The organism is Aeoliella straminimaris (assembly GCF_024054565.1).
GTDB lineage: Bacteria > Planctomycetota > Planctomycetia > Pirellulales > Lacipirellulaceae > Aeoliella > Aeoliella straminimaris.
The window spans coordinates 576,716-634,386 of the sequence record NZ_JAMXLR010000092.1; the positions used below are offsets into that span (position 1 = coordinate 576,716).

The following is a 57,671-nucleotide window of genomic DNA, read 5'->3' on the forward strand; positions in this document are numbered from 1 at the left end:
AAGCCCTGTACGTTCTTGCACGACTTCATGGTTGTGCCTCCTACTAGCTGGCGTTTCCACGCCAGTACGCAGCCGAGAGTCAACCCGGACAGCAGTATAAAGGTTGACGGTTCAGGCACCTGCGAAGCGGCGTTGGCTAAGCTACCGCTACCTGCGGTGTTACCAAATCGTTCTTTCCAGAAGGTGTAGTCGCTCGCATCGATTCCGCCACCGTTGCCAGTCCCCGGCTTAAACGCGGATTCGTCGCTTGCACCCAGATTGTTACGCCACACGGTGTAATCAGAGATATTTACGGTACCGTCACCGTTGTAGTCGCCCGCAACTGCGGGCAACACCTCGTAATCAATGACGCCCTCGGTGAGCGTTCCATCAGCAGTGCGATAGTAGAATTCCAGGTCCTGATCCATGCTGGTGTCAAACAGATTGCCTAGTGGAATAGACGCATTGGCCGCCAAAGTGGTGGCACCCTGTAGAAAGCCTTCTCCCACGTAGCTTGAGCTAGGTGTGCCCAACACCTCCCAGCCGTTACCCGTGCCGTCTCCCTGAGGCAGACCGCTTTGGCCATTGCTTTCGATATCATTCCAACCGGAAAAATTGATGGCCCCCGTTGGGCTCAGAATCTCGTACTGATCGAGATCGATGTCACCACCCGTTGCGTTATACAAAGTACTCGTACCGGTTGCTGGATCAACGCGCAACTCCATTCTCAAAAGGTCAAACGCTGCCACGCCGTTGGTTGCAACATTTTGAATTTCGGTGGGAGACATGACACCGCTGAACACTCCTACATCGTCTATATCACCCTGGAAGTAGAAACTCGTTCCTGGATCTGATCCGGAACCGATATGCAGATCTTCCATTTCCGTGGTGCCATTAGGACTGTAGCCTTGCGTAGAGGAGGAGCCAACGTTGGCTCCATTGATGTAGAAAGACTTGACCCCAGACTGCGCATCGAACGCGATGGCTACGTGCGTCCAAGCATCAGCAGTAGCGGCACCATCATTGATGGTGGCCCACCCTGGATCTCCGTCTCCAGTCCAGAAGCTCCACTGTCCTGCCGGGTCGATGTAGACGATGTAACCATGGGTCTCGACGCCGGCCTCAAAGTCGTCTCGACTGGTGATCGGGGAGCGATAACCAGTAGTGTCGGTCGGCCGGGTCCATAGTGAAACGGTGAAGCTTTCCGGATTCAGGTCAGGACTGAACGGAACGGTGATGGTACTGTCGGTTCCATTGAAGGTGGCTGACGTACCCGTGTTGGCATTGGCACCAGCTGCTCCGTAGGTCACATTGGTGGCTGCCCCGTTGTTGCTGCCAAATGCATCATTTGCATTTGCATCCAGGTCCCAATGCGACACCAAACTCGGCAATTCGGCGCGGGCTTGTGATCCAAGCGACACTAGCGACAAACAGATAATCGCGCACATTGCTTGCCGCATCTTTGTTGTCCGCACCACACCAAAACAAGCAAGGCCAATTGCCAGAAGTGCCATACACCCGGGTTCCGGCACGGCGGCCCCGCCAATCATGTTCGAAAATGACATACCAGGATTGTCGGCTTCCCAAGCGGCTTTGAAGAGGCCAAAGTCGGTGGAGTTATTGATGCCGTCGCCGTTCAAATCGCCCATGAGGTATGCCTGTGCTGGGGAGAGTTCGGAAAGGTCGGCCCGATAGCCAGCTTTGTAGATCGGCCAATCGGAGGCATCTACCACGCCATCGGCGTTGTAGTCGCCAGCTTTGATGGGGTCCTCTTCATAGATAGTGCCGGTGTACTGAACGATGATAGGCACGGTTTCTCCAGTGTTGGCGTCCAGATACACTGCTTCCACGTCTTCGGTAGGGTTTTGTATCCAGGTCATGCCCAGGTCGATAGAACTATTGCTAGAACTCGAGTTGGGTAATGTTCCCACGCCAGTGGTCCCTTCGCTGAGGTCGTACGCGGTGCTGGAAAATACTACCCACTTATCGCTCGAGATAGATTCATCGCCACCGTTCGAAGCGGCGTCGAGGTTCGTCGCAATCGAGTTCCAGTTCATAGATTCGAGCGATCCGGAAGCGGAGTTGATGCCAAATCCAGCGATCTCGATGTCCGAGGCAGTGCCATTATCCAAGGACATTTGGCCGCTGTCTCGGTCAACGATCAAAGACAGTGTTCCGAGGTCCACTGAATCGAGAAATCGAATTTCGGCCAACCCTGCACGGTCCCCGCCTGGGGCGCCTTCCAAGTGGTTATCGGTCACAGTCATGCGAATGAAGTTTGCGTCAGTCGGCGTGAATGGAACGATGTTTGCATTCGCAGGCATAGCAGCATTAAGAGGAATCATCACATTTTGAGAGCTACTGTACGATGTTCCTCCATTCGTCGAGAACTCAAGTGTGGCCGCACTTAGTGTGTTCCCGTTCGCAGCACCGAAGTTATAGGGCCAGCTCACGAGATCGGTTAGATTAAAGGTACCACCCAAATCCATCTCAAACACCACGGTACCACTAGCCGGATCGAAGTAGTCGCCGGCGCCACCGTTTGGAGCGTCCGTCACCCAGGCGGTGTCTTGGCTGGCGTTTCCGTGCGTGACCGAACCAATGTTGAGTCCGCTGGGGTCGAGGGGGCCACTCAAGCCGCTGCCGTCGATCAAATGAACTTCCTCGGTGAAGAACTCGACAGCTGTGCCGGTGTGCGTAATGCTCGTCGGTGTGACCAGAACACCCAACGCTGGAGGAGACAACCAGGCAAACATACAACAAATCCAAAGCAGTCTTCTTGTCGTCATCGTAAGAGTCTCCAAGTTCAATGGGAGCCGAATGCGGCAGTGGATCAGGTGAGCACGTCTTTTCTAAGTAAAAGGGGCGTGGCGCGACTTGTGAGTAAGGACACAGGTGGTTGCTACTCCCAGCAAGAGCACGCTGAAGGACGATGGTTCAGGAACGCCGACCAGATATTCAAAATCAATGCCAGCAAGGTTCGTTTCATGATAGGTTCGCAGGATGTACCAGTCGCCGAAGTCGGTTACACCGTTGAGGTTGAGGTCGCCGTTGCGGATCTGTTCGAGTTGAGTTTGATGGCCAGAGGTACCCCAGCCCAGAATGAAGGCGGATACATCGTCGCTTTCCGGCAATCCGGTACCGTCACCGTTCACGAAGCCATCCCCATTCACGTCGCCAGGAACGCCGATACCAACCGAAGGAACGATCTTCAGTATCCGGCCATCCGGCTCAAGGGCGCGCGGAAACTGAGGGTCATCTCCAACGACCAGGTAGAGTTCGCCTGACAAATCTTGGCCAATACTCAAAATGAACTGACGGCTAGTAAGATTGCCGCTGCCATCATCTTCAGAGAGCTGCTCGCCAGAAATATCAATAAAGAGCTCCTCGATATCTCCTGTGGCAGGATCTCCGGCGAACAAGCGAGCCGGCGTCGGGATTTGTCCTGCCGCTACTTGACGCCCGAACTCTGCGAAAATGTACTGGCCCTCAAGTTCGGGAATCTCCGAGCCGCGATAGACGAACCCGCCGACCACGGTCTCGCCATCGGACCTTCCATATTCGAAAACCGGTGGAGTATGAGAGGTCCCCGCGACTAATACAACACCTGGATCGCGTTCGACACTACCTTCAAAACGGCCCCAGCCATAGTTGCCGTCCAAGGTTACAATGCTGACTTCTTCGCGCGTGGACTCGCCTACGTCTCCCAGGAAGAGCTCCCCTGTTACAGCGTCAAAGTTAAATCGATAGGGGCTGCGGAAACCGTAGGCGTAAGCTTCTTCGACTTCGATTGGAACGCCAACACCTGGATTGGTCGTAGGAATACTGTAGCTGCCATTGTCGCTAGTAATGAAACTACCTGACGTGCTACGGTTGCCCGATTCGCTGGGCGAAAGCGGATCAATGCGAAGCATGCTCCCGATGTAGGACGTCACATCCTGCGGGGCAGTAAATCTACCCGGGTTTCCCCCATCTCCTGAGGCCAGGTACAGCAAACTGTCGGGGCCGAATGCCAAGTCGGTCACATTGTGATTCTCGTGCGGCTGTTCCATAGCCAACACGTCACGCCGGGAGAACACTGGATTGTCGAGCGTTGGGTCACTAGCCGTCCACTCCACGAGCACGTCGTGGTGGGCGCCACCGGATAAAGCCAAGCCATCGAACAGGTCGGGTAAGCTGCCGTCGCTACTGCCGCTCTCGAAATGGTTTTCCGTAATGATGGAGTAGAACTTGCCGTATCCTGCGAAGCCTTGGTTGGCGTAGTCGGGATGAAACGCGATGCCGGTCATGCCGAAGGCGAAGTTTCCGGGAATGTAGCGATTGGCCTCGCCACGGGTGTCGAGGAAAGGAGCCATGTCGCTGTCGAGATAGTCGCCGGTTGAATCAATGAGACGCACTACGCCGTTGATAGTGCTTACCGCCATGCGTCCACTATCATCGGGCACTGGTACAAGATCCGTAGGCGACACGTGCATCGTACCACTCAAACCCGTGGTAATCTCCTGCAATCTTATTGCCGTGTTGCCTGTCGGTATCTGGCCGTGGGCTACTGCCGAGAGGGCAAGCAACGCTGAGATCGCCACAGCTTGATTCAACTTCGACATGGTTCAAGTAACTCAGAGCTGTTCCAAATGGTCAGCGAACATTCGCCCCCGTAGGGACGCGCTGAAAGTAGGCAATGCAGTGAGGCATACCACCCCCTTGGCCTCTAGGCGCGGCCAGGGGGCGGCGATTTCGAACTAAAGCAGCGATCCAATCGGCTGTCGGCGGATGCGTAGGAAGGACCCGCCAGCTAGGGAGAGTGCAATTAGCGTTATGGAGCCTGGTTCGGGGACGACCGTTTCGTTAGCAAACCGAACTTCGGCGAACCCAACCCGGTCTCCTCCACCGGTCATTCCGTTCAATCCGACGTAGTTGTCGGTGATGGAAAGCAGTGCGTATCGAGCACTCACGGCCGAGCCAAGGCTGAAGGCTTGCGCGGAATTTACCTCCCCCAAATCGTTGCTGGGGTCGTCGTCAGCGTCCCACACAGGAAGAAGCGTGACCGTTTGTGCGGCGCCAGCAAATGACGCTGCCCCCTCCGCTTCGCTGTTAAGACGGACCTCGATAGTGCGGGCCTGATTGGCGGCTGTCGCAGGAGAACCACCCGAGTTCTCATAATTCCAGAGGATGATGGACCCTACGCTGGCATCGCCCCCACCTGTGAGGTCGAGCACAATGTCAACGTCGGTGTCGTCATTGGGCAAGCTATTGAAGAAGTCAGACGGAAAACCGCCGGGATCCGTTGTGACGAACGAGCCGTCGAAAATGCCACCGAACTCGTGCGTGGCGTTTAGCGCACTTGTCAGGGAATCTCCGTTGTTCACTGCAGTGATCATGCGATCATTGTTGATTGTGTCAGCTGCAGAGTTGAACACATACTCTTCACTGATAACGGCGACCGGCTGGACGATCGCGGCGTTGGTGACCGCCGAGAGGGCGGCACAGGCAAAACTCGCAAGCAAAACTGTTGGGATTCTCATGAGACATATACTCCTCAGGTGCTTTCACTTCCTGCCCAAAGAACGAGACGGCAAATCCGTGCTGACTACTCTTAACGCTCGCTAGCCTTTCCTCTCCAATGTCTTCATTCACCTTAAACCCGCTTGATAGTGAGATTGGATATCTTCTTCACTGAGCGCTTTGTCGAATACGGCGACTTCATCTATCTGACCGATCCATGATTCCGGAGGATAAATACCCGTCTGGCTAGGTGGATTCCGCCCGATGAACAAAGGACCTCTGCTGATGAGTCCCTGCATGTCCGAACTCACGATTTCCGGGACAGGTCTGTATCCTGGCCACTCCAATCCTCGAACAGCCGCTGGAACTAACTCGCCATCGATGAATAAACTCGGTTTACCCTGGTCGTCTACCACCGCCGCAACGTGGTACATATTATTTGGCCGCAAGCCCACCTTCGCCAAGCAATCGTAGACCCCGTAGAAAGTAAACAGCAGCGTCATGGATGGAAAGTCGTTGCTTCCCGCAAATGCGTGCCCGGCCACCCCGAGTGCAAACCCAGAGTCAGGAGATTCAGAAAAGCTCGAAATGATTCTCTTTGGGCTCGGCAACTCCAGCGTGGGAGGGGTTACGACCCAGGCCTCAATGGTAAAGCCATTTGCCAAAGCTAAACCAGGATGGTAGCCAACGTTTATTCCATCGTGTTTAGCGAGTAGTTCTAACGCTCTATTGTCGGCTTCTGATCGACGGCTCTCTGCACCCGTATGCGCGCCCGCGCCAGCCGGCGAACTCAGCTCAAGGCTGCCAAGGGACTTTACGCTGGTTTCATTGGAAAATTCATTCAGACGCCAGAATGCCGTTGGTCGACTCTTCAGGATTGCTAACTCGTAGCTGGATGCGGGGACTCTGCGAATGAATGTATGGCGGTCTGCCTCAATCTCCCGCGACACGAGCCCGGAGGCATCGACTGCTCTGGCACTCCCTGCAAGCAAAGGTTCGGCCCGCTCCTTTAACTTAAGTGCTACTTCGCCATCCAGAACGTGTACACCGAAATCACCCTCACGCTGCATGTCGATCCCAAATTCAGTTCCCAAGTCAACGATCGAAGCACCACCTGCTGAAACAGTAAAGCCAATCGCCTCCTCCGGCACTTGGGCCACCATCCTTCCCTGTGTTAGTCGCACCCTTCCCGATGAGAGAAGGTCAAGCGAAACTGGCCCTTCGAGTATCACGCGAGCGCCACCGTCCAAAGCAATTTCGGCCATTCCGTCATCGAGTCGAACAGGCCCAGGCATCAGCCGAGCGCCCATTCCTATCGCCCCCTTGGCGTTTGACCAAACAGCATCTATCGACTTGCCCACGGTTGCGATGCTCGGCGGAGCAGCGACCGGTTCTATCTTTGCAGGTCCTACGGCTGCCTGCTGAGTCTGGTAGGAACTGCGTTCCTTCCAACTGCTGACAGCGAAAAATAATGATGCCGCAATTGCGGTAACCGCTAGATACGCCAAAGGTCGCGGAATCTCGATAGGCGGAGGTCTTCGAGGACGAGCATTGCGTTGTTCCTCGGCTTGCAGTCGTTCCGCCTCTGCCGCTGCAGCCGCTGCAATGGCGGCAGCTTCCCTGGCAGCCTTCTTGGACTCTTTAGCGGCTGCCTCCGCAGCTTCGTCCAGCATCATCCGTATGTTGCGTGGATCCACCATACGGAATGAGGCGTCTGCCAGATTGTCTTCGACGAAGAACTCCCGCATGTCGTTGTGCTGCATCACCACTTGCAAATTGGTGTGCAGCATGGCCGCGTGGGCGAACTGCTTTCGACTATTGGGGCTGCTTTTCAGCCAACTCACGAATATCGCAAAATCATCCTCGGATGATAATGTCCCATCCAGGTAGGCGCTGCAGAGAAGAGCAGGGTCGTCATTCGCTCGAGTATCGATTGGGGGCGTAGCCACTAATCACCCCCCTGCATTGCTGTTCCGAGCTTGCTTTGGACGCAGTCTCGGAGGACCTTTCGTATGCGGTGAAGAGCCATTCCGGCGGCTCCCGCGGTAGTGCCGGTTGCTTGAGCAATAGCGTTAGCAGGAAGATCTCGGACGTAGCGCAGCTCCAATAGCTTGCGTGCGCGACGATGCAGATGCGTCACACAATCGCTCAGGGCTTCCTGCACGTCGTTGTTACTGGTCTCCAATTCGGCATAGGTCTCCGATAATTGGGTCACCAACTCGTGATCAAAGACACATCGATCACGCGAGTTCGCTCGTAGCGTCACAAGCACCTTATTTCGCGCGATGCCCAACGCCCATGGCAAAAATGGCCGTGAAGAGTCGTAGTCGTCGAATCTCTCTGCGACGGCCGCCGCTGTTTCTTGAAGCACGTCGTCAGCCATATGGAAATCGATGACTACTGATCTAATATAGCCGAGCACCATTAAGTGGTTTTGCGACCAAAGCACATTCAATGTGCGTCGGGAAGCAAATCGCTCCGTTGCGGTTTCCGAAGGATGTTCAGGTGCAGACGACATTAGGCAATGTGCAACGTGGTAGATTGGGCGATCAATGACAGTCTGTGAGACAGTTTCTACCCCTCGCTCTGTTCTCGATGAGAGCGTTCCTGGTGAATTTCAACAGCCTCTTCAAGTTGTTCATCCGTCGGCGGAGGTTCAGGTTTGGAACTGCAACCAGTGCCGCCGATTCCTAGAATGCCCAGCAGCACCAAACTGCAAACCCGCTTGCGAAAATGCTTCGTCTTTCCCATCTACACAGACCTATTTCATGGAAGGGATATTGCCTTGAATTCTTAAGCATGCGCCGGATGTTGGACGCTAGCCAACATCGTGCATCCGCCGGACTACATCTTTACCTGCGTGGACCCGCCGCTTGAGGTGCGGGAGGCAGTCCATCACGAGTGCCCATGTCGGTCCAAACCAACGGGTCGATGTCTTCGGTGATGCTTTCCACCCCGCCATCGAGTCTCACAATGTTGACAATACCGGAATGGTAACTGGACGCAGGAGACACAATTTCCCACCAACTCCCCGGTCGCCAGCAGACAGAGTTGGGGGGTAGCAAGTGGTTGTACCAAGTCCGCCATACGGTCCCCTCGATCCATGGATAACCACGGAATCGCCATTCTCCAGACCACGGAACAGAGGCTGTTCGCCAGTCTTTGGCTAAAAATTGCTGTTGGACGGTTTGAAGGGCTCCACTCGGTGCCGTGCCGAATTCGAAGCAGTCGGCAATGGGGCTGCCCGATCCCTGGCCCGATGCCACATCGGGTGCCAAGCCATTGGCTACCTCGGCGAATGCCGATGTGTGACTAGTTCCGTCGAGCACACGGGCCAGTTTGAGCGGCTTGAGAGCGGGCTTGCCAGCCGTATCGGCCACGGGGCCGAAAACGCCGTCCCAGCCGGCGATCCGCACCCAGCTTCCCGCGTTGGAGTGATAGTTCGTCCACCCCATGAAAGTCTCGCCGTTACTACCCGACCAAGAGTAAGCTGCACCACCCTGCTGGGGGTCGGAAGGGCACAAGAACACAGTGGGACGAGCTTGAGCGGCGGTTGGATTGCCACTGTTGAGATCGTAAATGAAAGCATCAAATTTGATCTGGTCGTGCGTGTTACCCTGCTCCATATAAGGGAGAATCTGCGCCATTACCGAATGGTAGTTGGCGCTGTCCGTTTGACCCGCGGGAAGTACGCCATGGCTGTTTTCGTAGTTTAGTAGCGCAATTCCCATCTGTTTTAGGTTGTTTTGGCAACTAGTACGACGAGCCGCTTCGCGGGCGGACTGCACAGCCGGGAGGAGTAATGCTACCAGGATGCCAATAATGGCAATCACCACTAGCAGCTCAACCAATGTGAAACCAATTCGAGAGCGCGACATTCTCTTCTCCATGTGCTCAGTACTCTTGGGCGCATGCGCCGCCCGCGAGCGGTTTGGGTGGGCGTCTGGGCATCCTTGAATGGTGGCCGAAAATGGGGGAACGATCGCCGCCTGATGAGAGCAACGTGCGTGTGCAGTTGCTGTATTGTGTATTTGCCGATCGGGAAGGATTTATAACACAACTCTGACAAGTTTTCGAGATTTTTCTCTGGTGGCTGCAAATGACGCAGTTTCCAAAGGATACCCGTGGCCCCCCCCCCAAATGGCGACGACGGAGCCGTTGAACCGTCGCTTCTTTGCCAGATCCGCGAGCGATAGCGGGATTGGACAAAGATGGCCGAAGACGTCCCTGATATGCGGTGCGATAGCCCAATGCTCTCGGACAGTGCCGGGAGCCGGAATTATGGTTCCCTTAGGAGGTCCGAAACATGGACGAGCAAGCGAAGCGGCAGCGCCCGACGTATAGCGACGAGTTCAAGCGAGACGCGGTGAGGCTGGTAGTTGAAGAAGGCTATTCATTCTAGGAGGCCTGCGCAGCGTCCGCTTACCCAAAGTCCCGGATTTGAGTTACCTTCATGTTAGGCCGCTGATGAAGGCGGATCTGGCAGTAGCCGCATGGTTTCCGGCTGAGAGTTACCACGAAACAGTATTTACCTGAAGAAGCTGGCCGACTGAGCTGAGATCTTTTCCTCTGCCCGTAACTCCGAGCTGGGAGAGGGGCTTTCAGCGGGTCAGTAATTGACCACCCGCGGCGTTTCGATGGTCGCATTGCTGGCGGGCTTGCCTCGTAGGCTGCGCAGCAGACGTTTGGTTTGCAACAGCGCCCGCAGCTTCATGAGGTGTGCGGGTAGGGCGATCGACCACAGGGGCACACGGGCCAGTTCCTTGCCCAGCCGGGCGAGTCCTGCCGCCGTGGTGACGTTTTCGGTGAGCTTATCGACTGCAGGCTTGCCCACACCAGCATAGGAGTGCAGCGTTTTCTTGGCGCCGGCGGGCAGCATCGGGTCGAGTCGCGCCTTGAGCCACATCATTTCGGCCTCGCGCACCGCCGTGAGCGAAGGCACCGCATGCACTTTGGGCATCAGCACCCAGTTGACATTGATGTTCATCTCGCCGTGCGACTCGACGTAGTGGTACCAGTAGCGCGGCAGAAAGAGCATGTCGCCTTCGTCCAGATCGAACTCCAGCACCCGCTTGCCGCGTAACGAAGGCATCTTGGTAACCACGGTGTGCGAGAATGGCGTGCAGGCGAAGGGTGTCTCGGGGGCGACGATCGTCCACCGCTTGAGCCCCTTGAGCTGCAGGTTGAATACATGCAGTGAGTGGCCGTCGTAGTGCCAAGGCGTGATGTGCCCTCCTGGGTTGAACCAGATGCGGACACAGTTTTCCCGCAGGAAGGCCTGTTCGGGATCCATTAGGTCGTCCACCACTTCTGGTGTGGAGCAGATCTGATCCAGCAGGTCCCGCCGCACGTCGTACCACAGCAGTCGCTGCGACGCGGTTTTGTCTTCCACTATGCGTGCATTGAGCTTCTCGCAGACCTCATCGACCGTCGCCACAGTCTGCACCGTGCCTGTCAGCACCACGGGCTGCTCGGCGTGATAGAACTCCTCCAAAAACCGTTCCTGATCCGTGGCGGCGATTCGTGGGATCATCATTGGGCGGGTACCACCGTAGAGTAGAGTGGATAGTCAAGATTGGAGGATTGGGCAGAGTCTATTATAGTTGGATCCGCCATTGCGCCACGGCCAATTTCAAGCGGCTGCCGGCGCTGGCCAGGCCGCCCAAAAAGGGGGGAAAGCTTTGCATCGCCGACAGTCGATACTGGCTAGATCCGCGCAAGCGCAATGTGGTGTAAGACATCGGCAAGCCGAGGGGGGCGGCTCCGCCCGGATAGCTCAAATCGCCCAAAATTCGTATTCGCCAGCTTGAAGGTACTTGGATGTCCGACAAACTGATGCTCGTTACTGGCTCCACAGGCATGGTTGGCCGTCACGTGGTGCGAAGCGCTTTGGAGAAAGGTTTTCGCATTCGAGCGTTGGTCGAGCCCGGCGAGGATACCTCGCCCATCGAGGGCCTGGGGTGCGAGTTCGTTACCGGTGATCTCACAAAGCCCGAGACCTCGCCTCCGCTGGTCCAGGGTGTCGACGTCATCGTCCACACCGCCGGTATGGTGGGCGACTGGGGGCCACTCGAAGACTACAAGGCCATCAACCAGGACGCCGTGGAAACGCTGCTCGAGGCCGTGCGGCAGCATAACCCCTCGATCGAGCGATTCGTCCATATCAGTTCCTTGGGCGTGTACCGCTGGGGCGACCACTTCGGCGAGGACGAGACGGTGCCGCCCGACTACGTCGGCTACGATGGCTATACTACTACCAAGGCCCAGGCCGAACTGATTTGCCAGCGGTACATCGACGAACACAATCTGCCGATTGTGATAATTCGCCCTGGTTTCATGTACGGTGAAGGCGACCGCCATGTGCTGCCGCGGGTAGTGGAGACGCTTCGCTCGGGCATGATGATGATGATCGGCGACGGCACCAAGGTGCTCGACAATCTGTACGTTGGCAATCTGGCCGATGCCGTGATGTTGGCCGTCGAGAAATCCGCCGCCATCGGTCAGATCTACAATATCCGCGACGAGCGACTAGTGGACCGCAACGAGTACATTGGCACGGTGTGCAAAGCCATCGGCGCCCGCATGCCCCGCCGGGTGCCGTGCTGGCTGGCCAGAAGGGCCATCAAGCCATTGGCCAGGATCGCCCGCGTGATAGGCAAGACCACCCCTCCCCGGGTCACCAAGCCTCGCTACAAGTTCATGGCCTTGAATCTCGAGTACTCCATCGAAAAGGCCAAACGCGACCTCGGCTACGTCCCCAAGGTCGATTTCCAACAAGGCATCCCCATCGCCCTGGAGCCCTACCGAACTTAGCCGCCACGCTGTACGTTCGGTCGTCCGACTATAATGGCTTGGAGTTCTTGCAGTGAGACGTTTCCCAACTCACTATAGAATGCCCCCGGCGAACCACGGTTGAACGGTCGCGAACCCCATGCAGTCCTTCCTTGATTTCTATCGCGAGCACTCGCAGTTGTTCTACAACTTGCAGTTGGTGTTGGCGATGCTGGGCATGGGGGCGAACACCACCGTGGGGCAGTTTCGGGGGGTATTTCGCCGGCCGTGGGCCATCGCACTGGTGCTTGCCCTGCAATTTCTGCTGATGCCGCTGTTTGCGGTGCTGTTGGCGCGGACGATGCCCATCGATCCAGCCATCGGTGTTGGTCTGGTGCTGCTGGCGGCATTGCCGAGCGGCACGCTGTCGAACATCATCACCTTTTTGGGACGGGGGAACGTACCTCTATCGGTAACGGCCACATGTGCCTCGACGGTGACCTGTCTGATTGTCACGCCCATTGTGATCGAGTTGTTCGCCTCCAAGGCGTTGCCCGAGCACTTTCAGATGCCACTCGACAGAACGATCTGGAGCATCTTCATACTGCTGTTGATGCCGCTGGCAGCCGGCATGGCGATTGGCCACTTCTGGCACAAGAACCGCCATCACTTTGCCAAACTCGCCGTGTGGGGCAGTACCATTGCCCTGGTCGGTGTGTGGGTCGGCGCGCTTGGCGGCGGGCAGATCGAAATCACCCAGTACGGGTGGATTGCTCCTGGTGTGATCGTGCTGTTCGTCGTGGCCTCGCAGATCATCACGTTCGAGCTATCGAAACTGCTGGGCTATTCTCGCACCGATGGTTTTACGCAGGGGATTGAAGTTTCCATGCGCAACGGCAACCTCGGTCTTGCCCTGCTGATCCCTTTGTTTGGAGTACTCACGCCCACGAACGTTTACCACCAAGGTGCCCTCTACACGATGCTATTCGGCGGTGGAGCCATGACCGTATTTGGCCTACTTTACACCGGCCGTCGCCATCTGCGGTTCGCCCGTCAGCGGCGGGCCGGTCTCGAAGAGGTTTGATCTCGGGCCGTTTTTTTCTGATTCGCGTGGTTGCCACTCGCACCTGCCGCGCCTAAAGAACTACAGAAGCAAGCAAGACAAGCTTGTCGTTCAACGTCGTCTGGCCAGACGAATTGCATTCGCCGTCTGCAAGGGTGCAGTCCCCGTACAGTAGTCCCGTATTCTGTTTCAAGGAGTCTTGGTCATGTTACGAATCAAACGTCAAAATTTCGCTTTAGCCGCCCTCACAGGGCTTCTAATGGTTCCCACGGCCGTGCTTTCGGCCGCCGACATCGTCGAAACGGCTGTCAGTGCGGGCCAGTTCGATACGCTGGTCAAAGCAGTCAAAGCCGCCGACTTGGTGGAGACTTTGCAGGGCGAGGGCCCGTTCACCGTGTTTGCTCCCACTGACGAGGCCTTCGCAGCCATCCCCAAAGAAAAATTGGCCGCCCTGTTGAAGCCACAGGCTAAAAAGCAGCTTGCGGGCGTACTGTTGTATCACGTAGTGCCCGGTGAGGTCACCAGTGACAAGGTAACGAAGCTCAGCGGTGCAACCACTGCCAACGGGCAACGCGTAGATATTGCCGTTAAGGACGGAAAAGTCTCGGTCGACGGGGCAACTGTTGTAAAGACCGACATCAAGTGTGACAACGGTGTGATCCACGTCATTGATGCAGTAATCCTGCCCGAGTCGCGCAGCATTCCGGAGGTCGCCGCCGACGCCAAAGCTTTCTCCACATTGATCGCTGCCGCCAAGGCTGCTGGCTTGGTCGAGACGCTTTCGGGCGACAAGCCGCTTACCGTGTTTGCTCCCACTGACGATGCTTTTGCCGCTCTGCCTGAGGGAACCGTCGAAAGCCTGTTGAAGCCGGAGAACAAAGATAAGCTCAAGGCAGTGCTTACTTACCACGTGGTTCCAGGTCGAGTATATAGCACCGACGCATTGAAGGCTGGCGAAGCTACCACCGTGCAGGGTGGCAAAGTCAACATTGCTGTCGACGGCGATGCGGCTATGGTGAATGACGCGAAGTTGTTGAAGACCGACATCGACGCCTCGAACGGGGTGATCCACGTGATTGACAAGGTGTTGCTTCCTAAGAGCAACAGTCAGCAGTCTTCGACTCAGGGTGCCTCGGACGTGCAACATGTTTCGACGACTGCACAGCCCTGCCCTGTCGCAGCGGCACGTGCAAAGGCCTTGGCGAATGCCGGCCGGTAGGTTGTAGTAGATACTAACTCGAACTTTCCCCCTCTCGGGTCGGGTTAACGCGTATTGGACGCGTTAGCCCGGCCTGTTTTTCGTTGGCATTTGGTCTAGGCTGGTGGCAGTCATTTACGTAGTGAGTTGGAATCGATGGCGAAATACCCAGATACTGCATTGGAGGACCCCAGCGTACCGGACATTCGCGTGCGAACGCTGGGGGATCAAGAAGTCCGGGCCGATGGCGACTTCGTGTTGTACTGGATGGTGGCCTTTCGCAGGACGCATTGGAACTACTCGCTGCAGCGTGCGGTCGAGTGGGCCGCCGACCTGGGCAAGCCGCTGGTCGTGCTCGAGGCACTGCGATGCGACTACAAATGGGCCAGCGACCGATTGCATTGGTTCGTCATTCAGGGCATGCGCGACAACCGCGAGGCACTGCAGGAGCGTCCCGCAACGTACTATCCCTATTTGGAACGAGAACCCGGTGACGGCAGCGGCTTGCTGGCAGCGCTCGCCGAAGAGGCTTGCCTGGTAGTTACCGATGACTTTCCCTGCTTCTTCCTGCCACGCATGCTCCGAGCAGCCGCTCGTCAGGTGCAGGTTCGCTTCGAGGCCGTCGATTCCAACGGTTTGTTACCGATGCGAAGTGCCGACAAGGTTTACGCCCGCGCGTACGACCTGCGGCGGTACCTGCAGAAAGAGTTGCCCAATCACTTCGGGCATCTGCCGCAGCCCGATCCGCTGGCTGACGTCAAACTTCCGAAACCCATCAAGTTGTCCAAACCCATTACGGACAAGTGGCCCGTCGCGGACGTCGAGTCGCTGGCTGAGGATTCCTCGTGCTTGGCAGAGTTTCCCATCGATCACCACGTGCCGATCGTTCCGTCGACGCCCGGTGGCGAGCATGCGGCGCTGGACTGCATGAAGCAGTTTCTTTCCGACAAGCTCGACCGCTACGGCGACGAGCGAAACGAGCCCGAGAAGGATGCCAGTAGCGGCTTCTCGCCCTACCTGCACTTCGGGCACCTCTCGGTGCACCAGGTGTTTGCCGAGCTTACCAGAGAGTTGAAGTGGCAGCCCGGAGATGTCGCGAACAAAGCCAACGGGGCGCGGTCGGGGTGGTGGAACATGAGCGAGTCGGCAGAAGGGTTTCTCGACGAATTGATCACTTGGCGGGAACTGGGCTTCAACATGTGTTCACGCCAACACGATTACTCCCGCTACAGTTCGCTGCCCGACTGGGCGCGACAGACACTCGCGGAGCATGCCGACGATTCGCGTGAGTTCAACTACTCTTTAGAGGAGTTCGAGCGAGCCGAGACGCATGACGAGTTGTGGAACGCTGCGCAGCGGCAGTTGCTCGTCGAAGGTCGCATTCACAATTATCTGCGAATGCTGTGGGGCAAGAAGATTTTGGAGTGGACCCCCTCGCCCGAGGACGCGCTCAATGTGATGATCGAACTAAACAACAAATACGCCCTCGATGGACGTAACCCCAATAGCTATAGCGGCATCTTCTGGGTTTTGGGCCGATACGACCGAGCTTGGGGGCCGGAACGCGACGTCTTTGGCAAGATTCGCTTCATGAGCAGCGACAATACAGCCCGCAAGGTAAAGGTGAAAGGCTATTTGGAAAAGTATTCCAAGCAGTCCCTCGCTCAGAAACAGCTTTTCTGAGCTTGGATGCTGGCGGACGGCGATGGCTAGCTGAGCGCCTGGAGCTGCTCCATGCACTCGTGATCACGAAGTTTTTCCAACGCTCGATTGGCCAGTTGGCGAACTCGCTCCTTCGAGATTCCCATCCGCTTTCCCAAGTGGCTGAACGACGTTTTGCCCCCCTCTTCGTCGAAGCCAAATCGGGCGCGAATGATACGCTTCTCGCGCTCGTCCAGACGCTCCATCATGTCTCCCAGCACTTGGCTAAGCAGTCTCCACCGTTGGACCGCCTGACCGGGATGCTGAAATTCATCCTCCGCCACGCTCTCGAGTACGTCACTCGGAGTGGCCGCAAAACGTTGCGAGTCACGACGCCGGGTGTTGACCACTCGGTTCAGGTCGCGACGCACAGCGCAGGTAGCGTAAGTGCTGAATCGGAAGCCGCGGTCGCAGTCAAACTTCTCTACCGCCCGGACCAATGAAGTCAGACCTCCGCTCAGCAAGTCGTCGAACGAATTGCGGTTGTCGGCAAACTTGCGGGCGATCGAAACCACCAGTCGCGTGTTGGCCTTGAGCAGGTAGTTCCGCAGCCGATCGGCCCGAGCGAGATACTCCTCGGCCTCGTCGAGCTTGGCTCGTGCCGGGCGGTTCGGGTTCACGCTGCCCACGATGGCAGCCGCGTGGTACTTGCAGTAGTTCATTCGCAGGAAGAGTTCGTACTCCTGCTGCATTGAGAGCAGCGGCGTCGAACACATGCGTCGCAGGTGCGGTGGCAATCCCTCTCCGCCCGATGAGGTGGCAACTTCCAGGCCCTGCTCCACGTCGACGACCAACTGGTCGGTGGGGGTGAGATCATCCTCGCCAAATCGTTCACTGACGATAAAAGAAATCGGACGTTCTTGAAGCCGTTCCAGTCGTTGCTTGAGTTCGCTCAGCGGCTTGGGACGGGGCTTGATTGATTTTTTCTTCGCTGGCATGACATTCCACCTGTTTAGCGGGGAAGCGGATAAAACGTCCAAAACGTTCACTCGGGGTAATCATACCCTGGTTGGCTTGGGGTGCAACCCCAAAAACGTTCAAAACATTCACATGCGGAGTGCCGCATGTGGGCGGATGGGCTCAGAGAAACCAGGGGCTTACCGCCAGCTCGTGCCGCGCCGCTAGAGAGAAATGCTTGCAACAGGTAGATTTGATGTCCCAGTGCTGGCGGCGGCAGAATTGCCTCTTTGTTTCCTTGTTTCAAGCTCGAGCCCATCCATGCTCCCGACTGTTCCCCTTGAAGAAATGGTCAATTCGGCCAAGCAGACCTACACCCAGCGTTTCGGGGACCCACCCAAGTGGGTGGTGATGGCGCCAGGGCGGGTGAACCTGATTGGCGAGCATGTCGACTACAACGATGGCTTTGTGATGCCGATGGCCATCGAGCGCTTCGTCGTGATCGCGGCCGGGCCGGGGGAAGGTGATGGAGAGACGCTGCAGGTCTTCAGCGACGCCATGGACGACGAATGCACCATCTCGGTGGGGGCTGAGTCGGCCCAGGATCTGCCGCGTTGGGGGCAGTACATCCATGGTGTGCTGAAAGAGATGGCCGACGCCGGTTACACCAGCGGCCCGCTGCGGGCGGCAATTCACGCCAATGTGCCATTAGCGGGAGGTCTTTCCAGCAGTGCCGCCCTCGAAGTGGCCACGGCCACCATGGTCGAGGCGGCGTCCGGCAAGTCGATGTCAAGTTCGGAAAAGGCCAAGCTTTGTCAGCGGGCGGAGAACATCCATGTCGGTATGCCTTGCGGCATCATGGACCAGTTCAGTTCGGCTGCCTGCGAAGTCGACCACCTGATGCAGCTGGATTGTCGATCGTTGGAAACCAAGCAGGTCCCGTTCACGAATCCCAAGATCACCGTGTTGATCATCAACTCGAACGTGAAGCGCGAACTGGCCTCTAGCGCCTACCCGCTGCGTCGGGCGCAGTGTGAAACGGCGGCCAAGCAGTTGGGCGTCACGGCGTTGCGAGATGCCACGATGCCGATGCTCGAGAAGCTCTCCGAACAGTTGGAGGAAGTCGTCTTCCGGCGCGCCCGTCACGTGATCTCGGAGATTGGTCGCGTGCAGGAGATGGCGACGGCGCTGGAGTCGAACAACTGGGCTCTGGCCGGCGAACTGATGTACGCCAGCCACGACTCGCTGCGTGACGACTACGAGGTGAGCTGCGAAGAACTCAACCTGTTGGTCGACACCGCCCACCAGCTTGGGCCCGGCAGCGGTGTGATTGGTTCGCGGCTCACTGGTGCCGGATTTGGCGGTTGCACAGTGACCCTCGTCGAGTCGGACGCGGTAGAGGATGTTGCAAACCGCATTGCCCAAACGTACCAAACGACGCTGAACATCGAGCCCACGTTGTTCACCACCCGTCCTGGTCCGGGGGCGCATATTATCGAAGGCTAAGCCTTCACGGATTCTTTGCGCAAGCCCCCGCGGTTGTGGTGTACAATCCCCGCATACCCACCTACACCCATCGCCCACGGGAGATTCCAGATGCGTACTTGCGTTGCGCTCTTGGCAAGCTGCGTTTGCCTATTGCACTCGACGACCCTCGCCCACCCCGGTCACGATCACGCCGACGAGGCCGCTGCCAGCACGACCAATGCGGGCGTTCAGTTGCCGCCAGCGGTAGTGCTGCCCGAAATCGAAGGTCCCAAACCCTGGTCCGACAAGCCAGTGCTGAACGACCCCGAGCGGTTCCAGATTGCCATTCTGACCGACCGCACCGGAGGTCATCGACCTGGTGTGTGGATGGACGCGGTGCGAAAGCTCAATCTCCTGCGGCCCGAGTTCGTGGTTTCGGTGGGCGACTTGATCGAAGGTTACTCGGAAGATCGCGACAAAGTGCAAGCCCAGTGGGAGGAGTTCCTGGGCTTCATCGACAAGATGGAGATGCGGTTCTTCTTCGTTGCCGGCAACCATGACGTTACCAACCCCATGATGCATGCCATCTGGCGCGAGCACTTTGGGCGTGAGTGGTATTCGTTCGACTACAAGGATGTTCACTTTGTCTGCATGTTGAGTGAAGATCCAGTCGAGCACCTGGGCGACGAGCAACTCACCTGGCTGGAGCAGGATCTGGCCGAGCACGCCGACGCGCGGTGGACGCTGGTGTTTCTACACAAACCGCTGTGGGTCTACGCCGAACGCGACCTGGCGGCCGGCAACGCCGACAGCACCAACTGGAAGCGTGTTGAGTCACTGCTGGTGGACCGGCCGCACACCGTGTTTGCCGGCCACGTGCACCATTACGTCCAGTACCAACGCAACGACCAGGAGTACTACTCGCTGGCCACCACGGGTGGTGGTTCGCAGTTGCGGGGCAACGAGTACGGCGAGTTCGACCACATCACCTGGCTCACCATGGAAGCCGATGGGCCGCACGTGGCCAACTTGCGACTCGATGGCATCCTGCGGCCCGACGTGGTGACCGAAGAGGGTATCGCCCGCTTCAACAAGTTCCTGGGCGGCGCCAGCGTTGAGGTCGAACCGATCTTGATCGAAGGCGCCGAATCTGAGGCCTTCTCCCAAGGCGAGATTATCATCCGTTTGAACAACCGCTTCGACGAACCGGTGGCCATGGTGGGCGAGATTGATGGCATGCCGCTCCGCGGTCTGACGGTCGATCCCATGAAGCTGGAGCTCGAAGCCGAGGCAGGCAAGTCGGTCGAACGCCGCATTCGCGTGGAGTTTAACCAACCGGTGGAGTTCGCGGCCCTAGCGCGGACCACACTCACGGCAAAGCTGCGATCAACCGGCGATCACCCGCTGCGTTCGGAAATCACGGTGCCGGTTGTCATCGACCGCCGGTTTTCGCTACCACAGTTGGCCAAGATGCCGGAGCTCGATGGCGTGATTGAAGAGTGGCCCGACGAGCGAACCAACGCCACGCCCGAAAAGCCGCTGCTGCTGGGTGATCAGCTGGCATGGCAAGGCGCTGGCGACTGCTCGGCCGAGTTCTTCGCACGGCAGGTTGGCGACCGCATGTACGTCGCGGCTCGCGTGACCGACGATCGCGTGATGCCCGGTGACGAGATCGAACTGCTGGTCGATCCGCGTGGCATCTCCGCACGGACACGTGACTCGCAGTACGTGCGAACCGGGCTGTCGATCGCCGCCACGGCTCCGGACGCCGACGGGCAGACCAAGGTCACCGCCAAACGGTTGCGCAACGGACGCGACTACGTTGGGGTGAAAGCGGCCGCCAAAGCGACAGACAAGGGGTACGACGTCGAGTTCTCCATTCCTCTCCGGCTGGCGAAGGACATCCAAGGCAAGGACTGGCACAGCGTGCAAGGCACTGTGGTGCTGCACGACATGGACGACGAAGATGGCCGCGAGACGGACGTCGTCTGGCGTGGCACGCAGCGCGTCCGCCAGGTAAACACCGGCTTCGGGCACTTCGTGCGTGAGAGCGAGTAATACGCATTCTAATCCAAAGTAGCGCGCCTCCTATTGCGCTTTCCTATTCCACCCATCATATTATTGCAGTCCTTGGACATGGAGGCTGCGATGAAGGTGAAGGGCCATTTGCCGCTGGAGGAACTCAAGCGGCTAGAACGTGCGGAGCGAAATGCCGATCAAGCACGGCGATTGCGGATTGTGATCCTCGCGATCGAGGGATGGACAGCTCCAGCCATTGCCATGGCCGTGGGGCTTTCACGGCGAATCTGTCAGCGGTGGTTGCGTCGCTATAACGAGTCGGGACTGGAAGGCCTGGACGATAAGAGAGGACTCCAGCCGCGTCGTCCACTGACGCCAGCACAAGAAGCAGAAGTCCGCCGTCGCATCGAGGCTGGTCCGACTCCCGAGGACAAGGTGTGCTCTTTGAGGGGGAAAGACTTTCAACGTATTTTAGCGGACGAGTTCGGTGTTCAGCGAAGCTTGGCTAGCATCTATCACCTACTCCACCGGTTGGGATACTCCTACTTACGCCCCCGTCCACGGCATCGCAAAGCCAATCAGGAAGCTATCGATAAGTTCAAAGCGGAGTGGCCGCAAAAGATCAAGGCGATTGCTGAGGAGCATCCGGGCAAGCAATTGCGGGTCTATTTTCAGGATGAATCGCGGTTCGGTCAGCAAGGAACCAATACCAACGTGTGGGCCAAGAAAGGCTCACGGCCTACAGCGGTACGGCAGACAGAGTACGAGTACCTGTGGGTGCTCGGAGCCGTCTGCCCGGAGACTGGGCATGCCGAAGGCCTCTTGAGTCCGCAGCTGAATACCAAGATCATCAACACCTTTCTCGACCAGTTTTCACAGACGATTCCCAACGGAGAACATGCTGTGATGGTGTGGGATGGTGCTGGTTTTCACACCAGCAAAGCGTTGGTCATACCTGAGAACATCACGCTCGTCCAACTCCCCGCATACAGTCCAGAACTCAATCCGATCGAGAATTTATGGCATTACCTGAAAAGCCACTTCTGGAGCAACCGCAGCTATGCCGACTACGAGGAGCTGGAAACGGCCGCCATGGAGGCGTGGCAGGAGGCGGTCCTGGATCACCAACTGATCCAGACCGTCTGTGCGGCTCCGTACACCAATCGCGCTACTTCAGATTAGGATTGGTATAAGCTGACCAGCTGTGTTATCAGCTGTGAGGAACTCGTTCACTCGTAGAACTGTAGCTTGGAGTTGATGTACCCCCTCTCCTTGTCGAACTCCAGCACCAACTTCTTGGGCGGCAGTTTGGCATTGGGATCGTAGCAAAACGTCATTCCGTGCTGCTCGTATTGCTCGAAGTGGCTGGGGATCTCTTCATGCGTGACCGTGAAGCCGAGCCCACCCTCTTCGGGGAATTTCCACACGACGTGGTAGTTTAACTGCGAGTCGAATTCCTCCACAATTTCCCGCTTGATTTCCTCCACCGCGGAAGCTTCCACGGTGATGATGGGGTGAAGCTTGCTGAATTCCTCTTTGCGCTGCTCGAAACCTTCCCAGTAGGTCGTGAAGACCTCGTTGGCTTCCTCCTCAGAGAATGTCAGCGAGCACTCTTCGCCGATGTCTGTCAGTAGTTTCTCAGCCAGCCACGGCTTGAGCGGGCGCAGGATATCGAAGTGACCCCCCTGCTCAATCACGCACACTTCCAGCGGGATATGTTCGTTGTTTGTAAACATCGCCAGTTGACGGAGCGGTTCGGCGCCGGACGATCCGCTCCCTTCGAAGCAGAGCACGGGGATACGAATCGAGGGGGCAAAGCAGTCAGGCGAGCGAAGTACGGTCTCCCGTTCGCGATACGGGTTGAAGGGCAGCACTTTGTAGTCGCCCTGGGCGATGGCTAACTCGAGATCGGCGTCGCCACCGAAGACCAACGCCGCGCGAAACGGGCTGTCGCATTCCGCCGCCAGCATGGCGAGCGTGGCGCCGTTGCTGTGGCCGCCGACGTAAACGCGTTGGGGGTCGACATACGGCAACTGCGCCACGTACTCGCCGGCTGCGATCAGATCTTCAACTTCGCCGTAGAGGAACTCGAACTCACCAGGGTTGTCGTTTTCGCCTCGCCAGGAAGGGCACATAACCACCAGTTCTCGATTGAGAAACTGCCGGACAGATTGATCGTCCCCAGCGGGTTGCTGTTCCCACAACCAGGTGTCGATGCCGCCGAAGCCACCGTGCGCCCAAACCAAGGCGGGGCGACGCCGCTGGTCGCGTGGCTTGGGCGTAAGGTACGCGACCAACGAACCAGCTGGCGAGTCGTAGTGCACTGTGCGAAACACGTTGGGTGGCGGTTCGGGGGCCGGTCCCACGGGGTTGTAATCGCTGGGAACAAGTTGAGTGGCAAAGCCGCTGCGTTGTTCCAGTAGCGAGCGTTCCACGACCGACGAGGCCTCAGTCGGCCGGACTGGCTTTCGTCCACTCGTCGGTTTGTCCGACGCCATGTTCGAGGCCACCACCACCAGTACTACGACCGTGACGGCTGCCGCCACAGTGGTCAGCTTAACAGGAACCGACCATCGACGCCGCCGGTCCGGATTCAAATACGGGTTGTCTTCGGTGAGAACGAACCCATTGAGCACGGACTCCGAGCCCGTGACAGTGTTAAACCTCCATGGCTCGGGCTCGTCGACCGTGGTGTCCGGTACCAACGTGATGGGAGGATCGTCCGGTATGAGATCGATCTCTTCTGCCGGATCGTCGTCCTCGATTAGTTCGCCCTCCACCAGCTCGGGCTCTAGTAGCTCACCTTCGACGAGTTCCGGTTCGAGTAGTTCGGGAATGATTAGACGTGTGCCGCACTTGCACGTAGCCGAACGGCCGGCCAGTTCGTCTTCTACCCGGTAAGTCTTCCCACATGCCGGGCAACTGAATTCAATCGGCACGGCCTGTCCCTCCCCGTTGCGAGTCTTCGAAGGCCGGCGCTACTCGTCCGTCACACACCCCTCGCTTGCGCTCTTCGCGTTCTTGATGTACTTGTACAGCGTGCCGCGCGAGGCCTTGTACGCCAGGGCTTTCCACGCCGCCCGGCGTTTGGCCATTTCGTCGTCGCTCCTGCTTCTGCCCCTGCTCCTGCTCCTGCTCCTGCTCTCCATTCTGCACCGAGACGATCGGTCCGCCAAGTCAACCACTTCGGGATTTTCGTCAATTACTGGAACCAAATCGCAAATGCCACGAACCGCCCTTGGAAGATTCGATTGAGCGTTCTGGCGGTTTCCTGGCTCACCACTTCGCCTTCCTCCAGGTAGGGCACGGCCGCCGCGCCGTGTACCCACATCACCAGGTCGAACTCCCGCGGTTCGTTGAACACACGATTGATATTGATCCCCTGCCCTGCAGGCACGCGCCAGTGCGGCACAAGTTTTTCGCCCGCCAGCACGGCATCGGCTTCGTCGAGGAACACCTGCCATCCGTCGGCGATGCTCTGGTTGACTCTTAGCGGAGTAAGGCTTGTTTGGTTCGGGCCAGGAATCCACTCCCGATCGTCGTCGGTCTCTTTGCCGATGCAAATCCACACCTGCCGGCTCTGGGCGATCATCTCCTGGAGGTGTTTCAGGGCGGCCTTCATTCGCTCGGGTTCGACTACATCGAATTTCATCAGGTGGATCGCGGCAATGGCGTCAGCGATGGAATCGGGGTTGAAGCCCCTCTGCAGGTTACTGCGCAGTAGTACTTTCGGAGTTTCCGCGCCTGCAAAGAACATCGGTGCCGTCTGATTGTAGAATGCCTCGGTATCGTAGGCCAACCATGCTTCGGCCATCGCTTGCAGCAAGTGCGTGTAGCCGATCATCCAGTGCGCGTCCGCCTTATCAAAGCCGATTTCGAACCGCTGCTGATCTTCATCGAGTTTCGCGGCTCTCCAGGCAACGGCGGTGAACACGCGCCAGAACGTCTCGTCCTGCTCGGCCACTCCATCGCCATTCAAGTCCAGTCGCACCAGGCCCACCGGCAGTTTGAGCTTCACGTCCTCGTCCTGAATCGCCAAGAGCGACTGCTGCGCGTCGTCCAGGTCGTCGACAAAATCCTGCAGCACTTGCCGCCACTTCACGTAGGTGAGTTGCTCGGGACCGTCATTGGCTGGCACTGGCAAACGCACGAAGGGCAAGCGGGGATTGTTGTCTCGCAAGCCGTATCGATACAGGTCCTGAGTTAGCCCCTCCACGGCAGCCAGCACTTTTAACACACCAACGGCGTACTGAGCGGTCGAATCGTCCCGCTGCTGGAACTCGTCGATGCCCTCTTGGATGCGGCCCTCGACGAGGAATGGCTCTACCTCTGCGGGGGTGGTTGGCTTGGCGAGGACAACGCCGGTGAGCGTTAAGGCAGCCACGGTAAACAGGACGTGCAGGTAGCGTTTCATCGCAACCTCCTTCCAGGTTCAGAGAGGAGAAGCCGCACTTGAGTACAGCCATTTGCATCCAGCGAGTCCTTGCCATTAGACATTACCACTCAGCCTTGTGGTTGGTTTCAGTTTTCTATGGCAAGTCCGCTACGAGATAGGAAGCAATGATGACAGCAGTAATCAGTACGGCGATGAGCACCGCTCCGCCGACGATCAACCGCCTGGCGAGAGGCGAAATGACTTGAGACGGGTGAAGCGGAGCCGGAAACCGGGCGAAGGGATTGTCGTCGCCAATTGCGTCAGAGGCGGAGTCTGGCTCGTTCGTTTCCGTCGGCATTTGTACCGCTTGTGGCGCCGGCACACGAATTAGGGCGCCACATTCGCAGCCGGCCGGCATGTTGCCCCATGCCTCGGGCAACTCATAGACACTACCACAGCTGGGACAGCAAACTCGGATGCCCATCGAGTGGACTCGTCTGGGGTCGTAACGGAGCAAAATTATCTCGCGACTACTCGTCCGTCACACACCCCTCGCTGGCGCTCTTCACGTTCTTGATGTACTTGTACAGCGTGCCGCGCGAGGCCTTGTACGCCGGGGCTTTCCACGCCGCCAAGCGTTTGGCCATTTCGTCGTCGCTCACGTCGACGGTGATCGTGTTCGCCTCGGCGTCGATCGTGATATTGTCTCCATTTTGCACCAAGGCAATCGGGCCGCCGACCTGCGCCTCGGGCGTCACGTGTCCCACGATGAAACCGTGCGAGCCACCGCTGAACCGGCCGTCGGTCATCAAGGCCACGTCCTTGCCGAGCCCCGCGCCCATGATGGCGCTGGTGGGAGTGAGCATTTCCGGCATGCCGGGACCGCCTTGAGGTCCTTCGTAACGAATGATCACCACGTCGCCCTTATCGATTTTCTTCTCCTCCAGGGCGTGCAGCATGTCCTCTTCGCTATCGAAGCAGTTGGCCGTTCCGGTGAACTGCAGACCTTCCTTACCGGTGATTTTCGCCACGGCCCCATCCGGACAGAAGTTGCCGCGCATGATTCGCAAGTGACCGGTCGCCTTGATCGGATCGTCGAACGGCCGCACCACTTCCTGCCCCTCCTTCAGGCCCGGCAGATCGGCCAGGTTCTCGGCCACGGTTTTGCCGGTTACCGTCATGCAGGTGCCGTCGATCAGGTTGTGTTCCAAGAGCAGCTTCATGACGGCCGGCGTGCCGCCCACTTCGTGGAGTTCTTCCTGCACGAACCGGCCCGATGGCTTAAGGTCCGCCAGTAGCGGCACTCGGTCGCTGGCCTTCTGGAAGTCGTCGATCGTGAGTTTCACGTCCACGGCACGGGCCATGGCGAGCAGGTGCAGCACCGCGTTGGTCGATCCGCCCACGGCGATGATCAGGTTCATCGCATTGTCGAACGCCGCCCGGGTCATGATGTCGCTCGGCTTGATGTCGTTCTCCAGCAGGTTGAGCATTGCATGGCCGGCGCTGACGCACTCTTCGAGCTTGGCGGGGTCTTCGGCTGGGATGCTGGACGAGTACGGAAGCGTCATGCCCATCGCTTCGATGGCGCTGGCCATGGTGTTGGCTGTGTACATACCGCCGCATGCGCCGGCGCCGGGACAACTTTCGCGAACGATCGCCTTGCGTTCGTCTTCGTCGATCGTCTTGGCCAAAAACTCCCCATAACATTGAAACGCCGAGACAATGTCCCGCTTCTGGTTCTCGCCACCGAAGTGCGTGAAGCCCGGCTTGATGGTACCACCGTACACCATCAGGCTCGGGCGGTTGAGTCTGCCCATGGCGATCAAGCAGCCCGGCATGTTTTTGTCGCAGCCCGGCAGGGCGACCAGGCCATCGTACCACTGGGCTTGCATCACCGTTTCGATGCTGTCGGCAATCAAGTCGCGGCTTTGCAGCGAGTAGCTCATGCCGCTGGTGCCCATCGAGATGCCGTCGGAGACACCGATCGTGTTAAACCGCATCCCAACCATGCCGGCGGCCACCACGCCTTCCTTCACCTTAGCGGCCAGGTCCATCAGGTGCATGTTGCAGGTGTTGCCCTCGTACCACACGCTGGCGATACCGACCTGAGGCTTCTGCATGTCCTCTTCGGTGAGGCCCGTACCATACAACATTGCCTGGCTGGCACCTTGACTCTTGGGCTGGGTAATGTGGCTGGAGTATTTGTTGAGCATGGCAGTTGGAGAGTAGGTGAGTAGGTGAGTAGGTGAGTAAGTGAGTAAGTGAGTAAGTGAGTAAGTGAGTAAGTGAGTAAGTCGGCGAGCGGGGGCCGTCAGGCCCCTGGTCAGTTAACCCAACCAGAGCCACCCAGCCACAAATTCCAATCCGTCTCCCCCCTCAGGACCCCTCAGCTTAACATCGGTTCGGAGAGACCATCTTGGGAGTTTTGTCCCTACATCCCGACAAACGATTCATGGGCCCAAAACTCTGGGGGTTCTGGGAGCCCCCGCGATTGTTTTTACCTTGTTTTACAGGGTTTCTTCAACATCGCAGGTACCAAAACTCGGCGGGTTTTGTCCCCCCTGTGCCCCGTTGGGACAAAACTCCCATAACGAGGAGGGAGAACTCCAATACCGCCGATAATGCGCCTCGGCGGAACGCTGCGCAACCCATATTAGACCAGAGGAATTGTCCAGTTTCTACTGCGTGGGGGGCGGAAATATGGGGCTTGCAATCTTGTCCCATGACGGCGGGATACGTCCCGTGTTAGCGACCTCGAAGGCTGGAATGCCGTTGCGTGCTGTGAGAAACTCCAGCAACTTATCAGGCCGAAAGTGCACCAATTCTGGCGATCTCTATTATGCCCTTCCCTGTTGACATCAAGTGGATCAATGAAACCGAGAAAAAGCTCGGAGTGAGATTTCCGGCATCTTTCGTCACGGCTATGGCCAAGATGAACGGGGGCGGCGTCAATACCACCTTCGATAGTTTCGTGCTCTTCCCATTTTTCGACGCCAGCGATCGCAAGCGGATTCAACGTACCTGTAATAGTATTGATCGTGAGACTCGCTCGGCACGCGAGAGTTGGCATGGTTTTCCAGCGACTGCCGTGGCGATTGGCGCTAACGGGGGTGGCGATTTGTTAGTGTTACTGCCGATGCCCGGCCATCCCGACACCTTGCAGCACAACGTGTACTGGTGGGATCATGAGACAGGCGAGATTGAACTTGTTGCCGACGATTTTGCCGATCTAGAACTTCATTGATCTCTCACTCGCAGGATAAATCCACTACGCCATGCAAGCCGTCGAATTCCACTTCCACGAGCCACCCATCATCGACTTCGAGGCGGTTCGGCAGCGGGCCAGCGAGATCCTGGGTGGCGAAATCGAAATGCCTGCGAGCGAGAAGGACAATGCCCACCTTTTTGCTCACGTGGAGCACATGATCGAGTACGCCGATCGTGCTGCGCCGCCGCAAACCTGGTTGTTGCAATCTGACCAGCCGATCAAGATCGAAAACTATGCCGCCGACATTCAGCAGTCGTGGTTTTGTCGCGATGCCGAGTCGCTGCTGGCCGGCGCCACCCACTCGCTGCTGGTGACCGAGATGCTCTCGCGGCGACTGGAGCCAGCAACCCGCATGCAATTGTTCCATGGCGTCCTGCAAGCGGTCGCGGAACAGCTTGAGCCCGTGGCGATGGTCGCGAAGCACAGCCAACAGGTCGTGCTGGTGTCCGATTACCTCGACGCGGTCGACGTTCCGCCCATCAAGCGGCCCGGTTCGCTGAACATGCGGTTCTTCAACATCAGCAATACGCCCGGCGACAAGTTGATGGACACGCGGGGGCTCACGGAAATCGGACTGCACGATCTTCAATGCCACTTCCGCGAACTGGAGCCGAACGACGTCTCGGCCGTGCTCTACAATACGGCGATGTACGTATTTGAGAAGGGCCTCGTGCTGGAGTCGGGCCACACGGTTGAAGGCATCGAGCCAGGCAGCAAGTGGCGCTGCCAGTTCGAAAACGCACTGGTGCCGCCGGAACGGCAGGTGCTCGACTTGAACCCTGGTGCGCCGTATGCCGCTGGTCGCCGGGAGGAATGACTGGCGGTTGGCCAGTTGCCGTGCGAGAATGGAGCAACTGCTTGCACGTGCTTCTCCAAGGCGGACTCTTCCATGCACCGCGCCAACACGATCGTCGCCTGGCTGTTCTCGCTCATCTTGGTTGGCCTCGAGATCTACGCTCTGGCGACCGACTCCCGCTACAAATGGGACTTCATCTTCTTGATGATCCTGCTGTGGGGTGTGTTCGCAGTGCGCAACTGGATTAACCTGCACCCGGTGCACTACGCACTATTGGGCGTGTTCTTGCTGCTGCACGACCTGGGCATGTTTGGCTTTTACATGACCTTTCCCTTGGGCGTGGAGTACGACTACTGGGTGCATGGCTTTTTCGGCTTCGTGGCCAGCCTGATCGTCTGCCGGGCATATCACTTTCATGGGCACTACTCGCCCGCCTTCATCGTGGTGGCCACGATGGTAGTAATGCTGGGCTTCTCGGCATTTCACGAAATCTTCGAGTACGTCGGCGCCCTGCTTGTGGGCGAGGGCGAAGGGGTGCTATTCATCGGCGCCGGCGACCTGGACGAGTGGGACACCCAAAAAGACATGGTCAATAACGTGATTGGCGCGGCCATCGGACTCTCGCTGTACTACGCCGTGTGGTTCTGGCACGGTAGTGGACGGAATTTGGCGAAATCCGAGAACTGATCTGCTAGAATGAGGGGCTCCAAGCACTCGGGCGGCACCGGATTTTTGCGCAGTGGTACAGTTCTCGGTAAAAGACCTGCTCCTTCTCAGCGTGTACATCATCGGCGGGATGATGGCCTACTCGCTATTGGTGCTGGTATTGCGGTCGTCGATCGACGTCGAACAATTGGGGCGCGAGCAATTTTTGTTCGCCACGGTGTCGATCCGCCTGGCGGGCGCTTGCATCGGCGCTATGCTGTGGGTGGTGGTGCACCTGATGGCACGCATGCGGTAAGCACCGATTCGCTGCCGGCATGTGTCACCCTGGCAACGCGGCCCGGGACGTGCCAAACTGGGTTTTCGGTTGCCCCACTTGCTGCAGAACGATCAGGTCCCCCTGCCTGAGTACTTTCGACGGAGTTTCCCTATGAAAATCACCTGGCTGGGCCACAATTGCTGGCTTCTCGACATCGATGGCACCAATGTGCTGGTCGATCCGTTTCTGAACGACTCGCCTTCGGCGCCGATCAAGGCCGACGACGTGAAGTGCGAAGTGATGCTCATCTCGCACGCCCACTTCGATCACATCGCGGATGCCGTGAGCATCGCCAAGCGAACCGGCGCCACGGTGCTCACGAACTTCGAGATCGGTAACTGGCTCGCCAATCTGGGAGTGGCTCGCGATCACGCGGTCGGCATGAATCACGGCGGCGGCTACGATTTGCCCTTCGGCCGGGTGGAGTACACGATTGCCCATCACAGCTCGAGCTTCCCCGATGGCAGCTACGCGGGCAACCCTGGCGGTTTTGTGATCACGGGCGAGGGCAAGCGGATTTACCTGGCGTGCGACACCGCGGCCTTCCTGGAGATGAAGTTGATCGGCGCGCCGGGCTTGGACCTGGCCGTGGTGCCGATCGGCGACCTGTTCACCATGGGACCGGCAGCGAGCCTCGAGGCAATCAAACTACTGGGACCCAAGAAGGTGCTGCCCTGCCACTACAATACCTGGCCCCCCATCGAACAAGACACGGCCTCGTGGGCCGAAAGCGTCAAGCAGCACACCAACACCGAACCGGTGGTGCTCGAACCGGGTGGCGTGCTGGAGTTGTAGTGAGCACGTTGGAGTAACTTGTGATTTAAGCGTAAGAGTGCTTCGAGACCAGTAGCCGACGAGCTACGCCGCGTCGTGAAACTAAAGTAAGGTAAACTTCCATGATCCGTTGGTCGTTAGTACTATTCTTCGCTGTTGCTGTTGGTTCTACCGCATTCGGCCAGGAGGCTCCCCGCTGGAAGTTTACTGCTGGCGGAGAGCTGCGGTACGAAGTAGTGCAGCAGACCACGTTCAATGTCGATGCCCAGCAAGCCGGCACGTTCGCGAGCAACGCCTCGCAGACGACCGATGTCCTGTGGCGGATCGACTCGGTGGACGAAGCTGGCACCATGACCGCCACCCAGGTGATCGAGCGGATCCGCGTTTCCATTACCCAGGCGGAAGGTTTGGAGCTGGTCTACGATTCGGACGAGGACGATGCCCCCGCCGGATTGTCGGCCATGCTGATGCCGATGTTCGACTTGCTGTTGGACAACGAAGTGACCGTGGTCGTCACTTCGCGGGGTGAGGTAAAAGAAGTCAAGCTGCCAGAGGAAATGGAGGGCCGCCTGGCAAGCATCCCTGCCACGCGACCCATGAGCAGTTTGATAACCGGCGCGGGACTTCAACGCGTGGCCCAGCAGATCGCCCTGCTGTTGCCCACCGAAGGAGAGGACTCTGCGTCGCGCAAGATGGTGATCGACAATCGAGTGCTCGGCAACCTACAGGGCGAGTTAACTTGGAAGGCCGCCGGCACCGAGGGCGACGTGCACAAATTCGAGCCAACCATCCAGCTTTCTGTGCAGCCCAACGAACAGGCCGAAGAAGATCCCTACCTGCCGGTTAAGCCGCTGGACGAGCCGAAGATTACCGAGCAATCGGTTACTGGCGCCGCGGAGTTTGACGCCGCGGTGGGTAAGCTCACCAAGTCGAAGCTTGAATTGCAGCTGACACTGACCGGCAAGCTCCTGAACTCGAAAGTCCAGAGCAAAGTGAAGCAAACGGTCGAGGTGACGGCGAAGTAGTAAGACCGTAGCCGGAGGCACACTCCGCGTCGGCTTGAACTGCGTGGTGGTCCAGCTACTGAGAGAGCTTCACCTGAATCTCATCCCCCTCCACGCGGACTTCGTAGGTGTCGACGCCTAACTTAGGATTGTCGCACCAGGTGCCGTCGCACACGCTGAATCGCCACGCGTGCCAGGGACAGGCCACCGTGCCATCTTCGTCCAGGTAGCCGGCGCCGAGCGACGCCCCCTGGTGGGGGCAGTGGTCGTCGATCGCGAAGTACTCACCCCCATGCAGGAACAACGCGACAAGTTTGTCGCCCACTTGGATGGTAGTCCCCTGCCCTTCTGTGAGGCTGCCGACTTTGGCGATGGTTTGGAATTCGGACATGTTAGTTTAAACAGGTTTCGCCAACGTGATCGTGTAGTAACCGTGCACCGAGTGGCCCACGGTATACGGCATCAGCAGGCCGCACACGGCGTTTTCCATCGCCAGCGCCGGCATCGCGCGGCGGATCAGTTTTACCGCCAGCGACATCTTAAAGAAGCGTCGCGACAGTCGATAGAGTCGCCGCAGGTCGCGGGCTGTTTCGGTAGATCGATCGGTGCACTCGATTACTTCGAAGCCCACTTCGCGGACCATCTGCTGCCAAGGTTCGAGTTCCGCGAACTTATCGACCGCCGCGGTTTTCTCAACCAATAGAGCTGCTTCGCGTAGTTGTTCGTCCACTGCGTCCAGCGGCTGGTTACGATAGCAGTCGATCACCATCATCCGCCCACCCGGCTTGAGAATGCGATACGCCTCGGCGATGGCCAGGTGTTGGTCTTCGGTCTGGCAGAGCGTCTCGATGGCCAGCACCGCGTCGAACGCCTCATCGGGCAGGTCGAGCTGTTGGTAGTTCCCCTCGATGAACTCGATGTTCTTCAGGCCCGCCGCGTCCTTGCGGGCGGCCTTCGTGTGGTGAGGCGAGAGGTCGACTCCTACGAACTGCCGCGCGGGCATCTCGCGGGCCAGCGTGCGGACGTTGTATCCCATGCCCGAGCCGAACTCGATGGCCTGCTGGGCATCGATGGACTCGAGCAACTCGGCAAACAGCTCGACGTGCCGGCGGTGCCCGACGTCGTCGTCGTCGCCCTTGCCGGTGCTCATGCCGATGTGCAGCGCGCCCTCGCCGGAGTGGAACATTCGATACGCCCGCTCACTTTGGCGGTAGTATTCCACCACGCCAGCCGAATCGATGCCGCGACGTGTGATCTCCGCCGCGTCGAATGCCTTGCGCACCAGCGCAAGAGCCTCGTCGAGCGGCAGGTCGGTGATTTGAGCAACGGAGTCGATCATGAAATCTTTGAAAGATGAAACGCGCGCGTAGCCGGACTCGCAAGAGTTCGGAGGCCTTGGTCGATTGTCCGAACTGCGGCGAGTCCGGCTAAGATCCAAGGTCAGTGACCACCGCGACACCGACTTCGCCGAAGTCGTTTAGCGTTTCGAGCGCGGCGGGTGCCTGGCTCAACGCCAGGGTGCGAGTCACCAGTTTAGCAGCCGGAAGGCGACCTGTAACCACGAGGTCCAAGAGCTCCGGATAGCTGCGGGCCGCCAGACCGTGACTGCCGACGATCTCCAGCTCGTTCGCAACCACCGGCCCCATCGGCAGGGGCGGGTTGGCCTGGTCGCCTGCCAACAGTCCAACCTGTACGTGTCGCCCACGCTTACGGAGCGAGAGAATGGAATTTGTCGCGGTTACCCGACTGCCCAAGGCGTCGAGCGACAAGTCGGCGCCACGACCGGTGAGCTGGCGGATCGCCGCGGGCACGTCGTCCACTTCGCCGGCGTTTAGCGTGTGCTCAGCACCGAGCTTGCGAGCGAGCTCCAGCGGCTTGTCGCGAATATCCACCGCGATCGGCCGGCCGCCGAGCGCCGCAGCAATCGCCACGGCCGCCAGGCCCACGCCACCACAGCCATGCACGGCGACCCACTCTCCCGGGTGAAGTTGCCCCTGCGCGGTGACCGCTCGATACGAGGTCGCCATCCGGCAGCCGAGACTGGCCGCCGTGGCGAAGTCGAGTTCTTCGGGCAGGCGAATCAAATTGAAGTCGGCGTAGCGCACTGCCACGCGCTGGGCGAACGATCCCCAGGCGGTGAAGCCGGGCTGGAATTGATCGTCGCATACCTGCGGATGCCCCGCGGCGCACTCCACGCACCGCCCGCACCCGGCGACGAACGGCATCGTTACCTGATCGCCCGCTTTCCAGTGGCGCACCTCGCAGCCGACCTCGGCCACCACGCCGGCAAACTCATGCCCCGGCACGTGCGGCAAGTCTTTAATATCCGCGTCGTGTCCTTGCCACCCATGCCAGTCGCTGCGGCACAGCCCTGTGGCTCGCACTTCGATCACCGCGCCGTCCGCAGGGCACTCGGGCTCGGGGACGTCGGATAGCGAGATGGGCCCGCGGAATTCGGAGAAGGTTACAGCTTGCATTGAGAATGTAGCAGGATTCGCAAGAATTCTGATGGCTGGAGGTGAGTCCGAACTCTTGCGAGTCCGGCTACGAGTCTTTTACCCTCGCGACAGCGCGTCCGTCTGATCGACAAAGTCGTCGCCGTCCCAGTCGGTGTCTTTCTGGATCACCTTCTTGTCGTGCTCGGCCTTCTTGGCGGCGCGGGCCTCGGCCTGGCGGCGGACAAGGTCGGAATGGGTGGTGAAGAACTGCAGCGAGTGGCCCTTGAAGTCCTCCAGCGTTTCGAACTTGTGCTGTTCCATGAACGCGAGCAGTTCTTCCTGCATCGAGTGCACGCAGCGGTAGCCCATCTTCATCACCCCGGTGCAGACCTGCACGGTGTCGCAGCCCAAGAGCAGGAACTGCGCGGCGTCTTTGCCGGTTTCGATGCCACCGATGCCCGATAGCGAGCGGCCGGGGAACTCGTCGCGAATCACGGTGGCGATCTCCATGCACATTCGCAGGGCGATCGGCATGATCGCCTGGCAGCTATAGCCGCCGGGCGTGGTATAGCCTTCGACGGTTGGCTCGGGGCGAAGCGTTTCGAGGTCCACCCCCAGCACGCTGCGGATGGTATTGATGGCCGAGATGCCCTGGCAGCCCGCGCGGAGGCTCGCCCGCGTGGGGTCTTCGATATGGGTCACGTTGGGCGTCATCTTGGCCCACACCGGCTTGGTGGCCACCTTCATCACCCAGCCGCAGACCTCTTCGAGTATGTCGGGATTCTCGCCCATCGCGGCGCCCATCCGGCGCTCGGGCAAGCCGTGCGGACAGCTCATGTTCAGCTCGAACGCATCGACACCGGCCGCTTCACACCGCTCGACGATCTCGTGCCACGCCTCCTGGCGGTACTCTTCCATGATCGAGGCGATCAAGATTCTGTCGGGGTACTTGTCTTTGATCTCTTTGAACTCGTCGATCCAGGTGTCGAATGAGCGGTCGCTGATCAGTTCGATATTCTCCCAGCCGATGATCTCGCCCGTGTCACGGCTTCGCAAACGAGCGTACCGCGGCTGAACGTTCACAACCTTCTCGGCGTCGAGGCTCACGGTCTTGCAGATCACGGCGCCCCACCCTTCGTCAAACGCCTTGCCGATCACGTTGGCATTCGTGCCCGGAGGGCCGGAGCCAATGATGAAAGGATTGGGAAGCGTGAGGCCGTCGACGGTTGTTTCAAGCGTGGGCATGAGAGTTCAGTTCGACAGGATAACTGGATGGGCAGGATTAACGGGATAGGTTTGAGAGTTCTCGTACTTTGCGTTTCACTTCGACGCCTTTAGGACCGAAGTTGAGAAGCAAGCCGATATCTGTACCGGTAGCGGCAAGGTAGTTGACGAGTTGGACTTCGTGGCTTTTATGCAACGCCTCGATGGCCTTGAGTTCGATTATTATTCTCTGCTCCACCACGATATCGGCGAAGAAGTGTCCCACGGTGTGACCACGGTACTCTACGTCGAGCTGTACCTGACTCTTCGCCTCTATACCTGCCGCGTCGAGTTCTAGTAGCAGCGCATTTTGGTAGACCGATTCGAGGAATCCTCCGCCAAGCGTATTGTACACGGTGTAGGCACATCCTATCACCCGCCGAGTTAACTCTTCGTGCTGCATCTTTGTCATCTCGTCGATACCTTTGGATCCCGTTATCCTGTCAAATCACGTAAGCATTCGTCCAGCATTGCCACCAGGTAGTCGGCGTCGTCCTTCGTGATGCACATCGGGGGTTTGATGCGGAGGGTATTGCCGTGCAGGCCGCCCTTACCGACCAGGACGTTGCGTAACTTCATCGCTTCCAGTACGTCGGCGGCCAGTTGGGTGGCGGGTTCGCGAGTTTGGCGGTTGGTCACTAGCTCCACGCCCAGCATCAGGCCCAGGCCGCGGACTTCGCCGATGGCGGAGTGCTTGTCGGCGAGTTCGTGTAGACGATCCTTCAGGTGGCCGCCGACCTCCAGCGAGTTCTGCTGCAGGCCGTCTTCGTCGATCACTTCGAGCGTCGCCAGGCCCTGCGTCATGCTGATCGGGTTACCGCCATAGGTGTTGAAGTGCACTCGGCGGGTCATCACCTCGGAGATTGCTTCGGTGGTGGTGAACGCGCCGAGCGGGATGCCGTTGCCAATGCCCTTGGCCATCGTGATTGCGTCGGGCACGACGTCCCAGTTCTGATGCGACCAGTAGTGCGTGCCGGTGCGGCCAAAGCCCCCCTGCACTTCGTCGGCGATACAGATGCCGCCGTAGCGACGGACGATGTCGTACACGATCTGGAAGTACTCCTTCGGCGGAGTGACTGCACCGCCCACGCCTTGGATCGGCTCGCCGATGAAGCAAGCCACCTCGCCTGGCGTTTGGTACTTGATCACGTCCTCGATGTCACGAGCGCACTTCAAGTCGCATGACGGATACTCCAGCCCGTACGGGCAACGGTAACAGTAACCGGCGTGGGTGTGATGGATGCCGGGGGCCTGGTTGGCCTTGAACTTCCAGGTGCCGTGGGCGGTGAGGCCCATCGTGGTGGCGGTGCCGCCGTGGTAGCAGTTCCTGAGGGCGATTACGTCGGTGTTGCCGGTGTATTCGCGAGCCGAAAGGATAGCGATCTCGTTCGCCTCGCTGCCGGAGTTGGTAAAGTAGCTCCGCGAGAGCCCCTCGGGCATTTTCGCCGCGAGTGCCTCGGCGAACTGCGGCAGTGCCGGGTGCAGGTAGATGGTAGTGGTGTGTTGTAGCTCGCCGGTTTGTGCTCGAACCTTCTCGACAACCTTGGGATGGCAGTGCCCAACGCTCACGGTGACGATGCCCGCAAAGGCATCTAGGTACCGCTTGCCGGTCTCGTCCCACACGTACTGCATGTGACCTTCGACCACCATCAACGGCTCGCGATAGTAGGTGATCACCCCGGGTGAAACGTACTGCTTACGCAGCGCGATCACCTCGTCCCGCGACGGTCCTGCGTAGGCCTGCGGCGTGTGATTGACGACCGGTAGTTCGAGCTTGGTGGTGTTGGGCATAGGGGCTCAAGACTGGGGAATGTTGTTGGCGGAGATCTATTGAACCACAGAGGACACGGAGGACGCGGAGAGGAATCTAGTATCGAATAGCTCGAAGGGTTTCCTCAGCAGTGCCGAACAATAAAATCCACTCATGCTAAGGATTCCTCTCGGTGTTCTCCGTGCTCCCCGTGGTGAGTCCTTCAATCCACGTCCACGTCGCCCCCTTCGGGGACCAGGACGCCGGGGCCTTCGGCCAGGCCGCGTTCCTCGCGGGTGCCGGGAACCATGTTGTCGAAGAGAATACCGAGTATAGCAGCCACGGCCATGCCGGACTGGCCAATTGCTAGCACCACGTCGCGCACGGCGGTCGGCATCCACGCGACGTCCTGCTGGCCGGTGCTGTAGTCGCTGAAGTAAAACGCCACGCTAAGCCCCATGAACAGGGCAAAACCGCCTACGAACAGGTTGCGATCACTGTTCAGGTCGGCCCGGGCAAACTGCCGCACGCCGACGGCCGCGATCAGCCCGAACATAGTGCAGTAGAGGCCGCCGACCACGGGCTGGGGGATCGCCGAGGCGAACGCACCGAACTTGCCGAATAGTCCCAGCAGGATGAGAATCACACCGCCGATCTGCACGACGTACCGGCTGGCAACCTTGGTGAGTCCCACCAGGCCGATGTTCTCGGAGTAGCTGGTGCTGCTGAACCCGCCCAAGATGCCGGTCAGCGCACAGCCCACACCCTCGAAGCCAATGCCACGGGAGATTTCCTCGGGCGTGGGGTCGCCGGCGCCGGCGATGTTCTTGCAGGCGTGATAGTCGCCAAACGATTCGATCATCGAAGCCAGGAAGCCGGCCAACACGGCGACCGTTGCGCTCAACGTGAACTGAGGCAAGCCCCACGGGAGGAAGATGTCGGTGGTTCGCACCCATTCGGTGTGCTCGAAGGCCGAAAGATCGACGTAGCCGGGAGTCGTTTCGGCCGACGTGTACACACCGCTCCAGGTAAGTATTGCGCAGTAGGTGACCATCACCACGATGGCCGAGAGCATCGGAAACAGTCGTAGGAAGGTCACCTTGCGCGACAACACCAGGGCGAACAGGCTGATCAGCACGATGGTACCGATGCTCACGGGCCAGTTGCTGGCCGCATTCGGAGCGCCGAACTGGTAGAGCGCGAGGCCGATGAGCATGATCACTGGACCGACAACCACGGGCGAGAGATAACGCCGCACCAGGCCCATCAGCCCGCTGAAGCCTACAAGGATTTCAAACAGCGCGCCAATTAAGATGGCGCCGGCAATGGTCTGCATGCCCATGGCCCCTGCCGATTGCCATGCTTCGATAAGCGGCTCGAGCGTTTCGGGACTCACCGCATCGGAACTGGCAGCGGACCAGTCGATCTGGTTCTGCTTGTGCACGCTGGCGATAATCGATCCGAACGCGGCCAGGAAAGAAAACGATACACCCTGGATGATGGGCAGCCGCGAACCAAAGGTCGCTTGCAGGAAGGTGGCGATGCCGCTGCAGAGCATAACGCTGGAGATCAATAGCGCGATGTTCGTCAGTCGCAGATCCGTGAGCTCGACTTTCACGCTCTCTGATATGCCTTCGGGAATCGGCCAGAGTTGGGGGCCGAACATCAGCGGCACCACCACCGTCGAGCCGAACATGGTGAGCACGTGCTGTGCGGCAAGCACTATGGCACGCGGAAACGGCGGCCGGTCGTCGAGACCGTAAATGATCTGGCTGTCGGGCATAGGGCGTGGAGCACCTGGAGATCGAGGAATGTCGACTCATTGTCGAAGTTCACCCCGCGTGTGTAAATGCCGAATGGTCGGCCGCGGGCTCCACCTGAACGAGGTGTCCATGATACACTAGAACCACCTTCGATCCTATAGTTTACGTAGCGCCACGCTTGCAGGGTGGTGTTGCTGACCGCCCGTGACCACTCCCGCCCTGGCGAGAGATTGGAGCTTTGATGCAAGACCTGATGCTCTACCCGCGACTGTTCCTCACCTTCGCGCGGAACAGCTTGATTCGCGATATGACGTTCCGCACCAACTTCGTGATCGAGGTGGTGTCGAGCATCGGTTGGATGGCGATGAACCTGGGGTTCTATCTGTTGGTGTTCGCCTACACCAGCAGCATTGAAGGCTGGACGAAATTCGAGTTCTTCATCTTCATCGCCACAACGATGTTCATCAACAGCCTGGTGCAGGCGTTATTCATGCCTAACGCCCAAGAGATGAGCGAACTGGTTCGCACCGGTGGGCTCGACTTTGCGCTATTGAAGCCGGTCGATGCACAATTTCTGCTCTCCTTGCGGCGGATCAACTGGTCGTCGCTGGGGAACTTTGTCGTGGCCTTTGCCCTGTTGGTATTCGCCAGCAGTCGCATCGATCACGATCAGTTTTTGCCGATTCAGTACTTGCTATACCCCTGCTATGTGCTGTGCGGGGTGTTGATCTTGTACAGCGTGATGATCTCGCTGGCCGCCACGAGCATCTGGTTGGGACGCAATCAAACGCTCTACGACTTCTGGTTTTACATCACGAACTTTTCACGCTACCCGATGGAGATCTACGGCGGCAACGCTCTGGGCAACGCTCTGCGAACCATCTTCACGTTCATCATTCCCGTGCTGGTGGTGATTAACGTACCGGCTCGAATGATGGCCAAGCCGCTCACGCCCGAGTACGCGTGGCTGGCCGCGTTCGCCTTGTTGGCAACGGTAGTGTCGCTGGTGGTGAGTCGCTGGATTTTCAAGCGAGCGCTGGCCAGCTACCGTAGCGCGAGTAGTTAAGCCGCTTGTGCTCGTAGTCACTCCCCCTGCACCGTGACCACAATGTAGCGATTGCGGGGCTTGATATCGCATTCCAGGTGGATGATCTGCTGCCAGGTGCCGAGCACTGGGCGGCCTTCGGCGACAGGAATAGTGAGTTCGGGGCCGAGCCAGGTGGCTTGCAGGTGCGAGTGGGCGTTGCCATCGTGCCAAGCCTGCTCGTGGCCATAGTCGCGCCCAGGCGGGATCAACCGATTGAGCACCATCGGTAGATCCTGTAGGAGACCAGGCTCGAACTCGATAGCGGCTACGACACCGGTGCTGCCGACATTGAAAATGTGGGCTGTGCCGGTTTGAATAGAACTGCCGGCAATGACGCCGGCCACTCGATCGGTGATGTCGTGCATGTCGCCGTGGCCAGACGTTTCTAACTGAAATCGTTCTTGATGAACCATCGTTGCATCCTATCCGTCTACTATGAAAACGCATCCGCACCACACAACAGGGACTTCCATGCGCCTATTGTCATTCGTCTGCATTACTCTGATTTCAACAACGCTGCTTATTTCTGGGGAGAGTATGGCAATTGAGTATCCCGCCACCCGACGGGTCGACCACACCGATAATTATCACGGCACCGAGGTGGCTGATCCCTATCGCTGGCTGGAAGCCGATGTACGCGAGTCGGACGAAGTAGCGGCGTGGGTCGAAAGCCAGAGTGAATTCGCCCGAAGCTACTTGGACGCCATTCCCGCTCAAGAGGTATTCGCGCAGCGTTTGGAGGAATTGTACAACTACGAACGTTTTTCGGCTCCCAGCCGAAAGGGGGGTAAGTATTTCTACTTCAAAAATGATGGCTTGCAGGACCAGGCCGTGCTGTATGTCGGAAATTCCGACACCGATGTCGGTCGAGTGTTACTCGACCCCAACACCTGGAGCGACGACGGCACCGTGGCCCTGTCTTCGTTCTCGGTAAGTGAAGACGGAAAGTTGATTGCCTTTTCCAAGAGTGCTTCGGGTTCCGACTGGAAGACGATCCACATCATGGAGATTGAAACGGGCAAGATGCGGGACGATGTCCTGGAGTGGGTCCGTTTTGGCGGAGTCGACTGGGATCATACCGGCCAAGGCTTCTATTACGCCCGTTACCCTGAGGATGAGGCGGGCGACAAGCACCAGTCGGTGGCCTTGAATCAAAAAATCTACTACCACACGCTGGGCACGCCGCAGTCGGAGGACCGTTTGGTGTACGAGCGGCCCGACCACCCCGACTGGTCGTTTGGCGTTAGCGTCACCGACGATGGCGAGTGGCTGGTGCTTTACATTTCCAGTGGTACCGATCCGCAGAACCAGATCTGGATCAAGAGCCTCACGGCGGGAGAGGAAGATTTCCGCCCCATCGTGGACAATTTCGACAACGAATACTCAATGTTGGCCAGTCAGGGCAACAAGCTTTACTTTCTGACCGACGAGTCGGCCCCGCAAAAGCGGATCGTGGTCACCGACGCGACGAATCCCAAGGCGTTTTTCGAAATTGTCCCCGAGCGAGATGCCACCCTGGTCGATGGCGACTTGGTTGGTGGCCGGCTGATTGCCCGCTACTTGAAGGATGTCCACACCGAAGTGGAAATGTTCACGCCCGAGGGCGAATCTCTGGGCCAGGCGCACCTGCCCGGTATTGGTTCGGCCAATGGGTTCGGTGGCCGCGAAGAATACAAAGAGACGTACTTCACGTTCACCAACGCCGTGACGCCCACAAGCATTTACCGCCTCGACATCGAAAGTGGCGAGACCTCGGTGCTACGTCGACCCCAGATCGACTTCGATCCGGAGAAGTACGAAGTCGAGCAGGTGTTCTACGCCAGCAAGGACGGCACCAAGATCCCGATGATGATTGCACATCGTAAGGGGCTCGAGAAGAACGGCGACAACCCGACGCTGCTGTACGCGTACGGCGGCTTCAACATCTCGCTGACACCGGGTTTCTCCGTCGACTACGTAGCCTGGATGGAGCAAGGTGGCGTCGTGGCGATTCCCAACCTTCGCGGCGGCGGCGAATACGGCGAGGATTGGCACCAGGCCGGCAAGAAGGAGAAAAAGCAGAACGTCTTCGACGACTTCATTGCCGCCGCAGAGTGGTTGATCGACAACAAATACACCCGTAGCGAGCGGCTCGCCATTCGCGGCGGTAGCAACGGCGGCCTGCTGGTTGGCGCCGTAATGACGCAGCGACCCGATTTGTTCGGCGCTTGTCTGCCGGCCGTCGGCGTGCACGATATGCTGCGATTCCACAAGTTCACGGCCGGACAGTTCTGGCGGACCGAGTACGGCTCGTCTGACGAACCCGACGAGTTCGTGTACCTGCTGGCCTACTCGCCCTACCACAACGTCGAAGAAGGCACGGCTTACCCGCCCACCATGGTAACCACGGCCGATACCGACGACCGCGTGGTGCCGATGCACAGCTTCAAGTTCGCCGCCGCCCTGCAGCACGCCCAGGCCAGCGACGACCCGATCCTGCTGCGGGTGGAACTCAAAGCCGGTCACGGCGCGGGGACACCGATCTCGAAGCACATCGACCAGGTGGCCGACCTCTGGGCCTTCCTGGCGAAGACGTTTGATATGAAGATCGTTGAGAAGGACTAGGTTAGTTGATTAGTCAGACTTACCCCGAGGGGGTTTTGACATCGTAGCCCAGGGGTGCGTGCGGGCGAGTGACACGAGCCCAAACGCTACCCTGGGTTAGTTAGTGGGCAACTACTCGACCCTACTCCACCGACACGGCCCGCAATTCCTTGGGGAGCGGGAACGAAACGTGTTCCTCGCGTGTGGTGCGGACTTCGACCTCAGCGCCGTAATGGTCGCGCAAGAAGTCGAGGCATTCCTCCACGACCACCTCCGGAGCACTCGCGCCGGCGGTGACCAGCACGGTTTCGACACCGTCGAGCCACTGGGCCTCGATGTCGCCGGCGCCGTCGATCAAATGAGCCGCCACACCGCGTTCGCGGGCGAGCTCGGCCAGGCGTTGGCTGTTCGAGCTGTTTTGGCTGCCCAGCACCAGTACTAGGTTGGCTTCGCTGCAGAGCAGAGCCACGGCTTCCTGTCGGTTCTGCGTGGCGTAGCAGATGTCGTCCTTCGGTGGGCTGGCGATTTGTGGGAATCGCTCCTTAAGCCGCGAGATGATGCGGTTGGCGTCGTCCACGCTCAAGGTGGTTTGGGTGAGGTACGCCAGTTTTGTTTCGTCGGCGACGGTCAGGCCAGCCACGTCTTCGGGCGTTTCGACCAGCACGATGGCCTCTGGCGCTTCGCCCATGGTGCCGACGACTTCGTCGTGTCCTTCGTGCCCAATGAGGAAGATGGTGTAGCCCTGCCTGGCGTACTTGATCGCTTCGAGGTGCACCTTGGTCACCAGCGGACAGGTGGCGTCGATGGCCGTGAGGTTTCGCTCGCGGGCGGCCTCTCGCACTTCGGGCGAGACGCCGTGGGCCGAAAACAGCAGCGTGGCCCCGTGCGGGACTTCCTCCAGGTGATCGACGAACTCGACCCCCTTCTCGCGAAAGTGCGTCACCACGTACTTGTTGTGTACGATTTCGTGATACACGTACAGCGGTGGGCCAAACGCTTTGAGGGCGATTTCCAGAGAGTCGATCGCCATGTTCACGCCGGCACAAAATCCGCGCGGGCTGGCAAGAAGAACTTTCATGGGGCGGTTGTCGTGGTCGTAGTTGCTGTGGACTTATGCAGCATACTTCGCCTGCGTTGAATGCGACAGGGACAAACCGCCGTATTCCAGCCTTGCAATGCTGGGATATTCCAGAATGCCGACGAACCGACTAGAAGAAGTCTTGATCCGGCAACACATCTTCGGACGAGTTAGCGGGGTCGGCCTGCCCGAACACAACCGGATGGGGACGAGTGCAGCGCGCTTGGCGGGTGCGTTGCTGAGCTACCAGGCGGGCCAGACTTTCGTCAAGCGCTTTGGCAAACTGCCGGTGCGCATTGGGATCGAAGCTCACCGGCTGCAACCACAGCTGAGGAGGAAGATACGAATTGTTGGTCGTGCGATAGGACATCAGGGCCTCCCTCTGCTGTTTCGACCCGGCGGGAACTTTCCGCAACGCTTTGGCCTCCGAGGAGGACTAGGGCGTCACTGACTATTACGCATGACACGCAGTTTTTGTTCCAGGTTCGATGTACCACACCACCTGAATAAAGGGAATGCAGGTTTCCGAACCGAATCGTAGCCGCCGGACACTTTGTTATTCGCCACACCAAGGCTTTTCTTGGGTGTGTTGCGACTGACTTGCCGCTATGAGAAGAGCGCTGATTATCGCCCTGCAATTACAGATGGGGCGGGGGGTTATTCCACAGCTCACATGTGGGTAGACACACTATTCGCCGGCCGTGTTCGACATCATGCGCCGGATTCGCAAGGCGCGAGCCGATAGACCCATGTACTCCTGCTGGCTCAGTTGGCCATCGCCATCCCGGTCGCCAGCGCGGAAGAAACGAATCCAACGACCGGCGCCCTCCTCGGGGATTTCGTCCCGCTGCAGTTTGCCATCCTTGTTCGTGTCGAACAGTTCAAACAGCGCGAGCGCACCCTGCCGAGTGCGCATGGATTCTTCACGCCGCGGGCTGTTCGAGAATCGCATCGCCTGATCGCCCTGCTGACGGTCGAACTTTTTGAGTTCTCGCTCGACGTCCAAGTCCAAACGTCGTACGTTGCGCTGCGCCAGGCCGCGTAGTCGTTGTCCGCCGCGGGCGAGCTCGAGCGTGTTGATACGGCCGTCGTTGTTGCGGTCGAAGCCGTCGACAATCTGTTCGAACGTTCGCTTTAGTTCAGCGGGCGCCTCCTCTTTGGTCAGCACACCGTCGGTGTTGACGTCGAGCTTGAGCAGCAGCAGGCGAATCTCGTCAGCGCCGGGCATTTCGGTCGATTGCTGTTCCTCGATGGGCTTGGCGGGTCGGCGAGGGCGCGTGGCTGCACGCCACTCCTTCTCCGTCAGTTGACCGTCGCCATTCGAGTCGCCCTGGCGCACCAACCGCGCAAACAGCCGTGCTTGGTTATCGGGCAGCTCGCGGGTGGTCAGCAGGCCGTCGCCGGTTGTGTCGAGTCGGGCGAAAAGGCCCTGGTCCGCCACGCGGACGTCGTCCGCTGCCGCGGCGCATGCAGCGGGCAGCATTGCGATGCAACTAATGAGCACTTGCCAGCGACGCACCATGGTCTATCTCTCCCAAATAGCCCCAACAATCGGACTCAGTCGTCCCAACGGTTCCAACCCCAACCATTGCTAGCGGTTCCGGCGAGGCATGCTGTGCTTTTGCCATCTGGCTAACCGCTGCGCTGTTTTTTCGCCTCATCCGCATGATACTCGGCCGGCGTAGTACCCGCAAAGCTCTTACACACGGTACCTTAGGCGTGATTATGACCCACGGGGGAAAGTTCCATTTAGCTGCTAGCACCGCCGATGAAACTACTGGCGAGGCAGTGCACCACGATGGGCCGCCCGCCGCTACTCGTCCCTCGCGTCCCCCTCTGCGAACCCGAGAGCAAGACACCACGTAATACGACCTGACAGCCCGTTCGCACTATGGAATGGCGAATTGCGAAGCGTCAGGTTGCCCTTGACCCAACACTGAGAAAGCTTTAGAAATTGGCCGCGAACGGACGCACTTTGGCCGCGGGAAAAACTCATCATGCAAATCAACGGCACCCATCAAATCCACGGCACACAGGCCCTCAACGGCCCGCATTTCAACAATCGGCCCCAGCAGGCCACTAGCGCGGCATCTTCGCAACCGGTCGATCAACTCGACCTGTCGCCGGCTGCCTTGGCCGCTTCGGAATCCTCTGGCAGCGATGGCATTCGCACCGACTTGGTGGCGCAGCTTCGCCAGCAGATCGCCAGCGGAACCTACGACACGGCCGATAAACTGGAATCGGCGGTCGACCGCCTGTTTGACTCGCTGGGGTAACCATCGAAGCCTGAGGAGCGAGCATGCGATATCGCCTGCGGACTCTGCTCCTTGTGGCCACGGTTTGTTGTTTTGCGCTCGGCTTTTGGATTTCCTGGCCCCAGCATACGGCTCGGCGTTTCGAGCAAGCGCTGTGTACAAGCGACTTGGATTTAATTCAGTCGCTGCTCGCCGAGGGCAATGTCGCCGGACCGCCCATCACCAAGACGATCGCCGCCAAAGCCGACTTCAACATCGAGCCCCAACCTCCCACGCTGCGAGAATATGCGACGGGGCGCCGTCAGTACACGCTCAAAACACCCTACGGATGGTGCGACTTCACCGTACGCAGGGGGCGGCTATCGGAGTTGCGCGACCGCTACTTCTATGGTGGTGTGGAACTCGTTTTTGTGTTTTGAGTCTGTTTGTCTCCTTGCGCCCAGTCGCTACGCCCCCAAACAATTTCACATCCGCCCCTGTTTTTAAAGTTTCGTCCACAAAACCCAGGCGTTCTCTTGTCGGTTGTTCGTCGGCACTGGTCCGCGTAAAATAGGGATCAGCCGGAAGGCCATTCGATTGGCGACCACTCCTTGAAGGCGAGTCACCCGTTGAAGTTGCTCCGCCAGTGGTCTGGTGGCCTTCGATTCGTCATCTACTCCCATCATATGGCCAACGAATTCGCTCTTGAATCGATCGAAGTATCCTCGTCGCCGCGAGAGCGGTTCGTCGAGTATTTGCAGAGCCGTGGCAAGCGTGTCACGCAGCAGCGGCTGCAAATTGTCGATCACATCTTCGAGCGACACGACCACTTCGACGCCGACGAGTTAATCGCCAGCCTGGGCCAACTCGACGGGCAGAAGATCAGTCGCGCGACCGTTTATCGTACGCTCGACGAAATGGTCGACGCCGGACTGCTGAAGGCCATGACGCTCACCGGCCGGCGAGTCTACGAGCACGACTATGGCTACCCGCAGCACGATCACCTGCACTGCAAGAAGTGCGACAAGCTGATCGAGTTTGCCAGCGACGAACTGGTGGCGCTCCGCGACGCGGTCGCCCGCGAGAATGGTTTCCGCGTCACCGGCCACCGCCTGATCATCACCGGCATCTGTGCCGACTGTCAGAAGAAACAAAACCGCGCCAAGTCGCCGCTGGACTTGATCTGAGACGCGTCGGTTTTCCATCGCCGCTCGCACACCTGCGGCTGCGAATCTCGCACTACTTCCCCGTCATCTCATACAGTGGCAGGTGCCGGTAGCTCACTTCCAGCGACAGCAGGTTCAGGCATGTCACGTACAGCCGCCCGGCGTGGTTGGCCCACATGTCGGGCACCGGCTTCTGGGGATTCCAACTACCGGCCAGCGGGCCTTCTTGAGTTTGATGGTCGACCAGCAGTGGGTGCAGGTGCTCGTGCCACTGCTGCCAGTAGTCGCCACCCATGTGGAACATCACCTGCGTGGCATAGTACCAATAGTAGGTGTCGCGCTGGGGGTTGTTGGGAGTGCCGACTGGTGCCTGCCGGAATTCGCCGGTCTGGGTGGGCAGATTCTCGCGGAGGTGATCGGCACCCCGCTGCATGAGCTTCGAATCGCGGTTGGTGCCCAGGTACAACTGCATCAGCATGCCCACCGAAGTCATCACGGTGCTGGGCTTGTTATAGTGCTGCATGCCAGCGCGGTTGCTGGTGAGGTAGGGATTGTAGCAGTACAGTTCCTCGCCACCGGCCGTTTGGCGGCACTCTTCGACGAACTTTCGCACTCGCTCGTAGGTTCGCTTGTTCACCGCGAGGCCGGCCAGTTCGCCGCTTCGCATCGCCATGACTTGCCAGCCGGTAACGGACAAATCGCTGTTGAGCCCCTCGGTATATCGCCAGCCGTTGTACTGTGGGTGTTGCGTCCGCGTGATGTAGTCGATCGCGGCCTGGGCGGGGGCTCGCAGTTCGGGATCGCCCGTCATGCCGTACGCCTCGCACAGCGCCAGGGCGGCGATGCCGTGGCTGTAGAATCGCGTGGCTCGCGGACCGGGCAGATCGCGTTCGGGAAAGATGTCGCCTTCGGCCGATTGCTGCTGAATCAGGTAGTCGAGTCCCCGTTGCACCACGGCCTGGTACTTGTCGTCGTAGTGGTCGTAGCCGCCCCCCAGAAACGCCAGCAGAGCCAGCCCGGTCGCTGCCCCGTCGGCCTGAATGCTGGGCAGTTCTTCGTCGTCGATCGGCAGGTTGCCAAACTCGCCCAACGACCAGCTACCATCCTGCTGTTGCACTCGGGCCAGGAACTCCAGCCCCAATTCAATGGCGGCTTCGGTTTTGGGCCGCGGATCGTCGGGATTGGTAATCGGGGCCGAATCGATGCGATCGGTCCGCGCGGCAAATGCCGGTGCGGGATTGCGTTTGCGACCTGGCGGGGTGAGCTGTCCACCTTCGCTGCGATTGGCGAACCGGCTGGGTGTCATCCGCAGCGCAGGCGTTTGTCGGCGGGCGATGCGTTGGGGAATGCCCGCGTCGAAGGTTGGTTCGCTGGCCAGACCGCCTGAGCCAACCTCTGCCGGCATTAGGGTCGATCGCTTGGGGGCAACGTCGGTCGTGCTGGAGGTGGCTGGCGCCGGCGCCGAAGTGGGGGCCTCCATCATGTCGACCGACAATGGAGTGACCAGCGCCACCGAAACCGGGTCGAGCGCTGCGGCAGCCGCTGCTGCGGGACTGGCCGCGGTCGCTACGCCCTGTGGAGCCACTTGGCCGGTTGCGGCGGCAATGCTTGGTCCGCCCAGCGTGCCTCGCTCGTCACGCGTGCGGGCAATCGAGCCGCCCGCACGGGGCGGAGGTGTGCCCACTTCGGTGGCCGAGGCGGGGGGGCCGACGCTGGGTGGCGCTGCGCCACCGCCGGACGTGGCGCCCGTTGGTGCCCGGGATTGGGCCAGGCGTGGGACGTCCGCTTCGCTGGGCCGCCCGCTGATCGATGGGGCCGGCGCACCGCCGACTTGTTGATCCTGCCGCGCGACGGCCGAGGCCGACGGTGCAGCGCTCGTCGCCGCCGGGGCCGATACTACGCCAGTAGCCGAAGGCGACATGGCAGCTTGCGAGCGTCGCCGGGGGCCGAGTCCGCTGTTGGTTTCTGGGGCCCGCATCGCCAGGCGTCCGCCGCTCGAACCCCGTCCACTGCCCCGCTCGGGTGTGATCTGCGGGGGACCAGTATCGAACTCCGCTTCGCCCTGGGCAGCCGTGATGTCGCCCAGTGAGACGTTGGAGAACTTGCGTTCGACCGCCGCACTGCTGCTGGCGCTAATGTTGTCGGGCGTTGTCGACCCGGCGACTTCGGCATCGGGCACCGGCATGGCCATGAGCGTCGAAGTGGGGCTGGCCGCGCTGGCCCGTGCACGAGCCACTTCAGCCACTGGATTGGGCGACAGGGCCGGACCGCGTTCGGTTTGGGTGCTGCGACGACGGTCGGCCGCGGCCGACGAGAAAGGTGCCGAATAGGTGGGGGCCGCCGGCGCGTCGTTCAGCGAGTTCAGCCCCTCGCCCTGCATGCCGGTGCCACCGCGCGAATCAGCAAGCACTCGCGGTGCGGGGCTGGTTGAAGACTGGCGAGTCGTCTCCCTGGGAACCGCAGCCACCAAAGGTTCGGGCGTGGTGTCTGTTTCCGCCAGAGTAGCTTCGGTGGGAGTGGTCGAAGTTTGCTGACTCGGTTGCGGTGTCTCGGCCACCAGCGTCGATTCTCGCCGTCGATTGGGCGTCTCGGTGGGCATGGCCGTGGCCAGTTCCTCCGCTTCGGCTTCGATCGCCTCCTCCAGGGTGGGGTTTGTCGCCTGTTGTTTGCTGATCGAAGCGGCAATCGGTTCCACCGGTCGCTCCGTGTCGGTGGCGGTTCGCGTCACTTCGGCAGGACGTTGCGATTCGGGCGTGCGGGAGATGGCTTCGGCGACGCTCACGGCCGTGCGGCGATCGAGTGGCGTGGGCGCTGCCGCCAGGGGCATCTCCGGCTCGCGGGTGTCGCGGCGTGCTACGGCCGTTGGTGGTGCGTTGCGTTGTTGCTGCGGCTCGGGGACGTCTTGCGTGGCAGCGGTGGGGGTCCTGGGCCGCTCGAGCCGCGATGGCTCGGCCGCCACGCGGGTGGTCTCTGGCGTGGTCACCCGCGGCGCCACTTCGGCCACGGCTGGCTCGGGTACCTCAGCTGGCGAAACCGGCCGGCGTGGCGTGGGAGGAGTCTGGGCCACCCGCGGCGCATTGCTGTTTCGCTGCCGCTGGGTGACTCGCGTAGGCGGTTGCGGTGAGACCTCCTGAGGCTCGTTGGGCGTGGGGGCCTCGCGCGGCTGACTTTCGGCCTTGGCCATCTGGGCCGCGGGCGCCGGCTCGGCCGTGGCGGCGGAGGCCAGTTCCTTCGGCCGCGTGATGGGCCGTGGCGCGGTGGTCGCCAGCGTGGCCGTTTCGCTCTGACGGCTGCGCTCGCCGGGCGATTTGGCCCGATGGGTCATCGCGGTACGCGGACGTCGCTCCACCAGCGACTGCGGTGCCTCGCTGCTGGCGAGTTCGGGCGGGTCGGGCAACTCTTTGGCATCGGTCGGTGGCGACGCCTTGGCCTGGCTGGTTTGGGGCTGCTGTTGCTGAGCCAGGTGATCGGTTGGCACCGGCTTCTCGACTGCTGGCTGCTGCTCTTCGCTGGGCCGCACCACTTCCACCAGCTTGGGGGTTTCCTCGGGCTCGACCACCACCTGTTCGACCAGGGCCACTTCTGGTTCGGTCAGCAGGAATGTCAGGTGGGCAAACACCAGCAGCAGCGCGGCCAGGGTGTGCACAACCAGGCTGATGGCCACGCCCAACCGCAACCGGTTGGCCATCCAGCGACCAGGCGTGGCGGCCGCCCAGGCCAACAGGCCCCAGGTGGCCAGCATGCCCAGCAGTCGAACCCAGCCGTTGTGCAGTAGTCGCGGATCGTTGAACCCACCCAGCGATACGATCAACACCGTTACCAGCACCGCCCATACCACCAGCGCCATTTGCACGGTGCTGGCGCGGTCGTCCAGCGCGTTGGACACCGGGCGAGGCAGTTTGCGGATGTGTCGTTGGGTAGGCATGGGGGGCTGTCGGCTATTGGCTTTCAGCTATCGGCCGGAGTGGGCGTCCTGCCAGCAGCGCGAGGGCTATTCAGTGGCGATCGTGTAGTCGCGAATGTTGGCCTGGTTGCACGCATTCATCACGGTCACCAGGTGCGTGGTCCGCGATTCCTCGTCGGCGCGGATCTTCACCCGCTGCTTTCCGGGGTTGTTCTCGTACAGGCTCTTCAGTTCGTTCTCCAGGCTCGAAGCCGAGTACTGTTTGCCATCGAGAAAGTACTCGCCAGTGGGCGTGATCGTGACGAAGATCTCTTTGCCGGGGAAGATGGTCGGTTCGGCGGCGCTGGCCTTCGGCAGGTTGACGGCCATGTCTCGTTCTTCTTCTTCGAATCGCGTGGTGACCAAGAAGAAGATCAGCAGCAGGAACACCACGTCGATCAGTGGAGTCAAACTGAGTGAGCTACCGGACAGGCCTTTTTTGATTTGAACAGGCATCGTAGGGAATGACCAATGATGGAGTGATCAACGACGGTGCGTCGCAGGCTGACTAGCTGGCGGGACGTGGGGTCGCGTGGTGGGGCGCACTGGCGACGTTGCCGTTGGTGGGCTCGGACTCGAGGCGCTGCTTGTCCAGTCGCAACTTGCCTTCGTAGCGTTCCACCTGTGGCAACAGCGAGGCCGCCAGGTTTTCCACCTCGCGCAACATCCGCAGGATGCGGCCTTCGAAGTAGTGCGCCAGTACTGCTGCGGGAATCGCCACGGCCAGGCCAGCAAACGTGGTAACCAGTGCGACGTAGATGCCCTGGGCCAGGGCTTCGCCTTTGTTCGATGCATCCGGCAGGTTGGCGGTGACGAAGAACGCCTGGATCATTCCCCACACAGTGCCGAGCAGCCCCAGCAGCGGGGTAACGGTGGCCGCCAGGTTTAGCGTGCGAACGTTCGAGTACAGCGAGTCGCTCTCCGCCTGGCAGGCGTTGGCCACCGTGGCTTCGACTTCGGCGTGCGGACGACCGACCTTTAGCAGCATGGCCCGCACCACACGGGCGGCGGAGCTCGGGTAGCGCTGGCACAGCTTGTAGGCCTGGCGGGGATCGAACACGCTCGACTCGGCCAATCGTCCCAGTTCGGTAACCAAGCCACTCGGCACGATGCGCGACTCGCGTAGCCCCATCATGCGTTCGACGCCAATGGCCACCACCAGGATGGACATCAGCACGATGGGCGCCATGAGCCAGCCGCCCTTCATCAGCAAATCGAACAGCTGCACCGAGGGGATGTTGGTAGGCGGCGCGGCATCGGCAACCTGGGTGTCGGTGGGGGTGGCGAGCACCACGTCGGCGCGATCTTCCGAAGGGCTTTCTTGTGCCCAGCAGGACGGGCCAACGCATGCCAGCAACATACTGGCGGCAATCAAATAAGATTTCATGACAGCAAAGGGACCAGAGGGAGGCCGGCTAATTTGCGATTCCGCCAAGGCGTCGGTAACATGCCGGGCGGAGTTCAGGTAGCGGCCAAATTGGGGTAAGCCATCCAGCGGGGCTTTCTGGCGGATTCTATCTTCTCGTGGTTCAGGAAGTGGGGGGCGATCCGTGGACGCTCAATTGCCCATGGCCGCGATACGCTGTTGGGCCAAATCCGCCTTCGCTTCTTTCGGGAATCGCTGCAGCAACTCTTGATACAGCTTTTTTGCCGCGCTGCCGCGATCGAGCTGTTCCAGGCAGCGGGCAGCCTCGAACAGCGACTCGGCCTGCCAATGGTGGTAGGCCTCCGGTGCTTCGCGGTCGCCATAGCCATAGGCAACCTTGAAGAATGTCCGCACCGCCTGTTCGTATTGCTTGTTGGCAAATTGCAGCTCGCCCAGCACAAAGCGGGCCCGCGCACCTATGGGCGAGGTGTCGCGGTCGGCCACTTTCTCCAAAAGCGGGGCCGCTTCGTCGGATTTGCCCAGCTTCGTGAGCGTCCAACCCAGTTCGTAGGCGATCTCGCTTTGGCCGTCGTATTCCGGGTAGTCCGTGGATGCTGCCTGGAGCCAGTCGGCCGAGTCTTGCCATTTCTCCAGTTGCGAGGCCGACTGCCCAGCGTGCAGCATACCCAATGGGGCCAGGGTAGCGGAACTCGGCTTTGTGCCTTTTGCTTTTTCGTACGCGGCCAGGGCCTGATCGTAGTCTTCGGCGGCAAACAGGGCCTCGCCGATCATCCACTGGCCATCAGCGGCCAGGCTGCCATCGGGATGGGCCTGCAACTGCTGGGCGAACGTGGCCGCGGCGGCCTGCTCGTCGCCCGCCTTGTGCTGAGCCCAACCGGTCATATGCAGGGCCTTTTCGTGCAGATTCGACTTGCTGTCGGCCTGCTTGGCAGCCGCTTGGAAGTCGCCGGCCGCCTGCTGGTAGTTGCCGGCTTCGTAAGACGACTCGGCCACTCGGAACATCGCATCGGCCGCGAGCGGACTGTCGGCCATCTCGGTGACCAGCTTGTTAAATGCAGCGCGCGACTTGTCAGCCTGCCCCGCTTCGCGGTATGCCCAACCCAGCTCGTACCACGCGCGGTCCCGATCGACGAACTCGCCCTCGGTATTGGCTGCCTGCTGGAGCATCTGGATCGCTTCGTCCCATTTCTTCTGCCCCGACAGGCTGGTGCCCAGCGCCAAGGCGACGCGGGGCTCGTTGGTGTCCATCTTCTGTAGCACGGCGGCCGCTTCCGCGTTGTTGCCCGATTGCGCCAGGCAGGTCGATTGGCCCAGGCGGGCCTCGCCAGCCAATGTGTGATCGGGGTAGGTGTCGGCCAGTTTGCCAAACCGGGTGGCCGCGTCGTCGAATTTGCCTTGTTGCATTTGGATCATAGCCGCGCGGTACGCGGCGTAAGCAGCCAATGGATGCTGCGGCCAGTCGGCCATCACTTTGTCGAAATCGGCTACGGCTGCCTCAGCGTTGCCGCTCGACTGCTGAGCCTCGGCCCGACGGTAGTAGGCTTGGGCCAGCAGTTGCGGGCTGGGCTGACTATCGATCAAGGCTCCGAGCGTCGCAACCGCCGCGGCTGAGTCGCCCGTTGCTGCCAGTGATCGACCAAGAATCAAGCGTGCCTCGGGCGACCAATCACTGGGTGGGTTGGCCTCGGCCACTGTTTGTAGTGGTTTGATCGCGCTCGCGGCGTCGCCACTGCGGAACAGTGCCCGTCCCAGCAGGAAGGCGGCTTGCTGCCCGGTCGAGCTGTTGGCCTCCACATTCAGTGGCTTGAGCGTCGCCACCACGGCCGCCTCGTCGCCCGCAGTGCTTTGTGCCCATGCCAGGCGGACCGTCCAATCGGCTCTTTGTTGGTCGTTGGCTGTCTTCAACAGCTCGGCGAAGGTGGCGGCCGCCTGCTTGGCCTCGCCCGACTGCAGCTGGGCTTCGGCCAGTGTCAAACGGGCTTCGGTCACGAAGCTTGTATCGGCATGCTTGTCGAGAATGATCTGCGATTGTTGCTTAGCAACGTCCAGTTGACCGAGCTCCAGCGCGGTGGCCGCCGCCAGATGGCGAGCCTCGCCGGCCAGTTCGCCGTCGGCGGCTTCCGCGGCCGCGATGTAAGCAGGCAGCGAGCCCGTCCGCTGGTCGTCCAGTGCATACATGGCGTCGGCCTTGTCCAACAGAAGCTCGGCCGATTTGGCTTGGGCCAGTGCCTTGTCGGCCGCCTGCAGTGCTTCGCTGGGCTGGCCGGCTTCCAACAGCGATCGCGACCACCAATGGGCCAGCTCCGCATCGGCCGGCGCCGCGGCGTAGGCTGTGGCCAACCGTTGGGCCGCCGCAGCATAATCGCCTGCCTGATACAATGACTTGCCCGCCGAGGCGATGTCGCCCAGTGCTTCGTAACCTTGCGCAGCGGCGACGTAGTCGCCTGCGTTGAATAGCGCACTGACCCGGGCCTGCGCGGCGTAGTCGGCATCGGCCAGGTTGGGATCGATCTTCGTGGCGTTGGCGTACTGCTGGGCTCCTGCCTGAAACTCGCCTGCGGCCACCAAGGCATCGCCCAGCCGCACCGAGGCCTGCGCCGCGATGTTGTTGGGCGGATTGTCGTTGATCAGGCTCTCGAGCGTCTTGCGGGCCGCGTCGGTCTTGCCGAGCTCCGTTTGCGTGGATCCCAGGGCCAGGCGAACACTGGGTTCGTACTGGCTCTTCTCTTCCACGTAGTCGGCCAGCCACTTTTGGTAAGCCTGTTCGGCCTCGGCGAGCTTGCCCAGGGCGTACAGCGACTCGCCGCGATAGAAATCGCTTTGCGATCCGAGCTTGCTGTCGGGGAACTGTTTGGCAAGCTGGTCGAACGCCGTCACGGCCTGCTGGTACAGCTTGGTGGCTGCCGGGCCCTCCGACTTCTGGGCCTGGTTATAGGCGGCCAAGCCCAGGTTGGTGAGCGATGCCTCAGCCAGTTCGTGCTTGGGATTCTTGGCCAGGAACGCCTGGAACGACTTGATCGCCGCGGGGTACTCCCCCAACTGGAACCGGCACACCCCCGCGTAGTGCCGCGCGGCGGCTGCCAGCGGGTCGCTGGGAAACTGGTCGGCCAGTTTGTCCCATTCCTTGGCCGCTACGTCGTATTCCTCCAGCTTTTGCCAGCGGGCGGCCTGGTTGTACTGCTCGATGGCCTTGGCGGATGAGCTGTTCTGGGCATGGGAATCGCCCGTCAGCAGGAAGGACGCCAATAGAACCAAAGCAGCGCGAAGCACGACTGACGAATATCTCATGACTCTCGCAAGGTAAAAGGAAAGCTCGGTGGGCCAAGCCGATGGTCGCAACGAAAGGTGGTTTGCCCGGGGTAACAGGCAAGCTTTACGTCCCTGCCCAACAAATACTTTTCGCCCGGCAGACTACCAAGTGTCCCAAAACCTCGGAGGCAATTCGAGGTCGCCAGCACCAAAAGTTCGGCTCGACGGAGGTTATTTCGTTGCGAATCCCCCAATTATCGCGGGTTGGGCCGGATGTTCCAGGTGAGAAACGCAATTCGTGGCCCCCGGCTCCTAAATCGCGATTCGCCGCAAGCAGTCGAGTCATTAGACTCAACTCTTTCTTGACAAACACGTTACGTCGGGTTGCAATAGAAAGAGGACAGGTCGCGCGGTTTAGGGGCTCCACATCGCCGGCCATAGAGGATCGAGGTATTTCTGGTGACTTCAGCCAACTTTTCACACAAGCCTGCCCATTTTGCCAGCAGGTCCGCGATCGCATTGTTTACTCGCCGCAATCCGCGGGACGCCTTCACCCTGGTCGAGATGCTGGTGGCTATCAGTATCACGTTGGTGATGATGGCCACGGTGGTGGGTGTATTCGCCACGGTCAGTTCCAGCGTCTCCAAACGCCGCGCAGCGGTCGAGGTGGGCAATCAACTGCGCCACGTGCGCAACGTGCTGCAGCGCGACCTCGAAGGAGCCACCTGCCCCGCCATCCCCTGGCAGAAACCCGAATCGGACGTCGGCTACTTCGAAGTGATCGAAGGCGTGCATGCGGACTTCTATCCAAGCCTGCTGACGGACCGCAACGGAGCGCCAGATACTGCGAGCAGTCCGGAACTGGACCACACCGCTTCGACGGTTCCGTCCAGCAGCCTACCGCTACAAAGTGGTTGGGTGACCGACGGCGGCGGTTTGGGCGACTGGGACGACGTGCTGGCGTTCACTTCCCGCAACGAAAAGCATCCGTTCACCGGTCCCGCGCCTGGCAATACTAGGCAGGTCGAGCCTCCCGATCCAACCAACGCAAACGATTTCACTCCCAAGAGCTTCGAACAATGGCGAGCGCAGACCATTACGTCGCCGGTGGCCGAAGTCGTTTGGTTCTGCGTCGAAAATCCCGCACCGGTTTACGATGACTTGAGCTATTTTGGCGAGCCCGGCATGCGGACCATCTACCGTCGCACGCTGTTGGTAGCGCCGTGGCTCGACTTCCGATTCAGCGTCGATGACAACGGCCCCAAGAGTCGGCCTGGAGTGCTACGGATTATCGATCGCAACAACGTGAGCGAAGCTCAAGCACTGGCGGCCCTGATTGCGTTCCAGGAACGCTACGACATCTCCGCTCGCATCGAGTTCGATCCGACGATCGACGACGAAGGTCGCTGGACCATTGTTGCCAATACTCTGGCCGACCTGACCGATCGCAAGAACCGCTTCGAGCATTTCGGTTACACGTTGGACGGCAATAGTCGGGTATTCGCCAATCGCATGATCTCGCCGGGCGTCGGTACCGGTGGCAACAGTGTGCGGTTCTTCCACGATCCGGATCTTCCCACCCCCGGCAACCAGGCGTCGGCCATCGCGATCAAAGTGGGCAACATCGTGGTCGGCTACGACGTCAACGACGGACAGCCGGGACAAGGCTACGTCGTGCGGCCCTTTGCCGCGACGCAAGGCGGCTCGACGCCGCGGGCGATGATTAACGAGAACGGACAGGTGGTCTATCTGACCAATGGCCTGGTGCCGCTAGGCTCGGGCTCGAAACTGGAGAACCGCCGTGGCGCCGACCTGATGATGAGCGACGCCCTGGCTTTCGATATTCAGGTATACGACCCCGTGGCTCCGATTTACGCGATCGACCCCAACGGCGCCGTGCTGCAAGAAGGTGCCTCTGTGCCGGCCCCTAACAT

At 59.7% G+C, this 57,671-nt stretch carries 46 protein-coding genes (2 of these 46 running past the window's edge); 19 read left to right on the plus strand and 27 right to left on the minus strand.

What is annotated here, in order from left to right:
• The 7 genes from NG895_RS28050 to NG895_RS28080 form a co-directional block, all read right to left on the minus strand.
• A protein-coding gene (locus tag NG895_RS28050; RefSeq protein WP_252855882.1) for a LamG-like jellyroll fold domain-containing protein crosses the window boundary here: on the minus strand, positions 1 to 2,768 show its 5' portion. 1,375 nt of this gene lie to the left of the window's left edge; the window shows 2,768 of its 4,143 coding nt (coding positions 1-2,768); the start codon lies at positions 2,766 to 2,768; the stop codon falls past the left edge of the window.
• Between the two features lie 63 nt (positions 2,769 to 2,831).
• The gene (locus NG895_RS28055; RefSeq protein WP_252855883.1) at positions 2,832 to 4,583 is read right to left on the minus strand and encodes a PQQ-dependent sugar dehydrogenase; all 1,752 of its coding nucleotides are present in this window, start codon (positions 4,581 to 4,583) and stop codon (positions 2,832 to 2,834) included.
• Between the two features lie 135 nt (positions 4,584 to 4,718).
• Positions 4,719 to 5,501 (minus strand): PEP-CTERM sorting domain-containing protein, encoded by a 783-nt coding sequence (locus NG895_RS28060; RefSeq protein WP_252855884.1) that lies wholly within the window; start codon positions 5,499 to 5,501, stop codon positions 4,719 to 4,721.
• A gap of 108 nt (positions 5,502 to 5,609) precedes the next feature.
• Positions 5,610 to 7,325, minus strand: a complete 1,716-nt coding sequence (locus tag NG895_RS28065; RefSeq protein ID WP_252855885.1) for a LamG-like jellyroll fold domain-containing protein — start codon at positions 7,323 to 7,325, stop codon at positions 5,610 to 5,612.
• 104 nt (positions 7,326 to 7,429) lie between these two features.
• Complete coding sequence (locus tag NG895_RS28070; protein WP_252855886.1) at positions 7,430 to 7,999, minus strand: sigma-70 family RNA polymerase sigma factor; 570 nt, start codon at positions 7,997 to 7,999, stop codon at positions 7,430 to 7,432.
• Positions 8,000 to 8,333: 334 nt separating this feature from the next.
• Positions 8,334 to 9,359, minus strand: a complete 1,026-nt coding sequence (locus NG895_RS28075; RefSeq protein WP_252855887.1) for a DUF1559 domain-containing protein — start codon at positions 9,357 to 9,359, stop codon at positions 8,334 to 8,336.
• 731 nt (positions 9,360 to 10,090) lie between these two features.
• Positions 10,091 to 11,017, minus strand: coding sequence for a cupin-like domain-containing protein (locus tag NG895_RS28080; protein WP_252855888.1), 927 nt, complete (start codon positions 11,015 to 11,017; stop codon positions 10,091 to 10,093).
• 284 nt (positions 11,018 to 11,301) lie between these two features.
• On the opposite strand from NG895_RS28080, the gene NG895_RS28085 reads away from it, so the two are divergent.
• The 4 genes from NG895_RS28085 to NG895_RS28100 all read left to right on the plus strand — a co-directional run bounded on the left by NG895_RS28085 (position 11,302) and on the right by NG895_RS28100 (position 16,196).
• Positions 11,302 to 12,294 (plus strand): NAD-dependent epimerase/dehydratase family protein, encoded by a 993-nt coding sequence (locus NG895_RS28085; RefSeq protein WP_252855889.1) that lies wholly within the window; start codon positions 11,302 to 11,304, stop codon positions 12,292 to 12,294.
• A 118-nt stretch (positions 12,295 to 12,412) separates the two neighbouring features.
• Entirely contained in the window at positions 12,413 to 13,336 is a 924-nt protein-coding gene (locus tag NG895_RS28090; RefSeq protein WP_252855890.1) for a bile acid:sodium symporter family protein, read from the plus strand.
• Between the two features lie 184 nt (positions 13,337 to 13,520).
• Entirely contained in the window at positions 13,521 to 14,534 is a 1,014-nt protein-coding gene (locus NG895_RS28095) for a fasciclin domain-containing protein (protein WP_252855891.1), read from the plus strand.
• A gap of 135 nt (positions 14,535 to 14,669) precedes the next feature.
• Positions 14,670 to 16,196 (plus strand): deoxyribodipyrimidine photolyase, encoded by a 1,527-nt coding sequence (locus NG895_RS28100; protein ID WP_341871481.1) that lies wholly within the window; start codon positions 14,670 to 14,672, stop codon positions 16,194 to 16,196.
• Between the two features lie 26 nt (positions 16,197 to 16,222).
• Here the strand turns inward: NG895_RS28100 and NG895_RS28105 are convergent, their stop codons facing one another.
• Positions 16,223 to 17,152: a sigma-70 family RNA polymerase sigma factor gene (locus NG895_RS28105; RefSeq protein WP_252855892.1), complete on the minus strand. Its 930-nt coding sequence runs from the start codon at positions 17,150 to 17,152 to the stop codon at positions 16,223 to 16,225.
• Positions 17,153 to 17,432: 280 nt separating this feature from the next.
• Here NG895_RS28105 and galK point away from each other — a divergent pair, with 280 nt between their 5' ends.
• The 3 genes from galK (at position 17,433) to NG895_RS28120 (ending at position 21,779) form a co-directional block, all read left to right on the plus strand.
• A complete protein-coding gene (galK, locus tag NG895_RS28110) occupies positions 17,433 to 18,617 on the plus strand; it encodes a galactokinase (protein ID WP_252855893.1) in 1,185 nt (394 codons plus the stop codon).
• Positions 18,618 to 18,707: 90 nt separating this feature from the next.
• The gene (locus NG895_RS28115) at positions 18,708 to 20,636 is read left to right on the plus strand and encodes a metallophosphoesterase (RefSeq protein WP_252855894.1); all 1,929 of its coding nucleotides are present in this window, start codon (positions 18,708 to 18,710) and stop codon (positions 20,634 to 20,636) included.
• Positions 20,637 to 20,726: 90 nt separating this feature from the next.
• Positions 20,727 to 21,779 (plus strand): IS630 family transposase, encoded by a 1,053-nt coding sequence (locus NG895_RS28120; RefSeq protein ID WP_252855895.1) that lies wholly within the window; start codon positions 20,727 to 20,729, stop codon positions 21,777 to 21,779.
• Positions 21,780 to 21,826: 47 nt separating this feature from the next.
• On the opposite strand, the gene NG895_RS28125 is transcribed toward NG895_RS28120, so the two are convergent.
• The 4 genes from NG895_RS28125 to ilvD all read right to left on the minus strand — a co-directional run bounded on the left by NG895_RS28125 (position 21,827) and on the right by ilvD (position 27,185).
• Positions 21,827 to 23,536, minus strand: a complete 1,710-nt coding sequence (locus tag NG895_RS28125; protein WP_252855896.1) for a prolyl oligopeptidase family serine peptidase — start codon at positions 23,534 to 23,536, stop codon at positions 21,827 to 21,829.
• Between the two features lie 263 nt (positions 23,537 to 23,799).
• Positions 23,800 to 25,011 (minus strand): hypothetical protein, encoded by a 1,212-nt coding sequence (locus tag NG895_RS28130; protein ID WP_252855897.1) that lies wholly within the window; start codon positions 25,009 to 25,011, stop codon positions 23,800 to 23,802.
• 115 nt (positions 25,012 to 25,126) lie between these two features.
• Positions 25,127 to 25,456 carry a hypothetical protein gene (locus tag NG895_RS28135; protein ID WP_252855898.1) on the minus strand — a complete coding sequence of 110 codons (330 nt, stop codon included), beginning with the start codon at positions 25,454 to 25,456 and terminating at the stop codon, positions 25,127 to 25,129.
• Between the two features lie 46 nt (positions 25,457 to 25,502).
• Complete coding sequence (gene ilvD, locus NG895_RS28140) at positions 25,503 to 27,185, minus strand: dihydroxy-acid dehydratase (protein ID WP_252855899.1); 1,683 nt, start codon at positions 27,183 to 27,185, stop codon at positions 25,503 to 25,505.
• A gap of 626 nt (positions 27,186 to 27,811) precedes the next feature.
• Between ilvD and NG895_RS28145 the strand changes: the two genes are divergently transcribed.
• The 6 genes from NG895_RS28145 (at position 27,812) to NG895_RS28170 (ending at position 31,817) form a co-directional block, all read left to right on the plus strand.
• Positions 27,812 to 28,216 carry an SMI1/KNR4 family protein gene (locus NG895_RS28145; protein ID WP_252855900.1) on the plus strand — a complete coding sequence of 135 codons (405 nt, stop codon included), beginning with the start codon at positions 27,812 to 27,814 and terminating at the stop codon, positions 28,214 to 28,216.
• A 31-nt stretch (positions 28,217 to 28,247) separates the two neighbouring features.
• The gene (locus NG895_RS28150) at positions 28,248 to 29,057 is read left to right on the plus strand and encodes a DUF4261 domain-containing protein (protein WP_252855901.1); all 810 of its coding nucleotides are present in this window, start codon (positions 28,248 to 28,250) and stop codon (positions 29,055 to 29,057) included.
• 72 nt (positions 29,058 to 29,129) lie between these two features.
• Positions 29,130 to 29,723 carry a DUF2238 domain-containing protein gene (locus NG895_RS28155; RefSeq protein ID WP_252855902.1) on the plus strand — a complete coding sequence of 198 codons (594 nt, stop codon included), beginning with the start codon at positions 29,130 to 29,132 and terminating at the stop codon, positions 29,721 to 29,723.
• 52 nt (positions 29,724 to 29,775) lie between these two features.
• On the plus strand, positions 29,776 to 29,997 hold the full coding sequence (locus tag NG895_RS28160) for a hypothetical protein (protein ID WP_252855903.1): 222 nt from the start codon (positions 29,776 to 29,778) through the stop codon (positions 29,995 to 29,997).
• Between the two features lie 132 nt (positions 29,998 to 30,129).
• Positions 30,130 to 30,813, plus strand: a complete 684-nt coding sequence (locus NG895_RS28165) for a metal-dependent hydrolase (RefSeq protein WP_252855904.1) — start codon at positions 30,130 to 30,132, stop codon at positions 30,811 to 30,813.
• Between the two features lie 101 nt (positions 30,814 to 30,914).
• Positions 30,915 to 31,817, plus strand: coding sequence for a hypothetical protein (locus NG895_RS28170; protein WP_252855905.1), 903 nt, complete (start codon positions 30,915 to 30,917; stop codon positions 31,815 to 31,817).
• 55 nt (positions 31,818 to 31,872) lie between these two features.
• Here the strand turns inward: NG895_RS28170 and nirD are convergent, their stop codons facing one another.
• The 7 genes from nirD to NG895_RS28205 all read right to left on the minus strand — a co-directional run bounded on the left by nirD (position 31,873) and on the right by NG895_RS28205 (position 39,030).
• On the minus strand, positions 31,873 to 32,187 hold the full coding sequence (nirD, locus tag NG895_RS28175) for a nitrite reductase small subunit NirD (RefSeq protein ID WP_252855906.1): 315 nt from the start codon (positions 32,185 to 32,187) through the stop codon (positions 31,873 to 31,875).
• Between the two features lie 6 nt (positions 32,188 to 32,193).
• Positions 32,194 to 33,135 carry a class I SAM-dependent methyltransferase gene (locus tag NG895_RS28180; RefSeq protein ID WP_252855907.1) on the minus strand — a complete coding sequence of 314 codons (942 nt, stop codon included), beginning with the start codon at positions 33,133 to 33,135 and terminating at the stop codon, positions 32,194 to 32,196.
• Between the two features lie 88 nt (positions 33,136 to 33,223).
• Entirely contained in the window at positions 33,224 to 34,273 is a 1,050-nt protein-coding gene (locus tag NG895_RS28185; protein WP_252855908.1) for a zinc-dependent alcohol dehydrogenase family protein, read from the minus strand.
• A gap of 78 nt (positions 34,274 to 34,351) precedes the next feature.
• Positions 34,352 to 35,479: an NAD-dependent dihydropyrimidine dehydrogenase subunit PreA gene (gene preA, locus NG895_RS28190; RefSeq protein ID WP_252855909.1), complete on the minus strand. Its 1,128-nt coding sequence runs from the start codon at positions 35,477 to 35,479 to the stop codon at positions 34,352 to 34,354.
• A 37-nt stretch (positions 35,480 to 35,516) separates the two neighbouring features.
• On the minus strand, positions 35,517 to 35,909 hold the full coding sequence (locus NG895_RS28195; RefSeq protein ID WP_252855910.1) for a GxxExxY protein: 393 nt from the start codon (positions 35,907 to 35,909) through the stop codon (positions 35,517 to 35,519).
• A gap of 23 nt (positions 35,910 to 35,932) precedes the next feature.
• On the minus strand, positions 35,933 to 37,288 hold the full coding sequence (locus NG895_RS28200) for an aspartate aminotransferase family protein (protein ID WP_252855911.1): 1,356 nt from the start codon (positions 37,286 to 37,288) through the stop codon (positions 35,933 to 35,935).
• Positions 37,289 to 37,470: 182 nt separating this feature from the next.
• Complete coding sequence (locus NG895_RS28205; protein ID WP_252855912.1) at positions 37,471 to 39,030, minus strand: uracil-xanthine permease family protein; 1,560 nt, start codon at positions 39,028 to 39,030, stop codon at positions 37,471 to 37,473.
• A 221-nt stretch (positions 39,031 to 39,251) separates the two neighbouring features.
• Here NG895_RS28205 and NG895_RS28210 point away from each other — a divergent pair, with 221 nt between their 5' ends.
• On the plus strand, positions 39,252 to 40,076 hold the full coding sequence (locus NG895_RS28210) for an ABC transporter permease (RefSeq protein ID WP_252855913.1): 825 nt from the start codon (positions 39,252 to 39,254) through the stop codon (positions 40,074 to 40,076).
• Positions 40,077 to 40,093: 17 nt separating this feature from the next.
• Here NG895_RS28210 and NG895_RS28215 read toward each other — a convergent pair whose 3' ends face one another.
• Positions 40,094 to 40,510 (minus strand): secondary thiamine-phosphate synthase enzyme YjbQ, encoded by a 417-nt coding sequence (locus NG895_RS28215; RefSeq protein ID WP_252855914.1) that lies wholly within the window; start codon positions 40,508 to 40,510, stop codon positions 40,094 to 40,096.
• Between the two features lie 124 nt (positions 40,511 to 40,634).
• On the opposite strand from NG895_RS28215, the gene NG895_RS28220 reads away from it, so the two are divergent.
• A complete protein-coding gene (locus tag NG895_RS28220) occupies positions 40,635 to 42,701 on the plus strand; it encodes a prolyl oligopeptidase family serine peptidase (protein ID WP_252855915.1) in 2,067 nt (688 codons plus the stop codon).
• 121 nt (positions 42,702 to 42,822) lie between these two features.
• Here the strand turns inward: NG895_RS28220 and ispH are convergent, their stop codons facing one another.
• From ispH to NG895_RS28235, 3 genes are all read right to left on the minus strand, one after another.
• Positions 42,823 to 43,758 (minus strand): 4-hydroxy-3-methylbut-2-enyl diphosphate reductase, encoded by a 936-nt coding sequence (gene ispH, locus NG895_RS28225; protein ID WP_252855916.1) that lies wholly within the window; start codon positions 43,756 to 43,758, stop codon positions 42,823 to 42,825.
• Positions 43,759 to 43,888: 130 nt separating this feature from the next.
• Positions 43,889 to 44,128: a hypothetical protein gene (locus tag NG895_RS28230; RefSeq protein WP_252855917.1), complete on the minus strand. Its 240-nt coding sequence runs from the start codon at positions 44,126 to 44,128 to the stop codon at positions 43,889 to 43,891.
• Positions 44,129 to 44,446: 318 nt separating this feature from the next.
• The gene (locus NG895_RS28235) at positions 44,447 to 45,280 is read right to left on the minus strand and encodes an EF-hand domain-containing protein (RefSeq protein WP_252855918.1); all 834 of its coding nucleotides are present in this window, start codon (positions 45,278 to 45,280) and stop codon (positions 44,447 to 44,449) included.
• Between the two features lie 475 nt (positions 45,281 to 45,755).
• Here NG895_RS28235 and NG895_RS28240 point away from each other — a divergent pair, with 475 nt between their 5' ends.
• The 3 genes from NG895_RS28240 (at position 45,756) to NG895_RS28250 (ending at position 47,179) form a co-directional block, all read left to right on the plus strand.
• Entirely contained in the window at positions 45,756 to 46,034 is a 279-nt protein-coding gene (locus NG895_RS28240; RefSeq protein WP_252855919.1) for a flagellar biosynthesis anti-sigma factor FlgM, read from the plus strand.
• Between the two features lie 23 nt (positions 46,035 to 46,057).
• The gene (locus NG895_RS28245) at positions 46,058 to 46,432 is read left to right on the plus strand and encodes a hypothetical protein (protein WP_252855920.1); all 375 of its coding nucleotides are present in this window, start codon (positions 46,058 to 46,060) and stop codon (positions 46,430 to 46,432) included.
• 189 nt (positions 46,433 to 46,621) lie between these two features.
• Complete coding sequence (locus NG895_RS28250) at positions 46,622 to 47,179, plus strand: Fur family transcriptional regulator (protein WP_252855921.1); 558 nt, start codon at positions 46,622 to 46,624, stop codon at positions 47,177 to 47,179.
• A gap of 52 nt (positions 47,180 to 47,231) precedes the next feature.
• On the opposite strand, the gene NG895_RS28255 is transcribed toward NG895_RS28250, so the two are convergent.
• The 4 genes from NG895_RS28255 to NG895_RS28270 all read right to left on the minus strand — a co-directional run bounded on the left by NG895_RS28255 (position 47,232) and on the right by NG895_RS28270 (position 55,776).
• Positions 47,232 to 51,083 (minus strand): prenyltransferase/squalene oxidase repeat-containing protein, encoded by a 3,852-nt coding sequence (locus NG895_RS28255; protein WP_252855922.1) that lies wholly within the window; start codon positions 51,081 to 51,083, stop codon positions 47,232 to 47,234.
• A gap of 66 nt (positions 51,084 to 51,149) precedes the next feature.
• A complete protein-coding gene (locus tag NG895_RS28260; protein ID WP_252855923.1) occupies positions 51,150 to 51,557 on the minus strand; it encodes an ExbD/TolR family protein in 408 nt (135 codons plus the stop codon).
• A 52-nt stretch (positions 51,558 to 51,609) separates the two neighbouring features.
• Positions 51,610 to 52,488 carry a MotA/TolQ/ExbB proton channel family protein gene (locus NG895_RS28265; protein ID WP_252855924.1) on the minus strand — a complete coding sequence of 293 codons (879 nt, stop codon included), beginning with the start codon at positions 52,486 to 52,488 and terminating at the stop codon, positions 51,610 to 51,612.
• A gap of 171 nt (positions 52,489 to 52,659) precedes the next feature.
• Complete coding sequence (locus NG895_RS28270) at positions 52,660 to 55,776, minus strand: tetratricopeptide repeat protein (RefSeq protein WP_252855925.1); 3,117 nt, start codon at positions 55,774 to 55,776, stop codon at positions 52,660 to 52,662.
• Positions 55,777 to 56,256: 480 nt separating this feature from the next.
• On the opposite strand from NG895_RS28270, the gene NG895_RS28275 reads away from it, so the two are divergent.
• Positions 56,257 to 57,671, plus strand: partial view of a PulJ/GspJ family protein gene (locus NG895_RS28275; RefSeq protein ID WP_252855926.1) — the 5' portion only. The gene runs 526 nt beyond the window's last position; 1,415 of the gene's 1,941 nt are visible here — the first part of the coding sequence; its start codon is at positions 56,257 to 56,259; its stop codon lies beyond the right edge, outside the window.

Coding starts and splice junctions, on each gene's coding strand:
- NG895_RS28070 (WP_252855886.1), bottom strand. CDS start 7,999: ATGTCGTCTGCACCTGAACATCCTTCGGAAACCGCAACGGAGCGATTT.
- NG895_RS28205 (WP_252855912.1), bottom strand. CDS start 39,030: ATGCCCGACAGCCAGATCATTTACGGTCTCGACGACCGGCCGCCGTTT.
- NG895_RS28245 (WP_252855920.1), top strand. CDS start 46,058: ATGCGATATCGCCTGCGGACTCTGCTCCTTGTGGCCACGGTTTGTTGT.
- NG895_RS28130 (WP_252855897.1), bottom strand. CDS start 25,011: ATGAAACGCTACCTGCACGTCCTGTTTACCGTGGCTGCCTTAACGCTC.
- NG895_RS28075 (WP_252855887.1), bottom strand. CDS start 9,359: ATGTCGCGCTCTCGAATTGGTTTCACATTGGTTGAGCTGCTAGTGGTG.
- NG895_RS28210 (WP_252855913.1), top strand. CDS start 39,252: ATGCAAGACCTGATGCTCTACCCGCGACTGTTCCTCACCTTCGCGCGG.
- NG895_RS28090 (WP_252855890.1), top strand. CDS start 12,413: ATGCAGTCCTTCCTTGATTTCTATCGCGAGCACTCGCAGTTGTTCTAC.
- NG895_RS28170 (WP_252855905.1), top strand. CDS start 30,915: ATGATCCGTTGGTCGTTAGTACTATTCTTCGCTGTTGCTGTTGGTTCT.
- NG895_RS28215 (WP_252855914.1), bottom strand. CDS start 40,510: ATGGTTCATCAAGAACGATTTCAGTTAGAAACGTCTGGCCACGGCGAC.
- NG895_RS28115 (WP_252855894.1), top strand. CDS start 18,708: ATGCGTACTTGCGTTGCGCTCTTGGCAAGCTGCGTTTGCCTATTGCAC.
- NG895_RS28095 (WP_252855891.1), top strand. CDS start 13,521: ATGTTACGAATCAAACGTCAAAATTTCGCTTTAGCCGCCCTCACAGGG.
- NG895_RS28180 (WP_252855907.1), bottom strand. CDS start 33,135: ATGATCGACTCCGTTGCTCAAATCACCGACCTGCCGCTCGACGAGGCT.
- NG895_RS28200 (WP_252855911.1), bottom strand. CDS start 37,288: ATGCCCAACACCACCAAGCTCGAACTACCGGTCGTCAATCACACGCCG.
- NG895_RS28150 (WP_252855901.1), top strand. CDS start 28,248: ATGCAAGCCGTCGAATTCCACTTCCACGAGCCACCCATCATCGACTTC.
- NG895_RS28185 (WP_252855908.1), bottom strand. CDS start 34,273: ATGCAAGCTGTAACCTTCTCCGAATTCCGCGGGCCCATCTCGCTATCC.
- NG895_RS28195 (WP_252855910.1), bottom strand. CDS start 35,909: ATGACAAAGATGCAGCACGAAGAGTTAACTCGGCGGGTGATAGGATGT.
- preA (WP_252855909.1), bottom strand. CDS start 35,479: ATGCCCACGCTTGAAACAACCGTCGACGGCCTCACGCTTCCCAATCCT.
- NG895_RS28270 (WP_252855925.1), bottom strand. CDS start 55,776: ATGAGATATTCGTCAGTCGTGCTTCGCGCTGCTTTGGTTCTATTGGCG.
- NG895_RS28055 (WP_252855883.1), bottom strand. CDS start 4,583: ATGTCGAAGTTGAATCAAGCTGTGGCGATCTCAGCGTTGCTTGCCCTC.
- ispH (WP_252855916.1), bottom strand. CDS start 43,758: ATGAAAGTTCTTCTTGCCAGCCCGCGCGGATTTTGTGCCGGCGTGAAC.
- NG895_RS28155 (WP_252855902.1), top strand. CDS start 29,130: ATGCACCGCGCCAACACGATCGTCGCCTGGCTGTTCTCGCTCATCTTG.
- NG895_RS28120 (WP_252855895.1), top strand. CDS start 20,727: ATGAAGGTGAAGGGCCATTTGCCGCTGGAGGAACTCAAGCGGCTAGAA.
- NG895_RS28145 (WP_252855900.1), top strand. CDS start 27,812: ATGCCCTTCCCTGTTGACATCAAGTGGATCAATGAAACCGAGAAAAAG.
- NG895_RS28060 (WP_252855884.1), bottom strand. CDS start 5,501: ATGAGAATCCCAACAGTTTTGCTTGCGAGTTTTGCCTGTGCCGCCCTC.
- NG895_RS28080 (WP_252855888.1), bottom strand. CDS start 11,017: ATGATGATCCCACGAATCGCCGCCACGGATCAGGAACGGTTTTTGGAG.
- NG895_RS28235 (WP_252855918.1), bottom strand. CDS start 45,280: ATGGTGCGTCGCTGGCAAGTGCTCATTAGTTGCATCGCAATGCTGCCC.
- NG895_RS28165 (WP_252855904.1), top strand. CDS start 30,130: ATGAAAATCACCTGGCTGGGCCACAATTGCTGGCTTCTCGACATCGAT.
- NG895_RS28230 (WP_252855917.1), bottom strand. CDS start 44,128: ATGTCCTATCGCACGACCAACAATTCGTATCTTCCTCCTCAGCTGTGG.
- NG895_RS28100 (WP_341871481.1), top strand. CDS start 14,670: ATGGCGAAATACCCAGATACTGCATTGGAGGACCCCAGCGTACCGGAC.
- nirD (WP_252855906.1), bottom strand. CDS start 32,187: ATGTCCGAATTCCAAACCATCGCCAAAGTCGGCAGCCTCACAGAAGGG.
- ilvD (WP_252855899.1), bottom strand. CDS start 27,185: ATGCTCAACAAATACTCCAGCCACATTACCCAGCCCAAGAGTCAAGGT.
- galK (WP_252855893.1), top strand. CDS start 17,433: ATGCTCCCGACTGTTCCCCTTGAAGAAATGGTCAATTCGGCCAAGCAG.
- NG895_RS28255 (WP_252855922.1), bottom strand. CDS start 51,083: ATGCCTACCCAACGACACATCCGCAAACTGCCTCGCCCGGTGTCCAAC.
- NG895_RS28085 (WP_252855889.1), top strand. CDS start 11,302: ATGTCCGACAAACTGATGCTCGTTACTGGCTCCACAGGCATGGTTGGC.
- NG895_RS28220 (WP_252855915.1), top strand. CDS start 40,635: ATGGCAATTGAGTATCCCGCCACCCGACGGGTCGACCACACCGATAAT.
- NG895_RS28240 (WP_252855919.1), top strand. CDS start 45,756: ATGCAAATCAACGGCACCCATCAAATCCACGGCACACAGGCCCTCAAC.
- NG895_RS28135 (WP_252855898.1), bottom strand. CDS start 25,456: ATGGGCATCCGAGTTTGCTGTCCCAGCTGTGGTAGTGTCTATGAGTTG.
- NG895_RS28265 (WP_252855924.1), bottom strand. CDS start 52,488: ATGAAATCTTATTTGATTGCCGCCAGTATGTTGCTGGCATGCGTTGGC.
- NG895_RS28105 (WP_252855892.1), bottom strand. CDS start 17,152: ATGCCAGCGAAGAAAAAATCAATCAAGCCCCGTCCCAAGCCGCTGAGC.
- NG895_RS28260 (WP_252855923.1), bottom strand. CDS start 51,557: ATGCCTGTTCAAATCAAAAAAGGCCTGTCCGGTAGCTCACTCAGTTTG.